The sequence below is a fragment of the Gemmiger formicilis genome (genome assembly GCF_018784445.1).
GTDB lineage: Bacteria > Bacillota > Clostridia > Oscillospirales > Ruminococcaceae > Gemmiger.
In genome coordinates, this window is sequence record NZ_WQOH01000004.1 from 115,344 (window position 1) to 173,014 (window position 57,671).

Sequence of the window (57,671 nt, forward strand, 5' to 3'; positions counted from 1 at the left end):
GGACAAATGCCGGACGGCTTGTTATACTATGAAACATAGAGACGTGCAGCAGGTCGCTGCCAAAATAAAGAGGGGGACATGATGGCAACCATTGAAATCAGAATGTTGGGCGATTTCGAGATTCGCGTCAACGGCAAACCGGTATTGGCGGTGCTGGGGCAGTCGCGTAAGACTACCGCGCTGGTGCAGTATCTGGTGCTGCAGCGGGGTGAGCGCGTAACCCATAAAGTCCTCACCGATACGCTGTGGGCGGGGGAACGGTCCAGTAACCCGGATATGGCGCTGCGTGCCATCCTGCACCGTTTCCGCAATATGATCGAGGCCGAGGGCTTGGACGAGCTGCGAAACTGCATCCTGACCAGCCGCGGCTGCTACCAGTGGAACCCCCACCTGGACTGCACCGTGGATGTGTTCCGAGTCGGCGACCTGTCCGAGCAGGCCCGCCGCGAGGAGGACCCCGAAAAACGCGCTAAGCTGTATGAGCAGATCGTTGATCTGTACCGCGGCCGCCTGCTGCCCCAGTCTGCGTCCGAGCAGTGGGTCGAGGGCGTCAGCGTGCGGCTGCATGGCCAGTATCGCACCGCCATGTTGAGCCTGCTGGAGCTCTGCAAAAAGTGGGGCGAAAGCACCCGCATCATCTCGCTGTGCAACCACGCCCTGGAACTGGACCCCTACGAGGAGCGCCTGTATCTGGAAGAAATCGTCGCGCTGGAAGCCCTGGGCCGCCATAACGAAGCCCAGAAACTGGCCCGCCGCGGTACTGCCATGGGCTGCCTGCACCATGCCATTGAGCCGGGCCGCGCCGGTTCAGCTTACCGCCAGATGCGCCAGGCTGACCGCAATATGGAAGGCGAGGTCGCCAAGCTGGTGGCTGCTCTGCCCGACACCGAGAACGCCGGGGCCTGCATCTGCGACTTCGAGACATTCAAAGAAGCCTACCGCGTGCAGCGCGGCGTGCAGGCCCGCTACGGCCTGCCGGTGTTCCTGGCAATCATGACGGTGGCCCCCGGCCAGGATGCCGAACCCGACGAGACCTCCACGATGGTGGACCAGTTGGGCGAGCTCATCCACACGAGCCTGCGCCAGTGCGATGTGGCCGCCCGCTATACCGAGACGCAGTATGTCATCATGCTGTGCGGCAGTGCCGCCGAGACCGGGTCCAGCCCGCTGGAACGCATCAAGGCGTCGTTCTACCGTGTGCCCGCTCATGGCCGTTACCTGCTCAGCTACAGCCTGTACGTGCCCGAAGTCAAGCCCGACGGCGGCCGTGCCCGCCGCAAGCGAAGCAAAAAACAGTAAAATATTTCCGCCCAGCCGCAAAAAAGTTTCGCGGCTGGGCGGCTTTTTTTGATTTTTTACACCTTCCACAATCTTTTGCCTAAAATTTTTTACAAAAAATCCGAAAAAACTGTTTAAATTTCCATGATAATGTGGTAAAGTAGTATCAAACAGGCGGGAGTGTTCAAAAATCGCTCCGCCGCAAAGAATATCTACGCCGCAGGGCAGTTGGAAATGCCCCGGCGCGAAAAGAGGTTTGACGATCCATGGGCTACGCAAGCAAAGACATCCGCAACATTCTGGTGGCCGGCCACGCCGGCTGCGGCAAAACGACGCTGACCGAGGCGCTGCTGTACATGAGCGGCGCGACCGAGCGTATGGGCCGCGTCGAGGACGGCACCACCGCCAGCGACTTTGACCCCGAGGAGATCCGCCGCAAGGCATCGCTGAATTCCAGCGTCGTGCCGGTTGAGTTCGAGGGTGTCAAGTACAACCTGATCGACGCACCGGGTCTGTTTGACTTTGAGACCGGCGCTGCCGAGGGCATCATGGCTGCCGAGAGCGTGCTGATTTGTGTTTCCGGCCGTTCCGGTGTCACCGTCGGTGCCGAGAAAGCCTACCAGATGGCGCTGAAAAACAACAAGGCGCGGATGATTTTTGTCACCAAGACCGACTTAGAGAACGCCGACTACTTCAAGATTCTGGAGCAGATGAAAATTAAGTTCGGCCCCAGTGTCTGCCCCTGCGTTGTGCCGGTCCGTCTGGACGACGGTACTGTCGCCTACATCAACCTGTTCAGCCAGAAGGCCTTCAAGTACGAGGGCGGCAAGCAGATTCAGATCGACGTGCCTGATATCGGCCACCGCTTTGAGGGCCTGATCCAGGCCATGAGCGAGGCCATCGCCGAAACCGACGAGGCCCTGATGGAGAAATTCTTCGAGGGCGAGGCCTTCACCACCGAGGAGATCGTCCAGGGCATGGCCGCAGGCGTGCGCAGCGGGCAAATTACCCCTGTGTTCTGCGGCTCTGCCGTCAACGGCCAGGCACTGGATATGCTGATTTATAACATGAACGTGCTGCTGCCCGGCGCGGATACCGCCTCCGCTGTGGGTGAGGCGAACGGCGAACCGGTGGAGATCACCGCCGACCCCGCTGCCCCGCTGTGCGCCTACGTGTTCAAGACTGTGGCGGATCCCTTCGTCGGCAAGCTGAGCTTTATTAAGGTTCTGTCCGGCAAGCTGACCGCCACCAGCAACGCCATCAACGCCCGCACCGGCCAGCCGGAGCGCCTGGGCAAGACGCTGACTGTCTGCGGCAAAAAGCAGACCGACACCCCCGAGATCGCTGCCGGTGACATCGGCGCGGTCGCCAAGCTGGCTACCGCCAAGACCGGCGATACCCTCTGCGACCCGGCCCGCGTCGTCGCGCTGCCCGCGCCGGTCTACCCCATCAGCTGCTACCGCATGGCCGTCAAGGTCGCCAAGAAGGGCGACGAGGGCAAGGTCGGCGGTGCGCTGACCCGCCTCATCGAGGAGGACCCGTCTATCAAATTTGAGGTCGATCCCGAGACGAAGCAGCAGATCATCAGCGGCCTGGGCACCCAGCACTTGGAAGTGGCCCTTGCCAAGCTGAAGAATAAGTTTGGCGTGGAGATCACGCTGGAGACCCCGCGCGTGCCTTACCGCGAGTCTATCCGCAAGAGCTGCAAGGCCCAGGGCCGCCACAAGAAACAGACCGGCGGCCACGGCCAGTTCGGCGACGTCTGGATCCAGTTCGAGCCTGTGCAGGGCGAGGCCATTGAGTTTGCCGAGAACGTGTTCGGCGGCAGCGTGCCGAAGAACTTCTTCCCCGCTGTTGAAAAGGGCGTGCGCCAGGCGGCCGAGCACGGTGTGCTGGCCGGTTATCCGATGGTCGGCATGAAGGCTACCCTGCTGGACGGCAGCTATCACCCGGTCGATTCCAGCGAAATGGCGTTCATCATGGCCGCTAAGCTGGCCTACAAGGCTGCTATCCCCGAGGCCGGCCCTGTCCTGCTGGAGCCCATCGGCACACTGAAAGCTCATGTCCCGGCGGACAACACCGGCGATATCATGGGCGAAGTCACGAAGCGCCGCGGCCGCGTGCTGGGCATGAACCCCGATGACGACGGCCTGCAGGTCGTTGAGGCGGAAGTGCCCATGGCCGAGATGCAGGATTTCACCACCTTCCTGCGTCAGCTGACCCAGGGCCGCGGGTACTACACGTTCGAGTTCGTGCGGTACGAGACCCTGCCCCAGATGCTCGAGAGCAAAGTCATCGAGAAGGCCAAGGCGCTGGGCAACTTTGCAGATGAGGATTAAAGCGTAAAAAATAAGCACCTGCTGACCGGTATGCGTGTGACCGGTCAGCAGGTGTTTTATTGTGTTGCGTTGTAGGGGGCGGCGTCCTCGACGCCCCGCGGGCAAAGCCTGAATCCCCCTGTCAGGTAATCTTCAGCGCCCGCTGCACCCGATACACAATATATCGGAACAGCCCGACGATCAGACTGCCCTCCACCCAAAAATAGTTGGGCAGGTTGCGCCAGCGGAACTTCGGCTTCTGTATCTTCGGCAGGGCGACCCAGGCTTCGTGAAAACCCTTGGCGTAGTCATTGCCGAACCCGCGCAGTCGGAACATCAAAACCTTCAGCAGATACCCCAGCAGCATCGGGATAAAGTTGATGACCAGCATCAAAAGCGGCTGGTTTTTGTAGGGCAGCAAAATACTGTTGCGCCCGCTCTGGATGCTCTTGAACGGATTGTACCGCACCGCACCGGTCGTCGCGCCGCAGATGTGGCGGCACTTGGCCGTGGGGCAGTAGACGTTCTTGTAGCCCAGGCTGTTCGCGCGCCAGCTCAGGTCAACATCCTCATAGTAGGCGAAAAACAGTTCGTCAAATACGCCGATTTCGTCCAAAATCGATTTGCGGTAGAGCGCCGCACCGCCGCAGGCACTGAAAATGCGGCAGGGCTTGGTGTAGCGGCTGGCTTTCAGGCCGTCGCCGCGCTTGCAGGCAAAACCCAAAATTGTCACATAATCGCCCGCGTCGTCAACCAGCTCCGGCTCATAAAAGCGCAGCATCAGGCTGCTGACGGCAAAAATCTTCGGGTCGGCGTCAGCGGTCCTGATAAGCTCCGCCAGCCAATCCGGCTCGGCAAAGGCGTCGTTGTTGAACAGCACCGCGTACTCGCCCTTGGCAATCGCAATGCCCTGGTTGACTGCGTGGGAAAATCCGGTGTTCTCGGCGTTCTCAATCAGTGTGTAGCGGTCACGGCCGCGGTAGCTGCGGGCAATTTCCAGGCTCTCGTCTTTGGAGCCGTTGTCAATGACGATCAGCTCAAAGTCCTGCTCGGTCTGTGCCCAGACCGACTCGATGGAATCCCGCAGCCAGCCCGCGCCGTTCAGATTCGGGATGATAACAGATGCTTTCATGGCGTCTCCTCAGCGGTAGTAAGGGGTGGCGTAGTAGTAGGCCAGCTGGCTGTGCACCACGGCGCTGAACACCAGCGCGGCCACCAGCACCAGCAGCGCCGCGGCTGCCGCCACGACCAGCGTGCGGACGACCTGCGCCCGGGCCAGCCGCTTGCGGGCCTCGTTGTGGGTGCCGCCAAAGCTCCACACCAGCGCCAGGATGAACCCCACGACCGGGATGGCAAACAAAATCATCGTGCCGGTGGTCGCGCCCTGGCTCATGGCTTCTGCCATCGGCTCGGCCTCGCGGTCGTCGGGCGTGCCATACAGCGGCGCGGCGGGACCGGGCTGGGCGGCGGGGCGTACCGCCAGCGGGGCCGGGGCACCGCACTGGGGGCAGCGGTCAGCGTCGTGCGGCAGCAGCAGGCTGCAGTTTTTGCAGTAACGTAACATCTTTACCTCGTTATTCGGCCAGCGTCAGATTGCGGTCCAGCTGGGTGTTCAGGATGATCTGCGTGTTGGTGGAACCCATCTTCTGCATCTTGGTCAGCAGGTGTTCCAGTGCGTCAATGTCGGTGCAGCTGACCTTTATGATAAAGTTGTAGCTGCCGGTCACGCGGAAGCATTGCAGCACCTGGGATTCCTGCTCGATCATCGCCAGAAAGCTGGCGCGGGTCGCGGCGTCCACCAGCACCGAGATCAGCGCTTCGACCCGGGCGGGGGCGTCTGGGTGGCGCAGCACCACGGTGTACCCGCCGATGATGCCCTCCTGTTCCAGCCGATGGATGCGGCTGGAAACAGCCGGGCTGGTCAGATTGACCTGCTGGGCAATGTCTTTGACAGGCATACGTGCATTTTCCGCCAGCAGCTGTATAATTTTGTGGTCGAGATCATCCATGAGTTGACTCCTTGCTTTTCTTTTGTATAATGCGCACAAAAAAATAAAGTGAAGTATACAGTCGTTGTTATCTTTAACAAAATTGAAAAAGTATGCTTTTTTCTGCACGTGCTAAATAAAATTAAGCTATCGTGGTTTTATTATAATCTTTTGAAAACCAAAATGCAAGTGTGACATTTGACATTTTAAGAAAACTTGCTATAATAATATTTGTAATCAACCAAGACATTCACTGACCTTTATATACTTTCCCACCCCTCTATGCACAAAGGCCCGCAGGTATTTCCTGCGGGCCTTTGTGTTTGCACAGATAGGACAGATGCGGGCAATGTGTGCAAAATATGGAGCAAACGAAAGCCTCCCCCTCGGGGGAAGGTGACCCAAAGGGCTGGAGGAGGGGCGCGTGTACCGCTATTGCCCGCAAATGGGTTGCTGCGGGAGGTTCGCCCCTCCTCAGTCCGCTTCGTGGACAGCTTCAGTCTCCGCGCTAAGAGCCGCCTTCGGCGGTTACGCTCCGACACGCGCCTGCGGGCGCAGCCCCTCGGAGGAAAGCCTTTGCAAAATTTACAATTTAAACCCCACCGCATTTGACGCAGCACCGTTTTCTATGCTATAATAAAAATTCCGACGTCACTCGTCATTTTTTACGGAGGAATCACCTATGCTTATCCCTGTACTGCTGTTTATCGTCGGTCTGCTGTTCCTTATTAAAGGCGGTGACTGGTTTGTCGACGGTGCCTCTGCGCTGGCCCGGCGGTTCCATCTGCCGGAACTGCTCATCGGTGCGACCGTCGTTTCCATCGGTACGACTTTGCCGGAGGTCATGGTTTCCACCATGTCCGCGCTGTCCGGCCATGGCGAGATTGCCTACGGTAACGCCATCGGCTCGGTCATCTGCAACGCGGCGCTCATTGCGGCTATCACCATCGCTGTGCGCCCCGGCAAGGTCGACCCCAAAACGCTGAAAACCCCGGTCGCCTTCTTCTTTGCGGCGGCGGCCATCTACTGCATTGCGGCGTATGTTTTCGGCAAGTTCACCCGCGTCATGGGCTTTATCATGCTGGCTATGTTCGTGGCCTACATGGTCGTCAACGTGCTGCAGATGAAAAAAGCCCCCGCCGTTGACGCTGAGACGTCCGAAGAAGAGGAAATGTCCCTGGCCAGGACGCTGATCCTGCTGGTGCTGGGCGCGGTGCTGATCGCCGTGGGCGCAAACCTGCTGGTGGACAACGGTACCCTGATTGCCCAGGCCCTCGGCGTGCCGGAGAGCGTCATTGCACTGACCTTTGTCGCGCTGGGTACCTCTCTGCCAGAGCTGGTCACAGCCATCACCTCGCTGGCCAAGGGCCACAGCGATCTGTCGCTGGGCAACGTCGTCGGCGCAAACGTGTTCAACCTTGTGCTGGTCAGCGGCGTGTCCGTCTCGCTGGCACCCTTCACCATCCCGCAGAACTCCACGCTGTTCGGTATCAATTCCAGCCTTGTGTTGGAACTGCCGGTCATGCTGGCCGTCATGCTGATTCTGACCGTGCCCGCCCTCGTCAAGGGCAAGCTAAACCGCGGCCAGGGTATCCTGTTGCTGGCCATCTACGCCGCCTTTTGTGTAGTGCAGTTTACGCTGTAATATAGTAGAAGGTAGTTCCCTATGAACCTGCAAGAACTTTCCGCCGCCATCGACACGCTGGGGGCGTTCTGCGGCCCGCGGGGTAAAAACTTTCTGGCCCATGTGGAGGTCGCTGCCGAGGTGCAGGCGGCCTTTGCTCAGCTGCAAACCGTCTACGGCACCGACACCCGCGCCGCTAACCCGGCCTACACCACAAAATAAATTCTGCCCAAAATGAAACGCCCTGCCGCGGTACACACGGCAGGGCGTTTGGTTTTTCCGGCACACGGCGTGCCGGGGGTCATATTTGCTTGTGCTTGCGGCGCAATACCTTGCGGCCCGTTGCCGAAGCATAAAGGCCCGCAGCCCGGCATACATTGGTGCGAGGTGGTGTGTATGCTGGGCATTTTGGGTTTGTTTTTGCGCGCGGCGGCGGGACATATTTTGTACCTGGCACTGCATCTGGAAAGTGGGTCCTTCCCGCGGCCCTTGTCCCCGGATCAGGAACGTGCGGCCTTTGCGCAGCTGCGCGGCGGCGGGGCCGGGGCTGCCCGCGCCCGGGACCTGCTGATCCGCCACAACCTGCGCTTGGTGGCGCATATCTGCAAAAAATACTACGCGGGCACAGCTGCCCAGGACGATTTGATCTCGATCGGCACCATCGGCCTAATTAAGGCGGTGGACACCTTTGACCCGGACAAAGGCAAGCGCTTTTCCAGCTATGCGAGCCGGTGCATTGAAAACGAACTCCGTATGGAGCTGCGGAGGGTGCGCAAGGCAGGGGTGCAGGTCAGCTTGCAGGAGCCGCTGGAGGCTGGCGGGCAGCTGACGCTGGCCGACACCCTGCCCGATGACGCCGAGATGGAAGCCGACTGCGAGCAGCGGGCCGACGCTGCCCGGCTGCGCGGGCTGGTGGACGCCCTGCCGCCCCGGGAGCGGGCAGTCATGCGGATGCGGTACGGCTTTGGGGGCGGGCCGCGCACCCAGCAGCAGACGGCGCAAGCGCTGGGCATCAGCCGCAGCTATGTATAGCGCCGCCACTAATGTAAACGATGCCCGGAGGGCCGAAAGGCTCCCCGGGCATCAGTGCTTTGACTATTGACTTTAGCGGCCACTCATCAAATTATTAGTTACGATCTGCATCTTCTACGATTGATTTGATTGTCTCTAACGTAGGCCTAAAGCTTTCGAAAGAGAACATATCAAAACCAGGATTTTTTCTGCCAAGAGTGTCCGGCTCTTGGCAGATTTTTTCACGCGCAGATTGATTATTATGAGCGAGTTTTTCCCCGCACCTCTTGCAAAACGGAAAGAAGCGCGATATAATATGACCAAATGAACTAAAACGGTCATATTTAAGGAGGCGCGAGCTTGGCTTTTACCGATTACGAGACCGAGCAGCTCCGCAAGGCGTTGCTGAAGGAAACAAGACATTGCGCTGTTACACTGGGGATGAAGAAAACCTCCGTGGATCAGCTGACGAAGGCGGTCGGCATTGCGAAGGGCTCGTTCTATAAATTCTACGAATCCAAGGAAATGCTTTTCTTCGCGGTTTTGGAAAACATTCACTCCGAGCTTTACAGAGTGGCTGACCATGCACTGAGCGAAGCTGACAGCTTACCGCCGCCGGAGCGCGCGGCAAAGGCGGTTCTTGCCGTTTGCCGGCGACTGTCTGATACCGGCGACATGGTTTTCATTGAAAACGATGCAAAGCTGCTTTTGCAGAGACTGCCGGAGGATGTCAAAAACGTGCATTACCACGATGACGAGACGCACATCCGCCAGCTTTTGGAGAAATATGACCTTGTGCCGAATCGCGGCATCTCTTTAGCTGCCGCCACGGTGCGGGGACTGATCTTGACTGTTTCCCACAAGGAGCAGATTGGAGAACTGTACCCGCAGGTGCTGGAAACGTTAGTGTACGGCGCTTGCAGGGAGTTGTTTAAATAAGCGGAAGGCCGCAGAGATGCGGCTTTTCTGAGATACAGTAGTTAGTACCATCTAACGGCGTGGCTGTACGTATCGGCTAGGCAAGCCTAACATTGAAAGGAATGATAGCGATGCAGGAACACAAGAACTTCTGGGACAAAAATGCCGGTCGGTACGACCGCTTTATGCGAAAGGATCAGGCGGCGTATGAGGAAATGTATGCGCTGATCCGTCCGGTCGTGAAAGGCAAAACAGTGCTGGAGCTTGCCACCGGTACGGGGTTGATCGCAAAAAGCATCGTGAACGCGGCGGCACACATCGAGGCGACGGACGCCTCCGTGGAGATGATCGCCGAGGCAAAGCGGGATAATCAATCTGCAAAGCTGCACTTTTCGGTGCAGGATATGTTCCGCCTGCCCTATGCAGACAAGTCCTTCGACGTGGTGATCGTGTCCAACGCGCTGCACATCGTGCCGCAGCCGGAGAAAGCCCTTGCCGAGATTCATCGGGTGCTGAAGGATGATGGCGTGCTCATCGCGCCGACCTTCACCCACGCGGGGAACTCGTTTTCCGGCAAGGTCAGGGCATTTTTCATGAAGCTGGCGGGCTTTCATCTCCACAGCAAGTGGACGAGTGAGGAATACTTGCGCTTCCTGCGGCAAAACGGCTGGGCGGTGCGGAAAAGCGTTGTTCTGAAAGCCTCATTCCCGCTGACCTATGCCGAGTGTGAGAAAACGGAGGTGTGATATGTCATTCTTTGAAAACACCCGCAAGCCTGTTGGCTTTGGCGGGAAAATTATGGTTGCTATGATGAATCTGGGACACAGTCCCGTGGCGCGGTGGGGGCTTCGCTTTTTAGAGCTTGCGCCGGATGCCAGAGTGCTGGATTGCGGCTGCGGAGGAGGCGCCAATATCAAAAGGCTGCTGAAAAAATGCCCGCAAGGCATCGTCAGGGGTGTGGATTATTCTGCTGTCAGCGTAGAGAAAGCCCGGAATTTAAACCGGACTGCCATCCAGAAAGGGCGCTGTGCGGTGTGGCAGGGCAGCGTGGAACGTATCATCTTTGCCAAGGATTGGTTTGATGCGGTTACCGCGTTTGAAACGGTCTACTTCTGGTCGGATTTGCCGCAGTGTTTCCGGGAGGTTCGGCGGGTGTTGAAGCCCGGCGGGACCTTTCTCATCTGCAACGAAAGCAACGGTGACACGGACAAGGACGAAAAGTGGACGGAGATCATCGGCGGCATGACCATCTACAAGGACAGCCAACTGAAAGCGTATTTGGAACAGGCGGGTTTTCAAAATATTCAGATACACAAAAGAAAAAACTGGCTTTGCGTCACGGCACAGAAATAGGATGCAGCGGTGAACCATCCGGCATCAGAAGGGCAATTATAATGCGGAAAAATGAGGAGGAACCCCTATGGAGCGAAAGGAAGCGATCCGCAGCGCCTATCGGCTGACAGGCGGCAACAATTTTTACGACGGTATGATCACCTGCTCGACCTTGAGCGGAAAAGCGGTATGCCGCTTGGTGTGGGATATGAACAAGGCGGAAAACGACGCCTATCTGGAAAAGGCAATGGCAGGTATTCCTGAAAACTTCTCGGGTAAGCTGCTGGAGGTACCGGTGGGGACCGGCATTCTGACCATGCCGCTTTACCAAACGCTGCCCCAAGCGGATATTACCTGCCTCGATTACTCGCCGGACATGATGGGGCAGGCGCAGCAAAAGGCGGAACGTCTGCACCTGGAAAATGTGACCTTCCGGCAGGGGGATGTGGGCGCACTGCCCTTTGCGGACGGTGCGTTTGATATTGTGTTGTCGCTGAATGGCTTTCATGCGTTCCCGGATAAAGAGACCGCTTATCGGGAGGTCTTTCGGGTGCTGAAGCCCGGAGGAACCTTCTGCGGATGCTTTTATGTGATGGGCGAGCAGAAGCGGACGGACTGGTTCGTCCGGCACGTTTATGAAAAGGCGGGCTTCTTCACGCCGCCCTATGAGACGGTTTCCGGTCTGAAAGCACGGCTGGATGGAATGTATACGGATGTGGACATGGGAAACCTGAAAAGCATGGCGTGGTTTGTCTGCAGAAAGGCAAAATAGGAGGCGATGATATGTCAAAGAAAGCAACCGAGTTTCAGAAAAAAGAAATGAGCAAGATGTACCGAGGCAAGGAGATCTTCAAGCCGCTGAATACAGGCTGGATCGACGGGAGTGTCGCCTGTGTGCGCGAATGGGTGGCGAACATCTTCTTCTACCGCAAGGGCGATACGGCCATTATGATCGATGCGGGCTATAACTACGACCGCCTTGCTGAAAAAATGAGCTGGCTCAGCATCAATCCGGCATCCGTCCGGCACATCCTCATCACGCATCAGGACACTGACCATGTGGGTGCAGTGGAGGCCGACAGTCCGGGACTATTCCGGGACGCAAAGCTCTACATCGGCGAGGTTGAGAACCGCTATCTGACCGGCGAAGTGCGCCGCAAGGTGATCTATCGCCTGTACAAGCTGCCGCAGGTCACGATCCACAACGAAAAGGTACTGTTGCATGACGGCGAGGTTTTCGATATTGGCGGCATCAAAATCGAATGCTTCCTTGTTCCCGGTCATACCTGGGGGCACATGGTATATCTCATTGACGATAAGTATCTGTTCACCGGCGACACGCTGTGGTTCGGTGCGGACGGCGGATACAGCTTTATTTCCTCTCTGGCAGAGGATAATAAGCTGGCTGTGCAGTCACTGGCGGAGCTGGAACGGAAACTGCGCGCCCGTGGTCTGCATCCGTATTTCATCACCGGTCACACGGGATGGACGGACAATTTGGAATTTGCTTTTGCCCATAAGGACAAGCTCTGTTCGCCATTCAAGAAACGGGTACACGACCCGTCGGCACCCTATGATGCCTACGACGAATCGGACGACACCGAAGAAAATGCAAAGAGCGGTTTTCTGAAAGGCGTGGGAAGATGAAGGACAGCGAATTACAAATTGACCGCAGCTGCCATGTGCTGTATTCCAAGCCCTGCAAAAAGGAAATACTGACGAAAATCGCCCTGCACTATCCGGAAGCAGAGCGGGAGACAGTATGGGAAAAGGTGCAGCGGCAGTACGCGGTCTTTCTCTCCGACTGGCGCACCGACTTGGGCGGCAAAAAGAACTTCCACAACGGCGTAGGCGGCACCTACGACTGCATCGCCTTCATGAGCTATTATGTGGTCTGCAAAGCAGTTACTTCGTTCCGTGAAATCGAAGAGATGGAGGAAAATCTGATTCTTCCGACTTTCCGCAAGCTGAAAATTGTGGACTGCAACAAGCCGTTCTGGAGGAAGCTGATGTACAAGGCGTTTGTTCGTGCGAAAAGCGGCTGCGACAAATGGCACGATTACGAGATGTCGGTTGCGCCTTATGAAACCGACAAGCCTATTTATTATGAATTTACGGCGTGCCCGGCAGCGGAGTTTGCTATCCGGCACGGTCTTACGGACATCATGCCCGCCCTGTGCAATGTGGACTATGCGTCCATGGAACTGCTCCATGCCAAGCTGGTGCGGACGACCACCTGCGTGGACGGCTGCCGATGCGACTACACCATCTGCGGCGATAAAGACCCGTACTTGAAGGGACATCCCGAATACCGGGATGAGGCGGGCTTCAGGAGGAATCGGTAATGCTTTTACAGGTGATTTTGGAAGGTATCGGGCTGGGCGTTCTGCTCATTTTGGTTTGCGCCATCGGTATCCGCAAGGGCGCGGTGGGCATGGTGCATCTTTACAGCCCGGCGGTGCAGCAGCGGTGCGTGAAGCTGGGACTTACAACACACGAGAAAATCAAGCGCAATTCTCTACTTTTCAAAGCCGTTTGCATTCCCGGCTATATTGGCTATGTGCTGGTTTGTGTCTATGGGATAAACGGTGCGCACGGCTTTGCGGCGGGCTTCTGGCAGCTGATTGTCATCTTGTCCGTTATGAATCTCATTGACCGCTTTTTGGTCGATGGCTACTGGGTGGGGCACACGAACGCATGGACGATTCCCGGAACAGAAGATCTGAAGCCCTACATCACCGCAAAAGACAAGCAGAAAAAGTGGCTTTTCGGCACGGTGGGTATGGCAGGTATAGCGGCGGTGCTGGCGGTCCTTATGACGGCTTTTATTCACTGAGGAAAGGAGAGACAATGAAGTTTAAGACATTGGGAAATCGAAATGCTCCCGCTGTTTTGTTTTTTCACGCTATGGGCGTGACGGGGGAGAGCAGCGAACCAGTTGCGAAATACTTACAGGATAGGTATTTCTGCATTTTACCAACCTCCACCGTTTACTGCGAAGGGCAGAAATATGTCAGCAAGCTGGACGAAATACGGCAGGTGGAGGACTTTCTGCATCGACAGGGCGTGGAGCGGCTAGCGATGGTGGTCGCTTCTTCCATCGGTGCAGACCTTGCCATGGCGTTTTTGACAAGTACAGAATTGCCCATCGGACACGTTTTCTTTGACGGCGGGCAGTTTGCGCAAATCGCAAAAGGAACGCGCCGCGTTATGACGCCGTTTTTGTATTTCGCTATCAAGAGCCTGTATTGGTCAAAGGGCGGCACACTGAAAAAGATTTTGTGGTGTGACGATGACTCCATAAAGCCGTATTTTATAGCCGCAGGCGAAAATCTGACCTATACAAATCTGCGGCGGCAGATTTTGGACAGCTTGGAGGATAAACCCTTTCCGTCACTTTCTAAAGAAATGCAAAGGCATATCTATTTCGAGTTTGGCAGCATAGAAGACTATTTCAAATACCGTCAGGCAGTGATGGAAGCCTATCCCTGCGGCAATTATCCCGTGTTTGAGGGGTACGATCATATGCAATATCAGATTCGTGACCCGCAAGGCTTTGCTGAAATGCTGACATATATCGCTGCGTATGACGGTATGCCGAAGCTGCCCTTTATCAGAAGGTGAGATGTTTTTATGAAATACAAAATTGAGAAAAACACCGTGCAGGAAACGTTAATTCTTCCGCTGTATTCCCGGAAGCTGTGCACAGAGCTGTATCCGAACCTTTACCGGGACGAAACAGCGGTGCGCCTGATCGATGAAATCGACTACGACTTTTCAGAGGCAGAGAAAAACTCCCGCAGCCTGATGCAGCGTTTCGGTGCGCTGGAGGTCGCCATGCGGCAGAATGACCTTGCGTGGGAGGTACGGAATTATCTGAAAACCCATCCGAGCGCAGCAGTGGTCAACCTCGGCTGCGGGCTGGATAACACCGGCAGAGCCTGCGACAATGGCAGCTGCAAGATCTACAATCTGGACTTTCCGGATGTGATTGCCCTGCGGCAGCAGCTGCTGCCTGCCGGGGAGCGGGAGCAAAACATCCCCTGCGACCTGAAAGACCCCGCATGGGTTGACAAGATCGATGCCGCCGGCGGGGCGGTGTTCTTTGCCTCCGGGGTGTTCTATTACTTCCTGACGGAGCAGGTCAGGGCGCTGGTGCAGGGGATGGCGAATGCCTTTCCCGGCGGGGTGCTGGTCTTTGATGCCGCCAACCGCACGGCGGTGAAGATGATTGCCAAAACGTGGCTCAGGACGGCGAAAATCAAGGATGTGGGCGCGTATTTCGCGGTTTCCGACGCGGAAAGGGAGCTTTCTCCATGGGACAGCCGTTTGCAAGTATCCAGCAAGGGCTATATGCTGGGGTACAACGATTTGAAAGACCCTTCCGTCAGCGGCTTTTTCCGATTCCTCGCAAAGGTTGGAGACAACGGGATGAAAATGCAGATCGTGAAGATCGGATTTGGAGGCAAGCCATGAAAATTCTGGTATATGGTGCAGGCGTTCTGGGGTGCAATCTGGCAAGAAATCTGCTGCGCGCAGGAAAGGATGTCACTCTGCTTGCGCGGGGAAACTGGGCTGCGGAGATCAAGCAGAACGGCCTGCGGATCAAGGATAAGTTTTCGCCCTGCGTATCAGTCAGCCGTATTCCGGTGGTGACGGAACTTGCATCGGATGCAGTATACGATGTGATCTTTGTGGTCCTGCGCTATACACAGCTGGATTCCGTTCTGGACACGCTGCGGGCGAACCGGACGAAGAACATCGTTTTTGTGGGGAACAATGTGCAGGCGAGGGCGCTGGCGGCGGCGCTGCCGGGGAAGAACGTCCTGTTTGCCTTTGCGCTTTCGGCAGGGCATCGGGAGGTTGACCGGGTGGTCTCCATCGACTTGAAAAAGATCACCATCGGACAGCTGCCGGGTGCAATCTCCAATAAACAGCTGATCGGGCGCATCTTCCACGGCACAAAATATAAGGTTGTTTACGAGCCGAACATGGAGGACTATCTGCTCTGCCATGCCGCGTTTGTGATGCCGGCGGCCTTCGCCTGCTATAAGACAGACGGCGACCTGAAAAAGCTCAGGGGAGATACCGCGTACCTGAACCGTGTGCTGGATGCCAACATCGAGGGATACCGCGCCATCCGAAATGCCGGGCACACCATTCTGCCCAAGGAGGATGCAGACTTTGAAGGGGAAAAGTACCGCAAGACCTGCCTGCGCTTTTTCAAGCTGATGTGTGCCACCTCGCTGGGCAAGCTCTGCGCCTCCGACCACGCCATGAACGCCATCGATGAAATGAGTGCGCTGAACCGGGATCTCAAGAAATTTTTCGATGCGAACGGCGCAGCCTACCCGGTGTGGCAGGCACTGGAAGCGGAAGCCGGGAGGTATCTGCAATGAAATACGATGGAATGCCCTTTGGAATGTGGGCGCTGTTTGCCGGTTCCTTTCAAAAGCAGCTGACCGCTGTGCTGGGCTATGATGCAGCCACCGCAAGAGCTATCACGAAAAAGGCAAAGCCGCAATACCGGCAGATCATTGCTGGTTTGCCGGAGTTTGAAAAAGCGGACCGCTTCAAGATGAACATCGTCAACTGCGCAATGCTCGGCGCGTTCATCCTCTCCATGCCGCAGCGCCCGGAGGTGGACAGGCTGACGGATTACTACGCAAGATCCATGATGACAAAGCCCATGCAGTGGTTCTGCCGTAAGAGCGGAAAAAGCAAGTTTACCGCAAAGGATATCGCTGCCATGAAAGCCACTGCCGCCCTAAAAGCCGCCGACCGCAACCCCTATTCGTGGAATATGGAGTTTTACGAATACCCGGATGGCAGCGGCTACGAGGGACGCTTTACCAAATGCGGCATCTGTGTGCTGATGAAGGAGCTGGGGCTGTACGACCTGACCCCTGCTTTGTGCCATCTGGACTACACCATGAGCGAAGCGGGCGGTGTGACAAATTTTGTGCGGCAGTACACCCTTGCCTCCGGCGGACCCTGCTGCGACTGCGGGTACAAAAAGAAAGGGTAACTGACTCCTTGACCCCGGAGTTGTTTTTTGTTATTATGATCCTGTACAACGGCATGCCCATTGCTGGCTGGATTATCTCCGTAATCGCCATGAAGTTCTACCCGCTTACTGGCAAAAAGATGATTGAGATTGAAGATCAAATCGCTAAACTGCAACTGAAGCAGACAAAAGAATAAAACGTTGGATAAAATCGGCGCACGTATAACGATATTTAGCCAAGTTATGGCGTTATGCTATGCGCCGGTTTCTTCTCCGTCAGCCAAGCCGCCCAAGAAAGGAATGTGGATATATGGATCTTGAGAAGCAAAAACAGATGCCGGTATGGGGACCGTATTCCAAGAAATACATGGGGCTCTCACGTGTGATGAAGGAGAGCGCGATTCCCGGTGCCAGATTTGACCTGGTGATATATCCCACCTATGCCAATAGCTCAGTGCCAGCGCCCAATGTTACGGTGCCGTCCAATTATCATCCCTGGCAGGCGGACCCGGAGGGGCGATATTTCCAATATCGGTATGAGCTGATTTGGAAGGATCAGTTGTATGCGGATGTGGAATTTTTTGAACTGGATGAGGAGACCTGGGGCGTCCGGGTGGAGTATCACAACCACACGGACCGACCGCAAAATTGCCTGCTCAATCTACTTTCAGCCATTGAATACCCACAGATAACTGTCAACACCCCTGTGCTGCCCGAAAAGCATGATTACTGGAAGGCCATCGACTACCAGAACCTGCAATTTGCCAGAAAGAGACCGTGGGACCGACTCAATCCGGATGGATTGAAAAAAGGGGAAGTACAACAGAAAGACTTTGTGGACGGTGTGGGCGTGGGGGAAACCTTCTATGCATTCATGGCTGCCCACCTGAAGCTGAAGGCTTTTGGCGGTGATTCTGATGACACAATCTCATTTCAGCGGGAGATTAAGAATCAGTACCGGAATGGAGTACTGTGTGTGCGTTACCAGACGGTGAATGAGTCCGAGAATGTGGTATTTGCCACTGCATACGGAGACATTACTTTTGAAAAAACAAGCACAACCAGAATAGCCTTCCTGGAATTGGGGCAGCTGGAGCCAGGCGTGTTTCAGTTGGATCTGGTATCCAAAGGTACCAACGGAAATGGAGTGAAGCTGGACTTTTTCTGTATTGTGGAGCGGGAGGATATCCACGAAATAACCGTGACGCAGACAAAGCGAAATGTCATTCCGGATATAGAAGAAACTGGACACACTACAAAATACCGCTATCATTATCACGAGAAAGAGATTGGCCTGACTATTTTCAATCCCCGCGTGCGGAAAAGAACCTTGCATTCCGGCTGCATTGAGGATGCCTTGGTTACAAGAATGAGTAACTCCGACCACACCTATGACGACTTGACCCGAAGCTTCTCCAACTCGTTTCAGCAGAAGCACTCGGATGATGGCTTTTATCACATCAATGTGGTGGAGGCGATCTTCCTTGCGCCTAACACTTCAAAGACAGAGTATTTATATGTCAGCAGCACTGGTGCTCAGTATACTCAGGAACAGCTGGAGAAAAAGCGGCTACTTTATGTGGAACAGCAGCAAAAATGCTGCAACCGGGCGGGAGAGCCCTTTGCCTTTGCTGTTCGGCTGATGAAATCGGCCATATTCTCAAATGTGGTCTACCCGATTTGCAGGCACGGCTGTCAGATTATCCACTACACCCCGGGAAAGCGGTGGGACAGTCTCTATACATGGGATTCCGGAATGATCGGGATTGGTATGCTGGAGTATTCCACGCAAAAAGCGGAATATGTGCTGGATACCTACTTGTCAGAAAAAGACAACCAGGATTTTGCCTTTTTGTTCCACGGATCTATGGTGCCCACACAATTTTATCTGTTCTACGAACTGCTACAGAAGCTGCCGCCAGAGGGCAAAGCCCGGCTCAAGCAGTACTATCCCATGCTCCGGAGGTATTATCAGTTTTTCGCTGGGAAAAGCGAGGGGTCTACAACCGCCCGGTATAAGAGCGGCCTGCTTACTGTGTACGATTACTTCTACAACGCCAGCGGCATGGACGACTATCCGGCCCAGGTGGAACTGCATAAGCAGAAGTTGGAGCATTCTGTGGCTCCCCTTTGCAGCAGCGTACATCTGGTGCGCATCGCAAAATTCATGAAGGCTATTGCGGAGTATTTTGGGTACGAGCAGGATGTCCAGCAATATGCCGATGACGCAAAGCAGGTGGGAGATGCCATTGTCAACCATGCTTGGGACGAGGAAAGCGGATATTTCGGCTATGTGGTACATGACGAAAATCTCTACGCTGCAGGTATTTTGAGAACGGAAACGGGAGAAAACTATAACAAGGGTGTAGACGGCGTTACCCCGCTGATTGCGGGGGTCACAACCCCGGAGCAGACCCAGCGGCTACTTGCACACCTGACAAGTCAGCAAGAGCTGTTTACCCCGGTAGGTATATCTACTGTGGACCAGAGTGCTGGATATTACTATGACAATGGATACTGGAACGGAAGTGTGTGGCTTCCGTATCAGTATTTCCTTTGGAAATCCATGCTGGATTTGGGATATGGGAAATTTGCAGAGAAAATTGCCAAAACAGCCTTGCATGCCTGGAGCCAAGAGACGGATTTCAGCTATAACACCTTTGAACTGATCCAAATTGAAAGTGAGCGAGGAGGATGGTTCCATCAGTTCAGTGGCTTATCCTCTCCACTTGTGGTGTGGTATCATTCATACTATAAGCCGGGTAACGTAACGGTTGGGTTTGACACCTGGCTGGAGGAATGGCACTTTTCTAACGATTATTCCAGCGCTAGAATTCAGTATAAAACCAGTCGAGTGGGAGGCTTACTTCTAGCCGTGATGAATGAGGAATATTCGGACTACTCCGTTACTATTGATGGAGAGCCAGCGCAATTTGCGCAGCGAATCCCAGGCACACTAGAGATTCAGTTGCTTCATTGTCAGGGAGAAGTGATAGTTCAAGCTAAATAAACATAGTATGCTGGAACTTCTGAAATATAGGTAATGACAAACTTGGTCACAATCTATAAAACAGTCATTGATATTAGCCTCTCAAGAAACCCGGCTATACGTCAAGTATGAGCCGGGTTTCTGGCGTAGTGTGCCAGGCATGGGCAACAACTAAGTGGTGAGAGACCACTACGCGCTTGGCAGTAGGAAGTGATATTGACAATATCATGTGGCGGTTACATGGGAGGAAAGTTCTTGTTCCTACTCGGGGAGGTTTTGCAGACGGAGAGTAGGGAGATCCGAAAGCCGCAGTAACAACGAGCTGCAAGAAGCCAGCCGAGGCCATAGTCAACGTCACTTAGTTAAATAGGCAATCCCTCTACACCAACACAGAACTTGGTATAGAGGGATTTTTTTCTAAACACTGTAAGCGCTCAACCACAACCGTCAGACAAAAATAAAGCTGGAGCCAAAATCGGCTCCAGCAAACTTCAATCAATTTCACAACATGGACAGGCAAGAAAATTTGCCCCTTTACATACGATGAACAAAGGAGGTAGAGCGTATGAAACAAACCTTGCCTGTTGTGCACTGCATATATACTGAAGCCGAAAAGAGCCTCGCTGAGTTGCTGGAGGAGTCTTTTCGGCTTTATCTTGTCCGCATCCTTGCGACATCTGAGGAACCCGTTGTACAATGTTTGCGATGAGTGGTCGCTTATTTCAAGGAGGAAACTATGTACTTAGAAATAAGCAACCCTATGGATTACCATGTCGCATTGTACATCCGTTTATCAAAGGAGGATGAGACCGAAGGACCATCCCAAAGTGTAACCAACCAGAAATCCCTGCTCAATGAATTTGTTCAGCAGCATCGCCTTTCCGTTTACGATACCTATGTCGATGATGGTTGGAGCGGTACCAGTTTTGACCGCCCTGACTTTCAGCGCATGATTGAGGATATCGAAGCCAAGAAGGTCAACATGGTTATCACCAAAGACCTATCCCGTCTGGGCCGTGACTATATCATGACCGGTCATTATATGGAGAGATACTTCCCCGAAAAGAGAGTGCGCTACATTTCGTTGTTGGACGGTATTGACACCGGTGTAGAATCCACCGCCAATGACATTACCCCGTTCCGTGCCATTATGAACGATATGTATGCCAAAGACATTTCCAAGAAGATCAAATCCGTCAAGCGGGATAAACAGCGGAAAGGGCAGTTCATTGGCGGCAAGCCCATGTATGGCTATAAGATGCATCCGACGGAGAAAAACAAAATTGTCATCGACGAGGAAGTGGCTCCTGTGGTGCGCAGAATCTTCGCCATGGCATTGGATGGTATGAGCTGCCGCAAGATTGCGACGACTCTCAACGAAGAAGGTGTTCCGACGCCTGCAACTTACTGTGGCTGGAATATGGGACGCAAAGGTCCTTATGCCGGACTTTGGTCCAGCGAACGCATTTCTGAAATGCTGCAGAACGAAACCTACCTGGGCAATATGGTTCAAGGACGAACGGTGAAAATCAGCTACAAGTCCAAGAAATGTCTGAAACAAGATCGGGAAAACTGGGTTGTAGTTGAAAACACCCACGAACCGCTGATTGACAAAGAAACCTTTCAGAAGGTGCGGATGCTGGTCAACAGCCGCAAGCACACCCGAAGCAGAACCTATGACTTCTTATTAAAAGGCTTGATTTTCTGCCATGAGTGCGGTTATCCAATGGCGGTGCTAAATCGTCCGCCGGTATCCGGTGAAGATCGACTGTTTTTCGTGTGTCGAACCTACCAGCGTTTCACCAAAGCAGGTGTCTGTTCCTGCCACTCCATCAAAGAGCAGGTCGTTACCGAAGCGGTTCTGGCTAAAGTCAGAGAAGTCTGTGAAGCCTATCTTGATCCAAATAAGCTTCAGCCAATTGCTGCCGATGCAGTAGAGAAAGCCCGCAAGGCGGAAAACCATGAAGCAGAAATCCAGTCCATTCAGAATAAGATCGACAGTCTGACTGCCAACCTGGATAAGATGTATATGGATCGGCTGACCGGACTTCTTGCCGAAGCGGACTTCGAGCGCATCTATCAGCGAGTGAAGATGGACAGAACTTCTCTGGAAGAGAAGCTGAAAGAGCTGGAATCACAAAAAGAAAGCCCGGTCAGCACAGAAGACCGAGCAAGAGAGCTGGTGCAGCAGTTTTTGGATTCTGCCTACACCAGCCGGGAGCTTCTGGTCAGCCTCATCGAGCGTGTGGAACTGACCGAAAACAAACAAATCATCATCAAATTCCGCTTCCGTGAGTTGGAAGCGATTTCTTAGGGCCAATCGTTTACAATAGGCGCGGCGGAATGTTTCCCGCATTGAAAAACATGCCTTAAAGCACTTGCAGGAGCAGTGGAAGGCAGGGGGCTGAACCACTTAACCGGTAGAGTTGAATTGGAGCGGTTTACAGCAAAAAAACGGAAATGCGGCAAAAGTGTGGCATGGTGCGGCACGGCTTGCCACGCATATGCCACAGTACGCGAAACGTCGAATCTAGGCCCAAAAACTGGAAATCTACAAAAATACAGAGGGAATGTGCGAGACTTGTTAAAATGTTACAATATAGCATAAACTTTTTTGAAGAAATTTCCCAAAAACCATTGACATTTATCTCACGAACCTATACTATTAAAGCATAGATATTTGTTGAGAGAGGTATAGAAACGTGCATCTGACAAAAAGCGAACAACAGATTATGGAAATTTTCTGGCAGGCTGACCACGCCATGGCCCAGACGGAAGTTGTCTCCACCTGTGTTGACCGCAAGTGGAAGGAGCGCTCCATTTTTTCCATGCTGAACAGCCTGATGGAAAAGGGTGTTCTGCGTGAAGTGGGCTTTGTGCGCAGTGGCAAAACGTATGCTCGTACCTTTGAACCGGCTATGACCCATGCAGAGTATTTGGCGTCTGTTGTGGCGGAGCAGCTGCCCGCAAAGCAGCTGCCTGAGCTGCTGGCCGCCCTGATGCAGAAGGTCGAAACGACCCCGGCCATCCAGAAGGAAATGCGTGCAGCCTTGCGGGATAATGCACAGTAATTTTTGATTTGTTCAAAACGAAAAAACACCGTCGACTCGGCTTGGGTCGACGGTGCTTTTGTTTATTTACAGGATTCCGCTTTCCTTGATAGCGTTCACAGCCTCGCCAATCTTTTCCACCGGCATGGTCAGGGCAAAACGCACGTAGCCTTCGCCGCTGGGACCAAAGCTGGAACCCGGCGTGCAGATAACGCCAGCCTTATCGATGAGGGCCAGGCAGAACTCCATACTCGTCTTGTACCCTGCGGGCACCGGTGCCCAGACAAACATACTGCCGTGGCTGTTGGGCACATCCCAGCCGATGCTGCGCAGACCGCCGCACAGGGCGTCGCGGCGGCGCTGGTACTCGCCGCACTGGCGCTGCACGCCGTCCAGCGGGCCGGTCAAAGCCGCGATGGCAACTCTCTGGATGGGCAGGAACATACCAAAATCGATTTGGGTGCGCAGTTTTTTACAGGCGGCGATCACATCGGGGCGCCCGACCAGGAACGAAATGCGCGCGCCGGTCACGTTGAAGCTCTTGCTCAGGGAGAAGAACTCCACCGCGCATTCCTCGGCCCCCGGCGTGTTGAAGATGCTGCCGCCGTGGGCGCCGTCAAAGATGATATCGCTGTACGCGTTGTCATGCACGAGCAAAATATCGTACTTACGGCAGAAAGCGACGATCTCGGCGTAGAGCTCCGGCGTGCCGACGCTGCCCACCGGGTTGGCGGGCAGGCTGACCAGCATGAACTTTGCCTTGCGGGCAACATCCTCGGGGATGGCGGAGACGTCGGGCAAAAAATGGTTTTCCTTCGTCAGTTTATAGTACCACGGCTCGGCACCGCCCAGGCGGGAGCCGGTCATAAAGACAGGGTAGCAGGGGTCGGGCAGCAAAACCAAATCGCCGTCATTGCACAGCGCCAGGCCCAGATGGCCGATGCCGTCCTGGCTGCCGGAAAAGCTCATGACCTTGTCCGGCGTGATGGTGTCCACGTTGAAACGGCGCTGGTAGTAACCGCAGACGGCGTTCAGCATCTCGGGAATATCCCGCAGGCTGTACTTCCAGTTTTCGTTGTCCTGCGCGGCGTCGATGAGCGCCTGCTTCAGGTGGTCGGCGGGAGCAAAATCCGGCGTGCCGACGCTTAAATTGTACAGGTGACGCCCTTCGGCTTCCAGCGCGACCTTTTTATCGTTGAGCGCAGCAAAAATCTCCGGGCCGAACAGTTCCAGACGATGGGAAAACTCCATTCCAAAAACCTCACTTCTCTATGTAGATTTATACACGATTCGCACGTTTCCGTGTATAAACATTCTCATTATACGCCCCGCCGACAAACCTTGCAAGGGATTTATAAAAGAGGTATAATAAATTTGTTATTGCATCCGTGCAGGGACCGTACCTATGCGGCCCCTGCAAAGCGGCGCAGATAAAAGCGTATAATAAACCGTCAGGAGTTCCACCATGGATAAACGCAACAAAACCGCATTAGCTTACCTGCTTATCGGGGTGGCGGCGGCGGGGCGGGCCTTGCTCGCCGTGCCGGAGGCCGCTGCCATTCAGGAAGTTTCCCTCACTGTGCTGGCGCTGGTCGGCTACCTGCTGCTGGCGGGCGAGGCCAAACTGCCCATCGTGTTCGGTGCGGCGGGGCTGGTGCTGGAATTGATTTTAAGCGGCGCACAGAGCGGCGGCGCGTGGGTCTGGCTGGAACCGGCGCTGCGTGCGGTGGACCTGTGGCTGTTCTGGGGCGCGGCGCTGGTGCTGCTGCGGCTGTGCGGCAAGGCGGCCAGCAAAATGCCGCTTGTCGCCGCTGTGCCGCTGGCCGTCTACACCGTGGCGCATTTTCTGCCGTCCGCTGCCACCGTCGCTGCCGTGGCCTTTGTGGCGTTCAGTGTCGTCATGCTTTGGTTCGCCGCCAGCATGATCCGCGCCTACAACGACGCCCGCGTAAAAAAATAAGGCGATTTTCCGCAAATCTGTTCCGCGATAAAGTGACAAATACCGCAAACTGTGTTATACTAAACACGATTATAAAAATTCAGCTGGAAAGAAGGCTTTACTCATGATCCCTTTTAACGTGCCCCCCTGCGTGGGCGATGAACTCGAGTATGTCAAACAGGCGATCGACTCGCACAAGATCTGCGGCGACGGCGCTTTCACCAAACAGTGCAATGCCTGGCTGGAAGAGCGTTTCCACGCCCAGAAGGTGCTGCTGACTACCAGCGGCACCACTGCGCTGGACATGGCCATGCTGCTGTGCGACATCCAGCCCGGCGACGAGGTCATTCTGCCCAGCTTCACCTTCTCCAGCACCGCCACTTCCGCCGTGCTGGCCGGGGCCAAGCTCGTCTTTGTGGATGTGCGCCCCGACACGATGAACATTGACGAGAAGAAAATCGAGCAGGCCATCACCGACAAGACCAAGATTATCGTGGCCGTCCACTACGCCGGTGTTGCCTGCGAGATGGACACCATCATGGACATTGCCCGCCGCCATAACCTCAAGGTCGTCGAGGACGCAGCCCAGGGCGTTATGAGCAGCTACAAGGGCAAGGCGCTGGGCACCATCGGTGATTTCGGCTGCTACTCCTTCCACGAGACGAAAAACTACTCGATGGGTGAGGGCGGTGCGCTGGTCATCAACAATCCTGACTACAACGAGCGCGCGGAGATCCTGCGCGAAAAAGGCACCAACCGCGCCAAGTTCTTCCGCGGCCAGGTGGACAAGTACACCTGGGTCGATTTTGGCGACAGCTACCTGCCCAGCGAGCTGAATGCGGCCTACCTGTGGGCGCAGCTGCTCCACGCCGACGAGATCAACGACAACCGCATGGCGACCTGGAACGCCTACTATGCGGCCTTTAAGCCGCTGGCCGACGCGGGCAAGGTCGAGCTGCCCACCATCCCCGAGGGCTGCGTCCACAACGCGCATATGTTCTACCTCAAGTGCAAGAATCTTGAGGAGCGCACCGCGTTCATCCGCCATTTGAAGGCCAATGACATCCTGGCGGTGTTCCATTATATCCCGCTGCACTCCGCCCCGGCGGGCGAGAAGTTCGGCCGTTTCGACGGCGAGGACGTCTATACCACCGCCGAGAGTGAGCGCCTGGTCCGCCTGCCGATGTACTACGGCCTGACCGACGCCGACCGCGAGAAGGTCATTGCGAAAGTTTTGGAGTTCTATGCACAGTAAACGCCTGCCCGGCTGGGCGCAGGCGGCCTGCACGGCGGCTGCGGCGCTGGTATTTCTGCTGGTGTACGAGTGGGCCGTCTACAAAGTGCCGGTCACGCAGATTTTCCTGCCCACCAGCTCCTGGAGCGACGAGGTCATTTACAGCAAACAGCTGGCCGCCGCTGTGCGGTACGGCGCACCGCAGGGATATTTCGGCTTCAACGAGTCCCACGCCGAAGTGGGCACCTACGCGGCCTGGGGCCCGGCGGTGTTCTTCGTCTACGCGCTGCCCGGGCTGCTGCTGCGCGGGCAAAATGCGTTCCTCTGGTGCAACCTGCTGTTCGTCGCGGCAGGCTGGACGTTTTTCGCCTTGGCCGCGCGGCTGAGCTGGAAACGCCAGGCTGTGTTTGCGCTGGCGCTGGCGGCCATGAACGCACCGATCCGGTATGTGTTCTCCGCCATGCAGGAACCGCTGCACTATGCGCTGGTGCTGGCCGTGTTGGGGTGCGGCATCCTGGCCCGGCGGGACCGGAACCGCGCCGCCTGGGGCGTACTCTGCGCCCTGTGTGCTGTGGCGACCCTTGTGCGCCCTTATGAGGCCGTGCTCTGGCTCTACCCGTTGGCGCTGGCCTGGCGCGACCGCCGCCGCGTCGCGGTTTGCGTTGTGGGCGGGGCTGTGTCGCTGGGCGGCACGCTGGTGTTGATGTCCAAATTTTATGCGCCCTATTTCTTCACAAACGTCGATATGGGCGCTTTGCAGGAGGCCGCCCACGGCCACCTGTTAGAAGCGGCCAAGGATATGGCCCGCAAGCTCATCGGTGCAATGCAGACGGTTTTTGCCGCAATGGCGTCGGATTTTGCAAACCGCACCGGTGGGTATTACCTGTTGCTGTTCGCGCTGCTGGCCGTCGTAGTTGTCTGCCTGGCTGTGGATGCCCGGCGCGGGCGGCCCATCTTCTGGAAGGGCTGCGCCGCTGCCACGGCGGTCATCGTTTTTCTGGCGCTGATGCTGATGTATCGCCCCGGCGAGGGCTCGCGCCACACGCTGGTGCTGGACGTGCTGCTGCTGGCAAGCCTGCTGGTGGAAGATGCCCGCCCGACGGGCGGCACGGCGCTGGCTGCGGCCGCGCTGGCGCTGCTGGGTGTGGTGAACCTGGCCGACGGCTACACGATGCCCCATTACAGCGCCGAGTGGGACGCCGAGGTCCAGCAGGTGGAAACCGTGCTGACCCATTACCGCGCCGACAGCGACGCCCCCTGGGACAACACGGTGGCCTACGCCTTCGGCGACCCGGTACACTGCGGCCTGCTCTACGGCGTGCCCGACGGCATGGGCATCCAGTTTGACGAGGCCGCCTACCTGACCGACCCGAACCACGAAATTTATTCCCGCTATGTGATGACTGCCGCCGACACCCCCACCGCCGCCCGATTGGACGCCGAAGGGTGGCAGGTGATTTATCAGAGTGAGAAGTGCATGATTTATATGCGCACCATGTAGGGGCCGGGTATGTCCGGCCCTTGCGTATAGGGCAGACGGCCGTTTTCCACCGCGCTGCGGGCCGCAGATGTGCAGCCCCTGCATGGCAGCAGAATGTAAAAATAGGTGAGGCTTTATGAACACACCCCAACTTCCCATCCTGGACGGCGCGGCGGTGACGCTGCGGCCCATCACGGATGCCGATACCGATTTGATCGTCAAATGGCGCAACACGCCGTCTGTGGTGCAGAACTTCATCTTCCGCCAGACCTTCACGCCGGAAATGCACCGCAGCTGGCTGGCAACGAAGGTTGCCACCGGCCAGGTCGTGCAGTATATCATTGTGGATAAGGCCGACGGCAAGCCGGTCGGCTCGGTCTATTACCGCGATATCGACCCCCACAACCGCAGCGCCGAGTACGGCATCTTCATCGGCGAGGAGAGTGCCCGCGGCAAGGGTCTGGGCACCGAGACGGCCCGCCTGTTCACCGATTTCGGCTTTGCGGGGCTGCATCTGCACCGTATCAGTCTGCGCGTGCTGGCCGAAAACACCGCCGCCCGCCGCAGCTATGAAAAGGCCGGTTTTGTGCAGGAAGGCATCTTCCGCGATATGGAGCTGCTGGACGGCCAATACCGGGACGTTGTGTTTATGGCCCGCCTGGCGGAGAAGGAATGATGAAAGCAAAACCGATGCAAAAAGTCAAAACGTTTCTCGAAAAGACCCCCAATGCGCTGCTCTGCGTGTTGGGGGCAGTCGTGTTCCTTGCGGGATTTTACTTCCTGACCAGCCGCACCCCGCTGAACAAAATCTGGCTGCCCACCACGATGAACAACGACGAAGTGCTTTATAATCGCCAGGTCGTCAGCGTCATCACCCACGGCGGCCCGCAGGGGTACTTTGGCTACCAGGAGGGCACGGCGGACATTGGCCGCTATGGAACCTGGGGGCCGCTGCTCATCTGGGCCTACGCGCTGCCGGGCTTTCTGTTCGGCAGCAGCGTCAATGTGGTGCTGTGGTGCAACCTGCTGTTTATCACGCTGGGCATTGCGGTGTTTGCCCGCAGCGCTAAGCTGAACTGGTGGCAGTGCATTGTGCTCTGCGCCGGTTTGTTTGCCATTGCCATGCCCATCCGCTCCTGCATCAGCGGCGCGTCGGAGGCCATGCACTATATGCTGGCGTTTCTCATCGTGGGCAGTGCTGCGGCGCTGCACCGCACTGATAAGACCGGCTGGCTCGCCGTCTGCGCAGTGGCCTGCGCGGTGGAAACGATCTTCCGCCCCTACGCGCTGCTGTTCTGGGTGTTCCCGCTGATGGCGGTGTGGCAGAACAAACGGCGCCGCAGCGTCTGCTTTATCACGGCAGCAGCGGGGTTCGGCGTCTCGCTCTTTGCGATGACTAAGCTGGCCGCGCCCTATTTCAGTGACGGCGGCATGGATTTTGACGGCGTGCAGTTGCTGCTGCAGGGCCACCCCATCGCGGCGATTCGCTATGAGTGGACCCGCGCAACGGCCCTGTTGGGCAACGCCTGGCTCTACGATATCTGGCCCACCATCAAGGGCGGCAAGACTTACATCGGCGGCGGCTGCGTCACCTTCCTGGTGGTCGTGCTGGCGGCGGTGGGCTGCCTGCTTTGGGATAAGCGCAAGGGCCGCCCGGTGGTGCTGAAAGCCTGTGCCCTGTTCTGCAGCGCCGCCATTGCGCTGGTACTGCTGACGATGTATAACATCGACCCGCGCCACATGATGCTGCTTGCCATTCTGCTGCTGGGAGCTATTGTTGTGGAGGACGCCGCCCCTGCGGTGGTCTGGCTGCCGATTCTGGTCGTCCTGCTGCTGCCCATGAACTTTGAGCGTGGCAGCCAGCCGGAAATGAATGAGGTCATGGCCGCCCAGATGACTGTGGTCGAGGACGCCCTGGCTGCCGATGTGCAGACCGCCGGTGCCGATCCCTGGGACAACACGCTGGCCTACACCTACGACGACGGCGTGTTCCACGGCTACCTCTACGCCGTGCCGGACGGCATGGGCATTGAATTTGACAAAAACAGCTACCTGTGGGATGCCGAAAACCCGATCTATTCCCGCTATGTCATGTGCGGCCACGGCACCCGCGTGGAGGAACGCCTGATGGCCGAAAACTGGCAGGAGCTTGTCTCCACCGAGGATCTGGTCGTTTATAAGCGCAGTTGAGAGGATGTACACAGCTATGCAGAAAATTTCTTATGTGATTCCCTGCTACCGCTCCCAGCATACGGTGGGCGGCGTGGTGGCGGAAATTGCCGCCACAATGCAGACGATGCCCCAGTATGACTACGAGGTCATCCTCGTCAATGACTGCTCGCCTGATAATACCATTGGCACCATCCGCAGCCTGGTGGCGGCGGACCCCCATGTGCTGGGCGTGGATCTGGCGAAAAACTTCGGCCAGCATGCTGCGTTGATGGCGGGCTTCCACAAGTGCAGCGGTGATATCGTCGTCTGCTTGGACGACGACGGCCAGACCCCTGCCGACGAGGTGGGCAAGCTGCTGGAAAGAATTGACGCGGGCTACGACGTCGTCTACGCCAGCTATGACAGCAAACGCCAGGCGGGCTGGCGCAACTTTGGCAGTTGGGTCAACAGCAAAATGACCGAGATCATGCTGGGCAAGCCGCCGGAGCTGGTGGTCAACAGCTACTTTGCCGCCCGCCGTTTTGTGGTAGACGAGATGCTGCGCTATGAGCACTGCTACCCCTATGTCATCGGGCTGGTGCTGCGCTCCACCAAGCATATCTGCAACGTGCCGGTACACCACCGCGCCCGCGAGGAAGGCCGCAGCGGTTATACCTTAAGCAAACTGCTGAATCTCTGGATGAACGGCTTTACGTCGTTTTCCGTCAAGCCGCTGCGCATTGCCACCTACTTTGGCACACTGTTTGCGGCGGCAGGCTTTTTGTATCTGATCTATATTATCGTCAGCCACTTCACCAGCACAGGCGCACCCATCGGCTGGGCGTCCACCACGGCGCTGCTGCTGCTGCTGGGCGGCATGATTCTGGTCGTGCTGGGCATCATGGGTGAGTACGTCGGCCGCATCTATATGTGTGCCAACGCCGCCCCCCAGTACGTCGAGCGCGAGGTCATCCGGCATGAGGGGGACAACGCATGAAGCAGGCAAAGTGGTTCTTGCTGCTGCATATTATTTTGGGTATCTATGCGGGCAGCAGCGTGTGCAGCAAGCTGGCCGCGCAGCAGCCGTTTTTGAGCGCGGCGTTCATCGTGCTGTACGGCCTGATGCTGCTGGCGCTGGTCGTCTATGCGGTGGGCTGGCAGCAGGTCATCAAGCATCTGCCGCTGACGACCGCCTACGCCAACAAGGCCGTCACCGTCGTGTGGGGGATCCTGCTGGGCCTGGCCGTCTTTGGCGAGGCCGTCACGCCGCGGCAAGTCATCGGCGCGGTCATTATTATCTGCGGCATCGTGCTGTTTGTGCGTGCCGATAACGAAGGGGAGGGCGGCCAATGAACCAGGCACAGCTGCCCTACGTGCTGCTGTATCTGTGCAGCACGTTTTTATCCTCGGTCTCACAGGTGCTTTTGAAAAAGGCCGCCCTGCGGGAGCACAAGTCCGTCCTGGCTGAGTACACCGACTGGCGCGTGATTCTGGGTTACGGCCTGTTTGTGGGCTGCACGCTGCTGACGATGCTGGCCTACAAGGGTGTGCCGCTGAACGTCGGCCCGGTGCTGGAAGCGACCGGGTATATCTACGTCACGATCTTCGGTGTGACGATCTTCCATGAGAAGATGAACCCCAAGAAAATCATTGCGCTGGCGATGATCCTTGTGGGAATATTGGTGTATGCGCTGTAAATAAAAAGGCCCCCTTGTTAAAGGGGGCTGTCCGCGTGAGCGGACTGGGGGATTGCTGCGACCTTGCGGGAGTGTGCACGCTTGCCGTGCCGCCGCAGGAATCCCTTCACCTCCCTTTAACAAGGGAGGCTTTTGTTTTTTATAACCTCTCCGGCAGACGCCTGTGCCCGACGTCCTCGCTCTGCAAGACCGTGGCACCATAGTCCAGCGCCAAGGCCAGCAGCAGGCCGAACACCACGTCAATAACGCTGTGCTGTTTGAGCAGCATCGTGGAAAGCGTGATGGACATACACAGCACCATGGCGGCGGGGCGCATCCAGCGGCGGCGCGGGGCGTCAAAAACCGCACTGCGGTAGTAGGCCAGCATCAGCGTGACCGAGTTGAAGACATGGATGGACGGACAGACGTTCATCGGCGTGTCGCTGCGGTAGATCATCCGCACCAGCTGCGCGAAAATGTCGTTGCCCGGCACAAAATGCGGGCGCAGCGCCAGGCCGTTGGGCACGATGACGTAGAACAAAAGCGCCATCGTCATGCCGGTGAAGAGCGGCACGCACAGCCGCCAAAAATCCTCCCGCGGGGCCTTGTACAGCAGGTAGAACAGCGTGAACGGGATCCACGGGAACCACAAAAGATACGGTACAATGGCATATTTGCAGAAAGGAATCACATCGTCCAACCGGCAGTGGACCCACAGGTCCGGCGTCAGGACGGTGTGTTCCAGCAGCGAGAAAAACGTTAAGTAAAACAAAGCATAGAGCGCCATGAACCAGACCGGATGGCGCGAACACCAGTTACGCATAGATTTACACCCTTTCGATGATGTACCATTATACGCCGCCAGGGACGCATAAAGCAAGCGAAAATCCGCACAAGAAATACGCGGGTTTTTGACAGGATATTGGCGGTTTTTTTGTGTGAGCCTGCTCTATATAACAGTACGAATCGAAGGCAGGGGATATTGCGGGGAAAATGTGAAAGAGTTGTAAATTGATGGGCAGCAAAAAGCCTTCCCCCTCGGGGGAAGGCTCTATTATTACAATTTTATTCCCCCAGCGACATGGGATGGTCGGTTGGGGTGTGCTCGCTCTGGTACTTCAGCGCGGCGGCGATGAAGCCCTTGAACAGCGGGTGGGCGCGGTTCGGGCGGCTCTTGAACTCGGGGTGGAACTGGGCACCCAGGTGGAAGTCACGGCCCGGAATCTCGACAGCCTCGACCAGGCGGCCGTCCGGGCTGGTGCCTGCAATGACCAGGCCCTTTTCCTCAAACTCGGCGCGGAACTCGTTGTTGAACTCATAGCGGTGGCGATGGCGCTCGTCGATGTTCAGTGTGCCGTAGCACTCGGCCATCCTCGTGCCCGGGGTGATGGTGCAGGGGTACTTGCCCAGGCGCATCGTGCCGCCCTTCGTCTCGACACCCTGCTGATCCGGCATCAGGTCAATGACGTTATGATGGCCCTCGGGCGTAAACTCGCTGGAATTGGCGTCGGCGTAGCCCAGCACATTGCGGGCGTACTCCATGACCATGATCTGCATACCCAGGCAGATGCCAAAGTAGGGAACATGGTTCTCCCGCGCGTACTGGGCAGCCTGGATCATGCCCTCAATGCCGCGGTCGCCGAAGCCGCCCGGCACGATGATACCGTCGGCGTCGCCCAGTTCCTCGGCGCAGCAGTTCTGGTCCACCAGGTGCTCACTGTCCACCCACTTGATATTGACCTTGCTCTCGTTCTCAAAACCTGCATGGTACAGGCTCTCCATGACGCTCAGGTAGGCGTCGTGCAGCTTGACATACTTGCCCACCAGCGCGATGGTGCAGGTTTTGCTGCGGGTCGCAATGCGGCTGATAAGCTCTTTCCACTCGGTCAGGTCGGTGGGCGGGGTCTGCAAGTGCAGCTGACGGGCCACTACGTTGGTCAGGCCGGCGGTTTCCAGCATCAGCGGGCACTCGTACAGGCTCGGCATCGTCAGGTTCTCAATGACGCAGTCGGGGCGCACGTTGCAGAACATACTGATCTTGCGCTTGATGTCGTTGCCCACAGGGCCGTCGGCGCGCAGGACGATGATGTTCGGCGCGATGCCCATGCCCTGCAGCTCCTTGCAGGAATGCTGGGCCGGTTTGGATTTGTACTCGTCGGAGCCGGAAATGTAGGGTACCAGCACGACATGGATGTAGCAGCAGTTCTCGGGGCCCTGCTCCAGGCCGACCTGGCGGATGGCCTCCAGGAAGGGCTGGCTCTCGATATCGCCGGTGGTACCGCCGATCTCGGTGATAACGACATCGGCCTCGGTGCTCTTGGCCAGGTTATAAATGTAGCTCTTGATCTCGTTGGTGATGTGGGGGATGATCTGCACGGTCTGGCCCAGGTAGGCGCCCTGCCGCTCCTTGTTCAGGACGTTCCAGTAGACTTTGCCGGTGGTCAGGTTGGAGTATTTGTTCAGGTTTTCATCGATAAAACGCTCATAATGGCCCAAGTCCAGGTCGGTCTCGGTGCCGTCGTCCGTCACGAACACCTCGCCGTGCTGCAAGGGGCTCATCGTGCCGGGGTCCACATTGATGTAGGGATCCAGCTTCTGGCTGGCCACCTTCAGCCCGCGGGTCTTGAGCAGACGGCCCAGGCTGGCCGCTGTGATGCCCTTGCCTAAGCCCGACACAACGCCGCCGGTCACAAAAATATACTTCGTTGCCATAATTCACCCTCCATGTTCGGGGGCACACAAAAGCACCCGCCATACCACAAAAACTATCCTTCCTATTATACATCCGAAAAAATAGTTTTTGCAATATGGCGGGCACATTTTCTTAATCTAATTTGAAAAAAGCGGGTTCTACTTTAGATTCTTCAGCAAATCGAGCGGGCGCGGTTCGCGTACTTCAAAATTTCGGCCATCAGGATCTTCATGTCCAGCGGCTTACCTACGTGGCTGTTCATGCCCGCATCCAAGCAGGCCTTTACATCGTCGGCAAAGACGTTGGCCGTCATGGCAATGATAGGCGTGCCCTCGTCGGGGCCTTTGCCCTCAAACGCGCGGATGCAGCGGGTAGCTTCCAAACCGTTCATCTCAGGCATCATCACGTCCATCAGAATCGCGTTGTAGGTGCGGGGCGCGGCGTTCTGGATGGCCTCCAGCGCCTCCTTGCCGTTGGTCACAGCGGTGATCTTCGCGCCCTGTTCCTCCAACAGCGTCACGGCGATCTCAGCGTTCAGCTCATTGTCCTCGGCCAGCAGCAGGTGCAGGCCCTTCAAATCAGGCGCACGCTTTTCCTCCATCGGGTCAGAGGCGTTGGCAGGGCACTCGCCCACCGGCAGCGACAGCCGTAAAATAAAGGTCGAGCCCTTCCCAGGTTCACTCTCCACATCCAGCGAGCCATGCATCTGGTCAACGAGTTTTTTCGTGATAGCCATGCCCAGGCCGGTGCCCTTGTAGGTCGTGCGGCTCGTGCGCTGTTCCTGGGTGAACGGCTCAAAGATGTGCTGCATGAACTCCTCGCTCATGCCGATGCCGTTGTCCTTGATCTCCATGCGCAGGTGGACAAGGCCTTCCTCAAACAGCGTCTCCTTGGCGCGGAAGTTGATCTCGCCGCCGTCGGGCGTGTACTTGACGGCGTTGGACAGAATGTTGATGAGCACCTGGCGGATGTGCAGCTCACTGCCCACCAGGTAGGGATGCCAGAACGGGCCGATCTGCTTTGTGAACGTTATGTTTCGCTCGGTGATCTGCCCTTCCAAAATGCCGCAGCAGGAATCCAGCAGCACCCGCAAATCAAACGGGGTGTTGAGCATCTGCATACTGCCGGACTCGATTTTGGACATATCCAGCACGTCGTTCACCAGCGAGAGCAGGTGGGACGCCGCGCCGCGCATCTTGGCTATGCAGTCCTTGACACGTGCTTTATCGTCAAAATTTTCCTCGGCAATGTCCAGCATACCCATAATGCCGTTGATGGGCGTGCGGATATCGTGGGACATATTCGACAAAAATTCCGTCTTGGCAGCACTGGCTTCCTCGGCCTTGTGCAGGGCCTTCTCGGCCTCGGCGCGGAAACGGCGGCTGCGCAACACCAGCCTGATGCAGACGATCGCGGCGACAACGCACAGGTAGGTCAGTACAATGACCGGCGGATACTGGTACGCCAAGCGCACCAGCGAGAATTTCTGCGTGCCCAGGTTGATATATTTGTTGGTGATGGAGACGACCTCGGCGTGGGTCAGGCTGTTTACGCTCTTGTTCAGCACACTGCGCAGCAGCACGTCGTAATCGCGGTCGACGCCGATGCAAAAACTGCGCCGCTCGTCGCTGAGCATCGACCGCAGCTCGTTCTTTTTGTCGTCAAAGACGGTCCGCTCGGCCTGGTAGGTATACGTGTAGTAGGCGTCAATTTCGCCGCTGTGCAGCGCCGCCAGGCAGTCATCGAAGGAATCCATGTACTCGACGGTGGCGCAGTCGTCCAGGCCGGGCAGCTCCAGCGCGTCGGTGTTGAAGTTGTAGGCCACGGCCACCCTGCGCAGGTCTCCGTCGTGGCTGCGCAGCAACACCCAGGAAAACTCCGCCGAGAGGTAGCTGTCCGTCAGTTTGTAGCCGCAATCCTCGGCGGTGGAAAAATCGCTGGTCAAATCAATGACAAAATCCGCCGCGCGGTCATTGAGAATCTGCTTGTACTCGGTGCGGTCAGCCGGTGTCAAGAACTTGTAGTGCAGCCGGGCGCGGCCCGCCACGAGCTTAAAGAGGTCTACCATGATGCCGGTCAGCTTGCCGTCCTTGTCCAGATAGGAGTAGGGGTAGCGGTCCGGGTTGGCCAGCACGGTGAACTCCTTGCCCGCTGCATTGTGGGCCGTGATGTAGTTTTCCTCAGCAGCGGTCAGGTAGAGCTTGTTGCTGGTGTGGATGTTCTTATTGTACTTGTCAAACAGGGTCGTGCGCCAGGTGGGGTCGTCGCGGTCCATACGGATCAACGCGTCGTTGACAAGCCGCAGGGTCGAAGCATCGCCTTTGCGCACGGCAATGTAGACGTCCTCATTGTCAAAGGTGTCGATGACCCATTCGTTGGAGGTCTGGCGCATCCGGTTGGAGACTGCCGCCGTGATGGTGCCGCTGCGCAGTGCGGCGGAAAGTTCCTCATCGGTGTCAAAATAGACCGGCGTGTAGGTAAAGCCGTTTCTCTCAGCGTAGGCCTTGAAACTCTCGTTGCGGCCGTTGCCGCTGCGGCTCATACCGACGACCATGCCGTCAAACGTATCATAGTTGCCCGCCACGATGCTGCGGTTGCCGGCCTTGACGGTCAGCATTGTGGCTACATTGGAGATCGGCTCGCTGGAAAAGTCGAAGCGCTCGGCGCGCTCGTCGGTCTTGCGCAGCGTGGGCAGCAGGTCAATCTCGCCGCGCTCCAGCATATCGGCGGCCTCGTTGGCATCACAGTCGTAAGCCAGATACTCAAACTGTACATTCTCATGCTGGGCAATGCGCTGCAGTACCTCGTAGGAATAGCCGCTGCTGTGGCCGTCCTCGTCCATGACATGGTAGCCCGTGTAGGCGTAAAAGCCTACGCGCAGGGTGCGCCGGGGCGTGTCATCGCTGCCCGCCGCGCTGGTAGGCATGGCAAAGCCCAGCAGCGCGGCCAACAGCATACTGGTAAGCAGCAGGCAGCAGACCGTGCGCCGCAGAGCGGGGAAGTTCTCCTTTTTATTATACATGGCAGGGGCACTCCGGTTTCCTGTGCAGCGGCAGAGACGCCGCACATAGTATTCTGCAGGGCCGACCTGCAAGGGGAGGGGCTTTACAGTTCGCGGATTGCCGCCAGCACTTCCTCGTGGGCAGCAAGGACGGGCGGCCAAAGGCTCTCATCTTCCAGCGGCTTGGGGCCGCGCACGGCGTCGCACAGGGCTGCGGCAGCCTTGTACAGGCGGTCCATCCCTAAGTTCTGGGCCACGCCCTTCAGTGTGTGGCTGGCGCGGAAAGCCAGCTCCCAATCCTGGGCGGCCAGCGCGTCCTTCAGCTGGGCAAAGCTGGGGTCGCCGGGGTATTTCAGGATAAACTTCTTCACAAGGGCCTCGCTGGGCAGACGGCTCAGGGTGGCATTGTAATCGCCGCCGACGCGGGCATAAAATTCCTGTAACGTCATATCATTTCTGCCTTTCTCATTTTCACTTTTATTCTTCAGCGGTAAATTCCGCGGTGACACAGGTGTTGCGCTGCCCCTTGTTACACGGGGTTGGCCTGGCCAACCGCGCCGATGTAAAGGGGCGGTATCTCATCGCTCCACAGGGCGCAGAGCGACACATGATGCCAGCGCAGCTCGCCGTCAATGGGCAGCAGCATCGAAAGCTCGGCGTGGGGGCGGTCCACTGTCGTGGCCCGCAGCGCGGTACGGATACGATCAATATCCGCGATGGCAAAGCTGGATTGATCGGCTTCGTCCGGCAGATGCAGCTCTTCCGGCACCTGCATATGCTCCACCGCCCAGGGCGAGAACCGCACCAGGCCGGTGGCCTCGTTGTAATCAAACTGCACACAGCGGGCGTTTTCGGCAAAGAAATTCGCCTTGGTGCGCAGCACGGACAGCGTGCGCAGGATGTGATCCTGCCCGGGCAGCGATTTCTCGTGCAGCAGCACCTCCGAGATATGCTGTGCCTCGGCCAGGTAGTTGCGGCGGCTTCCGCCGGAGGAGGCCAGGCTCAGCTCGGCGTGCAGCCGCGCACCCGCATCCGTCAGGCATTCCAGCAGCAGCGGGTTGAACTGCCCGCACTCGCCGTTCAAAATCATCTCCATGGCCTTGTCATGGCCAAAGGCTTTTTTGTAGCAGCGCTCGCTCGTCAGGGCGTCGTAGACGTCGGCCATTGCCACGACCTGCGCGGCAATGGGAATATCCTCACCCTTCAGGCCGTCAGGGTAGCCGCGGCCGTCCCAGCGCTCGTGATGCCAGCGGCAGATGGCGTAGGCTGTCTTGACCAGCGGCGACTCCTGCTGGAAGGGAAGCTTGTCGAGAATTTCCGCACCGGTGGTGGTGTGGGTCTTCATCGTGTCAAACTCTTCCTTCGTCAGTTTGCCGGGCTTGTTCAGAATCGACGCTGGGATGTTGATCTTGCCGATGTCGTGCAGCGCCGACGCCGTGCTGATCAGCGAGATATCGGCGGCGTTCAGATTGTATTTGTCGTTTTTCCGGACCAGTGTGCGCAGCAGGATGTCGGTCGCCGTCTGGATGTGCAGCACGTGCAGGCCGCTCTCGCCGTTGCGGAACTCGACGATATGGCTGAGAATGTTGATCATCGTCGAGCTGCTCTTTTCTTTTTCGTAGACCTGCTCGGCCACCAGCCGCACCAGGCGCTTCTGCTTGGCGTAAAGCATCAGGGTGTTGATGACGCGGCGGCGCACAACGGCCATATCAAACGGGCGGCTGATGTAGTCAGTCGCGCCCAGATCGTAGGCACGCTCCACATAGCTGGATGCGTTCTCGGCCGAGATCATAATGACCGGGATATCGTCGATCCAGTGATATTTATTCATCATGGCCAACACGTCAAAGCCGTCCATTTCGGGCATCATGATATCCAGCAGCAGGTCAATGTCGACGTTGGTCTGCATGATGGAAACTGCCTGGCAGCCGTTCTCGGCTTCAAGGATTTCGTAACCGTCGCCCAGCATCTCCGTCAGGATAGCGCGGTTCATTGCGGAATCGTCCGCTATCAGGATCTTTTCTTTTTCGCTCATGGTCCCTTTACCTATACATAAGACCGGAGAAAACGCCCGAAAAAGCACATTCTCCCATACATTAACTATTATAATATAACACAAATGCCAAAAGCAACAGATTCGTGCAAAATTATAGAAAAAGACGGTGCAAAATGAAAGGCTTTGCCAAAAAGATTGTAGGAACCGGGCATACCCGGCCCCTGCATTCTCTACCCCACCAAAAAAGCAGATGCCCCACCCAAAGTGAAACATCTGCTCATTCCGTAATTATTTTTCTTTTTTGAGTACCGCAAAAATCATGCTCACGGCGGCGGCCGCCAAGGCCGGGTAGAGCACCAGGCAAAACGCCTGGTACCACGTCGGCACAAAATACTGCCACACGGCGGGCAGCGTGTCGGCGGCGTTTAAGGTGATATCACGCACCGTCAGTGTCACGGTCTTGTTTTCCTCGGGGCTGCAGGGGTCCAGCCGCAGCGCGGCCAGGCTGGTGCGGGGCAGCGTGTAGATGTACCGCCCCTCGCCCACGCTCTGGGGAAACACCCGGCGGTCGGCAGAGTAATCTTCGCCGACCTTTGTGGTGTAGTACAGGCACATTTCCCGCGCTTCGCCGTCAAATTGCGCGGTGTAGCTGATGGTGCGCACCACGCGGCCATCGACATTTTCCAAAATCATCTGCGGGTCGCCGTCCACAGTGGTCAGCGTGCCGTCCTCATTTTGGGTCAGCCCCACCAGCTGCCAGTCGGTCACGGCCATCGTTTCCTCGGCCAGGCGGCCCTGGGCTTTCGCCAGCGCATCGCTGCCAAAGTGAGCCGCGCCCAGCACCAGCCAGGCGGCCAGCGCCAGCAGGTACGCGGTGATGGGCAGTGCCCCGCGCCGCGCAAACCAGTTTTTCATCGCTTTCACAGGGCGCTCACCTCCATCTGCATCGGGGCAAAGCCCGCATCGGTCACGCGGTAGAGCAGCGTCTCGCCGCTCTGGGCCGCCGCCAGCTTGTCGGTGAACAGGTCGGCGTAGCTTTGCACAAAAATATCATCCAGCGTCTGGATATACAGCACCGTGCAGCCGTTGCCGCGCACGATGCTATCCAGCTCCTCGGCTGTAAAGGCGTGGTAGTAGGTGTTTTTCACACCCTCGGCGGGCTGCAGCTCGGGCAGGCCTAGCTCGCCGCCGCCGCCGATCATCTTGGTTTCGCCGGTGTCGGGGTCCGTGGTCACGGTGCCGGAATAGTCCACCAAAATCGGGTAGAAGTCAAACACGGCGCTGAACCAGCCCTCGCCGTTGTCGCCCTGCCCGACATAAAAGACGCGGTCATCGGGAGCCAGGTAGCTGCACACCAGCTCGGCCTCGGCACGCTCGGCGCGGCGGTCGGTGAACTCGCTGTCCGCAAAGCCCAGCACGCTCAGCTGCGGCAAAATCAGCTGGCTCTGGCGGAACAGCATTCCGCAGGCCAGCGCCAGCACAAACAGCTCAAACACGGGCGCAGTCTCGCGGCGGGTCGCAGCAAAAACCGCTGTCGGGCCGTCGGCCCCGCCCTTGACTGTGATCTGCGGCAGCAGCGCCACCGACAGACACCCCAGCGCAAGGATGAACCAGCCGATGTAATAGCTGTAAATGTAGCGGTTGTAGTCAACCAGCTGCTCGGCCTGGAACGGCACAAAAATAAAGCCGTAGCTCAGCGCCAGCATGAGGTTGTAGCCCAAAAAGCAGACACCGGACAGCACGCCGATGACCGCAATGCGCGCCTTGAGCCGCCGCGATGCTGCCGCCAGAACCGCCACAACAAACACGATGGCAATCAGCGCGACCACATTGCGGCCCTGCCCGATCATGCTCAACTTGCCGTCACTCGTCCAGAACTGGTGGCCCATGTCGGCCATCGCAGTGCGGAACTGGGCCTCGCGCTCGGCGTAAAAGCCTTCGACGGACTGCCCCAGCAGGATCTTGATGCCGTTGACCACGACGGCGGACAGCGGGGCGCTCGTCTCGCCGACACCGGAATCACTGGCGCTGCGGCTGACCAGCCAGCCCACATAGCGCACATTCCACAGATAGTAAATTGCCATCGGTGCGGCAAAACAGGCCAGGCTGAACCCGGTGCGGGGGAGCAGACCGGCCTTGAAATCGCCGTCATCGGCAAACAGCCACTCATCCACAGCCACCAGCCCCGCTGCCACCAGCGCCAATACAAACGTATTGGCCTTGATGTTGGCAGACAGCGCCAGAATCGGCAGCACGGCCCATTTGGGGGCCGAAGTTTGGCGCAGCGCCAGCCACGCGGCCACGGCCCCGCCGAACACAAGGCCCGCGGGTACATCGCCGTAGCTGGTCATGTAGGTGGTGGTCAGGTAGATAGTGTGGTTGTAGTTCGTGAAGAAGAACGGCACGCACCACAGCGCGGCGGCCATCGGCACGGCCACACGCCATTTGCTGCGGGGGATAGCCCCGACAACGGCGGCAAATACAGAAAAATACAAAATGTCATAACCGATGTAAATTTTCCAATCTGCATAATCGCCCAAAAACTGGAAGAAATACGCCAGCAGCGGCAGGCCGGGGTTCTGGGTCGCGGCCCAGGGGGTGCCCAATTCTGCCGTGGCGTACAGGTCGTTGTTGACCTTCGTGATTTTGACCGCGGTGGCCCAAAGGCTCAGCTCGTCAAAATCGGTGGCCATCGGCTGGCGCACAAAAAAGTAGACGGTGAACGCCAGCGCCATGCCCCAGAACAGCACACTGCCCGGGGTGAACAGCTTTTGCGCCGCTCCAGCGTGGTTTTTGCGGGTGGCCAGCACCCACACGCCGCCCGCCAGGCAGAGCGCATACACCGCCCAGGTGATGGGGTAGAGCACCCCCGCCATGGCGGCCAGCGTCAGCACCGCCACGATGAGGGACAGTGCCGTCAGCGGTGCCACCGACGCCGGGACGCGGCATTTCAGCGTAAGTACCGCGCAGCCGCAAAACAGCGCCGCCACGGCAGCCAGTACGCAGAGCAGTTCCATAGGACAGACTCCTTCATATGGGATGATGGTAGAGGCGTCGAGAACGCCGCCCCCCTACAAGTGTGCAGGGATGTAGGGGCCGCACATATGCGGCCCGCAGCTTTCCCGCAAAAGCGATTTTGCCTTTTGGCTGAGGGCCGGGCATACCCGGCCCTACGGTGTGCTTTATTTTTTCCTTATAAAAAGGGAAACGAAAGCGGCGGCGATACATGGCCCAAACGCCAGCACCAGCCACCAGCCGGCAGTGGGGATAAACCGGGTGTACCACGCCCGGGCAGGGTTCAGTTCAATGCCGGTAAACAGTGTCGGCACGCCGCCCACACTGTCCGGGTCGATGCGCAGCCCCGTTACCCACCTGCCGCCCAGATCAAACGTATACACGCCGGGGGCGGTCACGGTGGCGTAGACTTTCTGCGCCTCGGTGTAGTCAGTCTGGCCGGGTTTCAGGTAATACAGCGCCACGCCGCCCGGGGGCAGCCGGTGCGCTGCGTCCAGTACCACTGTCTCGATGTATCCCTGCCCCTGCCAGTAAATGTGCGGGTCACTGTCGGTGGAAAGATACCACGCCGGGTCATCATCCGGCGGCGTCCACCACTCGTTGGAGGAGTAGGGCGCGAAGCTCTCGGTCACAAGGTCAGCAGCGTCCACATGGGTCTGGGGCATTTTGCCCTGCATTTTGTAGTTCAGCATCACGCCGCAGCCGACGAGACACCGCACCACCCAGAACACCGCCGCCAGCAGATAAGCCAGCACCAGCAGCTGCCGTGCCTTAAAAAGCGGTTTTTTCATTTACGCCACCCCGCTTTCTGCCACAGCCGCCAGCGTGAACGGCACGTCGGCGTCCGCGCCCTCAAAATGGTAGAGCGTCGCGGGCATATCGTTGGTCAGGCCGCCCTCAAACAGGGGGCTGAACTCCCGCTGCAAATAGTCGTCGGCGCGGTCGATTAAGATATAATCGCAGTCCTTCTCGGCCATGTAGGCAACCAGCGTGTCCGGCACGCAGACGGCCTTGTAGTCGTACAGCGTCCAGTTTTCGCTCTCCACCAGGTTCATAAAATCGCTGTCCCAGCGGTCCTGCGTCTCGCCCAGGCGGCCATAGAAGCCGCCAAAGCCGTTCACGACCTGGGCGGTCAGCTCATAGCGGTAGTAGTACCACCGCGTGGCGTCGTCGCCCTGGCTGATGACCAGCACGCGGTCGGGCCAGTTGAGCACAGTATTCATCGTGTCAGCGCGGTTTTGCACGTCGGCGCGCAGGGTATACAGGCTGTTGGCCCCGGTCCAGAACCCGGCCGCAGGGATGCCGCGCCAGCAGAACACGGCCATGATGACCGCCGCCGCACCGCCCAGCGCCAGCTGGCCCAGCTGCTCCTTTGCGCTGCGGGCCAACAGGCAGAGCATCGCCAGCATCCACGCCTGATAGTAAGGGGCCAGGTAGCGGTCGTAGTCCTTCAGCGCCAGGCCCTCAATATCGGAAAAGTTGTAGTTGTAGAGAATCAAGTGGAACAGATACAGCGCCGCAAAGCAGAACGCAAACCCCAGGTGCGCCGCAAGCACGCGGCGGCGGGCGGGGCCCTTCTCGGCGGTCAGCCAGGCGGCTGCGGCCACCATCGTGATAGCCGCCACGGCAATGACGCCGCCGCCTAAAAGGCAGATGCGCCGGGTGAAGAACGCGCTGCCCATGGCGGCCATGATCTGGGAAAACTTTTCGGTGCGGCCGATGCCCAGCAGCTGCTTGACGCCGCCCACGAGGACCGCGCCGTAGCTCAGCCCCTCACTGCCGACGCTGGCGGCGGTGTCCGCCGTCGGGGTGACAGCCGCTGTGTAGCGCCCCCAGCTGAGAAACGCCGCCAGCACGGCGACGGCCAGCCCGCCCGCCTTGAGCAGGGCTTTCGGAAAGGCTTTTTTAACAGGCCCGTCCGCTGCAAACAGCAGGTCAAGGCCAATCAAAAACGCCGCGATCAGGCCGTAGGCAAAGCAGATATCTTTCGTCAGCGTCAGCACGGCCAGCGGTAGCGCCGTGAGCCAGAAGGTGCGCTTTTCGCGCCCCACCGCGTAATACAGGCAGAACACGCCGCCAAACAGCATTGCCAGCGGCAGGTCGGCCATGGCGTTGACGTACTGGGTGGCGTAGCTGCCGGTGGGCGTGGCCGAGAAGAAGAGCGGCAGCAGGAACCCAGCGGCAAACACCAACACGCCGCAGGCCCAGCGCTCCCGCGGCAGGGCGGCAGCGGCGGCCAGGCAGGTCAGCGCCAGCGTGTCAATGGCGGCCAAGCAGGCCCACTCGGCCCAGCGGCCGAAAGGCTGGAACAAGAACGTAATCAGGCTCGTGGCAGGGTAGGTGAAACTGGCTTTCAGGTTGACCGGGTCAGCCACGTAGAACGCGCCGCGCTCCACGACCATCTTGGGGGCCAGGCCCCAGGCTGTGAATTCGTCCCATTGGGTAAACATGGGCTTCTGTACGCAGAACAGCACCCAGATAAACGCAGCACCGCCTAAAAAAAGCGCAAAGCCCGGCGCGTACAGGGCGCTCTGCCACGCTTTGAACACCCCGGCGGGGCGCAGCTGCACAAGGCCCAGCACCCACACGGCGGCCAGCGCCAGTAGCACCAGCACCGCTCCGGCCCGCAGGACGCCCGCGATACCGCAGAGGTACAGCACGACCACCGCGCCGCTCAACACCGGCAGCGGCAGCAGGGCGGGGGAAAGATTGGATTTTTCGCCCAGTATCGCACAAGCGCCGGACAGCAAAAGCAAAAGCGCAAGGGCGTAGAGAAGATGCAGCATGGGAGCCTCCTTTCGTGGAATGCCTTCCCCCTTGGGGGAAGGTGGCCGAAGGCCGGATGAGGGGCGAAGTCCCCGTGATAACCCTTACATGGGCTATAGAGGCACCGCCGCCCCTCATCAGTCACCTTCGGTGACAGCTTCTCCCCCGAGGGGAGAAGCCTTTTCTTTACTTATAAATCGTATACACCGGCCCCACAAAGTAGTGCTGGAACAAGAGCGCTGCCCCTGCAAACGCATACCACCCGCACAGGCGGACGCTGATGGCGGCGGCCTTTTCTGCGGTCAAGCGCGGGGCAAGCGCACGGCGGGCCAGCGCGGCAGCAGCCAGCACCGCCAGCAGCCACACCGGCAGGAAATACCGCGTCTGCAGGCCGACGATGCGCACCATGCCCACGGGGGTGTAGGTAATATACATGGCCGTCATCGCGCCCACGGCGTAGACGAGACCGAACACCGACAGCAAGCCGGTGCGGCGGCGGCCCAGGGCATCGGCAGACGGCGTGCAGAGCAGCGCCGCCGCCAGCAGCACCAGCGGCGCGGTCAGGCTGATAAATGCCACCGGCATATCCTTCCAGCCGAACAAGCCCAGTTGGCCGATAAAACCGTCGTTCTCATACAGTGTACCCAGCAAAACCGCGATATAACGCAAGGGATTCTTCAGCACAAACAAAAGCTGCGCACCGCCGTTCACGGTGGTGCCGCCCTGTCGGGCAATCGCGCCGTAATTGTGGCGCAAAAGTGTGCCGTACTGCTCAACGCCAAAGGTCAGTGCCAGCGCACCCGCCGCTGTCAGCACGGCGTACACGGCGCGGCTGAACCGCACCTTCCACTCGGATCTGCGCACCACAAAGGGCAGCACGACCCACAGCAGGTTGATGTAGGGCTTGGTGCCGTTGGCAAACACACAAGCCAGCGCATACCACAGCGCCGTGCGGTCGTCCCACTCGGCGCGGGTCAGCAGCGCCAGCATGACGTAGTAGCAGCCCAGCAGCGTGGCGTCATAACTTAACGATGCGCCCATGTAGAGCGACATCGGCAGCAGCATTATACACAAAAAAGCAGGCTTGCACTTGTGCGCAGTGCGCAGCGCCGCATAGCACAGCGCCGCGTAGGCCAGCAGGTTGACCAGTCGCCCGCCGTACAGGCAGCCCAGCGCACCAAATCCCAGCAGCCGCGCCAGCGCCATGCCCAGTGCCCCGGGCAAAAACGGCAAAATCAAAAAGCTGATGGGCTCAGTTACGGAATCTGCCGCAGAATCGCGGCTTTCCCAGTTGAGATACTGCGTAAAGCTGTCCCAGATGCTCTCGACCCGGCCGTCCTTGCCGTATTGCTTCAGCGCATAGCCTGTCGTGTTGTAGGCCTGCTCGGCGTGGGTATCGGGGTCCGTGCCGACACCGGCCGAGGTATGGGTGTTGACCCATGCGCCGGGAAACGCCGCGACCAGCTCGTTCACGTCCTCGGGGTAGCCGCGCTCGGCGTCAAAGTCAAAGTGCCCCATGGAAATCGCATAGGTGCGCAGATAATGGTCTGTCTCATCGGGGGTCTGCATCGGCGGATTTGCAAAGACGAACAACGTACCGCACAAAAGGATGCACGCCGTGCCCCGTTTGGCAAAGTCCTTGACCCGGCGCAGAAGCAGCGCCGCTGTGCCCGCCAGGATGCTGAGCCCCACACAAAAGCCGGTGACGGCCAGCGGCGCAAGGCCCCGGGCGTCCAGCCCGTAGAATACGCGCCAGTAGTAGCTGGCCACGATGCCCAGCGCGGCGCACAGCACCAACACGAAAGCCCACCGGGCGGCGGGGTGCTGCACGGTGGGTGAAAGTAACTTTTTCTTGGAAACTTTTGACATAAACTTAGATTTTGGTAGGGGCGAGGCATACCTCGCCCGGCTGTTTGCCGCGCCGCAAAGTGCCCGGTGCGGCAAGGTCGAAGGCCGGGTATACCCGGCCCCTGCATTACAGGATGTACTGGCCGACCTTGTACTGATCCAGGTTGCCGCGCAGGAACTCGATGGTGGCGGCCAGGCCCTGCTCAAAGGTGTACTGCGGTGCCCAGCCGGTCAGCTCGCGCAGCTTGGTGGAATCGCCCAGCAGGCGGTTGACTTCGCTCTTTTCAGGGCGCAGGCGCTCGGCCTCGCAGACGATCTTTGCATTCGGGTTGATCTGGGCGATCAGCTCGTTGGCCAGATCACCGATGGAATGCTCAATGCCGGTGGCAATGTTCAGCTCCTGGCCGATGGCGGCGTCGCAGTCGGCAATCGTCATAAAGCCGTTGGCCGTGTCCTTGACATAGTTGAAGTCGCGGGTGGGGGTCAGGCTGCCGAGTTTGATTTCAGTCTGGCCTGCCAGCAGCTGTGTAATAATCGTCGGGATGATGGCGCGGCCGCTCTGGCGCGGGCCATAGGTGTTGAAGGGGCGCACGATGGTGACAGGCAGGTCAAAGCTGCGGTAGAAGCTCTCAGCCAGGCGGTCCGCACCAATTTTGGTGGCGGAGTAGGGGCTTTGGCCCTGGAAGGGGTGCTTCTCGTCGATGGGCACATACTGCGCCGTGCCGTAGACCTCGCTGGTGGAGGTGACAAGCACACGCTGGGTGCCCAGCTCACGGGCGGCGTTCAACACGTTCAGCGTGCCCTTGATGTTGGTGTCCACATAGCTGTCCGGGCTGTGGTAGGAGAAGGGGATAGCGATAAGCGCTGCCAGGTGGAACACCCGCTCCTGCCCGCGCATGGCGGTACGCACGCCGTTGGGGTCGCGCACGTCGCCCATAAAGACATCAATTTCATTGCGGATCTCCGGCGGCAGCGTGTCGATCCAGCCCAGCGAGCCGAAGGAATTGTACAGGCAGAATGCGCGGACCTTTTCGCCGCGCTTGACGAGTTCTTCAGTCAGATGGCTGCCAATAAAGCCGTCTGCACCAGTGACCATAACGGTATGTGCCATTTTGTGCTCCTTTATCAAAGGGGACAATGCCCCATATTTCAACTTTATTACAAAATAGTATAACCGATTTTTGGGAAGATTTCAACTATTATTCTAAAGGCGCGCGATTGCCCAAACAAAACACCCGGATGCGCGAACATCCGGGTGCTACCGCGTGGCAAATTAGACGATCTCGACCTTTTCCATCACGACCGGGGTGCGGGGCTTGTCGTTCCAGTCGGTGGCGACGGCGGCAATCTCATCGACGACCTCAATGCCCTTCACCACATGGCCGAAAGCAGCGTAGCTGCCGTCCAGGTGCGGGGCGTCCTGGTGCATGATGAAGAACTGGCTGCCGGCGGAGTTCGGATCCATCGAGCGGGCCATGCTGATGACGCCGCGGGTGTGCTTGATGGGGTTGGCAACGCCGTTCTGCAAAAACTCACCCTTGATGTGCCAGCCCGGGCCGCCCATGCCGGTGCCCTGGGGGTCGCCTCCCTGGATCATGAAGCCGGAAATAACGCGGTGGAACGTCAGGCCGTTGTAAAAACCGTCCTTGACGAGCTTTTCAAAGTTCTCGCAGGTGATGGGGGCGGCGCTGTGGTCCAGCTCAATGTCAATGGTCTTGCCGTTCTGCATGGTGATACGGATCATACGGAAATCTCCTTTTCAGTTGTGGTATTTTGTGCGTCAGGGTCGCTCTCCGGGGTGGGGATGCCCTGCAAATAGCTCATGCTGCCGATCTTTTCGGAAAATTCGGCGGGGGTCAGCTTGTTCATCCAGTAGAGCAAAGCCGCGCCCATAAACTGTTCGCTGCGCAAAACCGCGCGGGGCAGCAGCGCAAACAGCCCGTCGTCGTGGTGCTCGCCGGTGAAGGGGTCAGTCCACTCGTCAGGCAGGCGTTTGTCCAGCTGCCGGGGCGATACATGGCCGGTGATGAACCCGCGCCCGCCGAACAGCGGCTCCACGAGCCAGAAGAACGCCCGGCGCACGCCGTGCTTGCTGGGAAAGATGCCTCGCAGCTTGTAGGTGTGCCAGAACGCATCGGCCAGGTACTCCACCGGGATATCTTCACCGTAGGTTTCCAGCAGGCAGGTGTGCAGCAGCGCCGTAATGTCAGCCAGCTCCTCGCCGGTGGGCAGGGGACTGACGTCCTCGACGGGCACAAGGCTTGAGCCGGTATCCTCAGCGTGCAGGGTGGAGTCCAGTGCAATCTCCAGGTAGCCGTGGCCGCCCTTTTTGCCGTATGGCTGGCCTTTTTCGCACATGGCGCAGACGAAGGGATGCACGACGGTGTCGGTGGCGTAGTGGCTCAAAAAGCCCAGCGTATACTCCACCTGGGGGCGGGTCTTGACGTTGGCGCACAGGCTGCGCAGGAACGCGCCGGTCTTTTCCTCGTGCATACGGTTGCCGAGGCCCGGCAGGTCGTAGTGGCGTTTTGCGCGTTTTTTCCAGACCTCATAGCAGAAAAAGCTGTCCGGGCCGTTGGCACCGGCCGCGAACGCCGCCGGGCACTGGATTTTGTAATGGATCGCCACCGCCGCTTTTGCGGCGGTGCGCACATGGGTATAGCCTTCCGGCATCGGGATTCCCCTTTCGTTGGTGAGCGTAGAAAATATTGTAACGCGGGGCGGGGAAAATGTCAAATTTGCGGAGCATCAGCGACGCATCCCACCAATTTTATTATCTTTTATCTCTTATTTTTTATCTTTTTTAGATTTTCCTCTCATCGTTCGTCATCGTCTTGGGCAGCACGCCAAAATACAGCACAGCACCGACAATAATAATCAGGATGATGGACAAAATACCATACGGGCCGGCAGCCTTGTTGATGGCGTCGATCTGCTCGGCGGTGGCTGTGGCGGCGGTCAGGCCCTGGTCAGCCAGCATTTTGTTGGCGGCAAAGGCGCTGACAAACCCCACCAGCGCGGGCCCCATGATGGAGGAGAACTTACCGAAAATATCAAAGAAGCCGAAAAACTCACCGCTGCGGTCCTTGTCGGGGATCAGCTTGCCAAACATCGAGCGGGACAGCGCCTGGATGCCGCCCTGGCTGGTGGCGCACAGCACGGCCAGCATCCAGAACTGCCACAGGCTGTTCATAAAGAACGCAAACACGCAGATAAACATATACACGCAGATGCCCACGCCCACCATCGTGCGCGCGCCGAATTTCTCCGCCAGCTTCATGTACAAAAGGCAGAACGGCAGGCCCAGCACCTGCACCAGCAGCAGCGCCAGCAGCATACCGGCGGAATCCAGCCCCAGGTTGGTGCCGTAGCTTGTGGACATACTGATGATGGTGTGAACGCCGTCGATGTAGAAAAAGTACGCTACAATGTAGACAAGCATCGGCTTATCCGCGCCGATCTCCTTCAGGGTCGTAAACACGCTCTTGATGCCTGCGCCGACCGCGCCCTTCTCGTAGGGCTTGCCGGTGGTCTGCTCGCAGTTTTTCAAAAGCGGGAGGCTGAACACGAGCCACCACACGGCGGTCAGGCCGAAGATGAAGCCAAGACAGGTCAGCATCGGCACGCCGACGGCGTTCATGATGAGGAAAATCAGCAGCGGAATCGTCGAGCCGCCGATGTAGCCGAGGCCGTAACCCAGGGTGGAAACGGAGTCCATACGCTCCTCGGTCGTGACGTCGGTCAAAAACGCATCGTAGTAGATGCAGGACGCATCAAAGCCGATGGTACTTGTGATGTAGAGCACCAGGACCATCGCCGCGACCCGGCCCGCAGCTTCGGGCGAGGCGGTGAAGTCCATAAATGGGGTGAAGGCCAATCCCCCTACCGAAGCGACGCCAAGCAGCAGGAACACAAGGAACAGCTTTTTGCGCATTCCGCGGATATCGCCGAACACGCCCAAAAACGGTGCGCTGAGGGCGACGATGGCCATGGCAAGGCTCGTGGCAAAGCCCCAGGTGGACATACTGGAAACACTGTCCGCCGTGTAGCCCGCGACTGTGTCAAAGAAGATGGGCAGGATGGTCACGACGATGACCGAGTGGGCGCTGTTGGCCCAGTCGTACATCATCCAGCTGATCTCCTGCTTGGTAAATTTTTTCAGGAAGCCCATGGGAGAAACCCCTCCGTTTCGTTATTGCACGCATTGCGCACGCGTGTATAAATATTGTAACATTTTGGAAACATAAAAACAACACGCCCCCTTGACGTTTCGGTCAACAGGGCGTAAAACTTTCGTCATATTTTTGAGGCAGTTTGACGATGAGAAGCCTTCCCCCAAGGGGGAAGGTTTAGGGAATTATCTTTTCCTAAGCTCCCAAAACGCCACGGCTCCGGCGGCCGCCACATTCAGCGAATCTACTCCGTGCTGCATCGGGATCATGACGGTGTAGTCGCAGTGGGCAATCGTGTTGTGGGCCAGGCCGTCGCCCTCGGTGCCCAATACAATGGCGAGTTTGTCCTCGGTATGCAGCGCCGGGTCGTCGATGCTGACAGCGCGGTTGTCCAGCGCCATAGCGGCGGTCTTAAAGCCCATGGCGTGCAGCCGGGCCATGCCGCCCTCAGGCCAGTCCGCAGGGCTGTCGCCTAAAACGGCCCACGGCACCTGGAACACCGTGCCCATGCTCACACGCACGGCGCGGCGGCACAGCGGGTCGCAGCAGGACGGCGACAACAGCACAGCGTCCATGCCCAGAGCCGCCGCGCCCCGGAAAATCGCGCCGATGTTGGTAGAGTCCACAATACCTTCCAAAACGGCGACGCGGTGGGCGTTCCTGCACAGCTCCTCGGCCGTGTGGGGCGCAGGGCGGCGCATGGCGCACAGCACGCCCCGGGTCAGCACATAGCCGGTCAGCACCTGTAACACGCTGCGGTCGGCGGTGTAGACGGTCGCATCCGGGCAGCGGGCCAGCACCCCGGCAGCCGGGCCGTCAATCTGGCGGCGCTCCATCAAAAACGAGAGCGGCTCGCACCCGGCATCAAACGCCGTACCGATGACCTTGGGGCTTTCGGCGATGAAAATACCCTTTTCGGGTTCCAGCTTGTTGCGCAGCTGGGATTCGGTCAGCTTGGTGTAAGGGGCAAGCTCGGGGATGGACAAATCTGTAATTTCAATAATCTGCATGATGGCTTTTTCCTTCGTTGAGGTGTAGGGGCCGGGTATACCCGGCCCTGCCGTGTAAGGCAGGTGCGCAGTAAAGGCAAGGTCACGGGCCGCACATGCGCGGCCCTTACAACTCTGCCTCGCGGTTTTTATAACAAGCATACAATATTTCAAAGCAAATTGCAAACAAAACCGCCGCCCGCAGGGCTTGCATCCCATGGGCGGCGGTCGTATTCAAATCCCTATATACCCTCTAAAAATGCCTTGCCGGGTTACTCCACGGCGGCAAAGGCCTGATCAAGATCAGCGATGATATCGTCGACGTGCTCGGTGCCGATGGACAGGCGGATTGTGTTCTCCTGGATGCCGACGTCAGCCAGCTCCTCGGGGGAAAGCTGGGCGTGGGTGGTGGTGGCCGGGTGGATGACCAGGCTCTTCACGTCGGCAACGTTGGCCAGCAGAGAGAAGATCTGCAGATGGTCGATGAATTCAAAGGCTTCCTTCTGGCCGCCCTTGATGTTGAAGGTGAAGATGGACGCACCGCCATTGGGGAAGTACTTCTCATACAGGGCGTGGTCGGGGTGGTCAGGCAGGCTGGGGTGGTTGACCTTCTCCACCTTGGGGTGATGGGTCAGGTACTCCACGACCTTCTTGGTGTTCTCGACGTGGCGGTCCAGGCGCAGGGAGAGCGTCTCGGTGCCCTGCAGCAGTAGGAACGCGTTGAACGGGCTGATGCAGGCGCCGGTGTCACGCAGGATGATAGCGCGGATATAGGTCACGAACGCGGCGGGACCGGCAGCATCCACGAAGCTGACGCCGTGGTAGCTGGGGTTGGGGTCAGCAAACGCGGGGAACTTGCCGCTGGCCTTCCAGTCGAACTTGCCGGAATCGACGATGACACCGCCCAGCGTGGTGCCGTGGCCGCCGATGAACTTGGTGGCAGAGTGGACAACGATGTCCGCGCCGTGCTCGATCGGACGGATCAGGTACGGAGTGCCGAAGGTGTTGTCGATGACCAGCGGGATGTTGTGCTTGTGGGCAATCTCGGCGATGGCGTCGATGTCGGGAATGTCAGAGTTGGGGTTACCCAGCGTCTCCAGATAGATGGCGCGGGTGTTCTCCTTGACAGCGCCTTCGACCTCGGCCAGGTCATGGGCGTTGACGAAGGTCGTCTCAACGCCGAAGGCAGGCAGGGTGTGCTCCAACAGATTGGAGGTGCCGCCGTAGATGGTCTTTTGGGCGACGATATGGCCGCCGTTCTGGGCCAGCGCCTGGATGGTGTAGTTGATGGCAGCTGCACCGGAGGCAACGGCCAGGGCAGCAACGCCGCCCTCAAGAGCGGCAATGCGTTTCTCAAAGACATCCTCGGTGGTGTTGGTCAGGCGGCCGTAGATGTTGCCGGCATCGCGCAGGCCGAAACGGTCAGCGGCGTGCTGGGCGTTGTGGAAAACGTAGGAAGTGGTCTGGTAGATAGGCACGGCGCGGGAATCGGTGACAGGGTCAGCCTGCTCCTGGCCGACGTGCAGCTGAAGGGTCTCAAAATGCAGTTTACGCTCGCTCATGATAAAATCCTCATTTCTGTTTTTATTCTTTAAGTTGTTGACGCAAAAGAAAAGCCGGGGGTCGTACAGTTACAACTCCCGGGCAGAAAATACAGTGCGGCGCGAAATTTTACAGGCAATGCAAAGCAAGCCCACGCGCCCGGACGTTTTCCACCCGGGAGTTAGGCATTCGGCCACAGCGGAAATTCTGACGCAGCAGACTGCCGAATACATGGGCCATATGCTTTGCACCTCCTTTGAATTTACTAAATAACCTATAAATTCCGTAGGTTTGTCTGTATTATAATACGGATAAACCGATATGTCAATAGGAAAAAGGGAAATTTATAAATTCCTAAGCCTTCCCCCTTTGGGGGAAGGTGGCCCCGCAGGGCCAGATGAGGGGCGCGTGTGCGGCGTCAACCCATAAACGGGTCATGGCGGCGAGGAGGCCCCTCATCAGTCAGCGGTCGGGGCCGCTGACAGCTTCCCCCTTGGGGGAAGCCTCGCTCTTTACAAAATCGTCCCCCCGCCGACGACCACATCCCCGTCATACAGTACCACCGACTGGCCGCGGGTGATGGCGCGCTGGGGTTCGTCAAAGACGACCTTGACCAGGCCGTTGTCCAGCGGGTAGACCGTGGCAGGCTGCTCCACCTGGCGGTAGCGGGCCTTGGCCTTTACCCGCATCGGCGCGGTCAGCTCGGGAATCGAGATCCAGTTGAAATCGTCGGCGATCAGCGTTGTGGTGAACAGCGCGCTCTCGGGGCCGACGGTGACAGTGTTCTTCTCCATGTCCTTGCCGCAGACGTAGACCGGTGCACCCAGCGCCAGCCCCAGACCCTTGCGCTGGCCGTTGGTGTAGCGCACCGCGCCGTGGTGGCGGCCCACGACCTTGCCGTTCCTGTCAATAAAATCGCCGTCCGGGTAATATTTGCCGGTGTAGCGCTCCATAAAGCCGACGTAATCGCCATCGGGTACAAAGCAGATATCCTGGCTGTCATGCTTGCGGGCGTTGCAAAAGCCCTGCTCCTCGGCAATTTTGCGGATGGAGGGCTTGTCCATGCCGCCCAGCGGGAACTTGGTGTGGGCCAGCTGATCCTGCGTCAGTACGTACAGAACGTAGCTCTGGTCCTTGTCGGCGTACAGGGCCTTTTTCAGCAGCCAGCGGCCGGTGTCAGGGTCTTGCTCTATGCGGGCATAGTGGCCGGTCACAACGTAATCCAGGCCGTTCTCCCGCGCAAAGTCCAGCATCTTGTCAAACTTCATCGTGCGGTTGCAGTCGATGCAAGGGTTCGGCGTGCCGCCTGCCTCGTAGGTGGCAATGAACTTGCCGATGACCTTCTCGCGAAATTCCTCAGTATAGTTCACGACCTGGAAGGGAATGTCCAGCTGGAATGCCACATCGGCGGCATCCTCCACATCCTGGGCTGAGCAGCAGGTGTGGAAGCCGCTCTGGCCCAAATCTTCATTCTGGTACAGCCGCATGGTCGCGCCCATGCAGCGGTAACCCGCCTTTTTCATCAGGTAAGCGGCAACCGTGCTGTCCACGCCGCCGCTCATCGCAATCAGCGCACCGGGGGTAGTAGTCATGGAAAACCTCCTTGTATAAAAAATGTGCAGCACAAAACCGTGCTGCACATTGAAAATTGTTGAGTTGTAGGGGCGGGGCATACTCCGCCCGCGGCCTTGCTCTGACAGAGCATTGCCGGGAAAGCTGAGGGCCGAACCTGTCCGGCCCCTGCGGCCTCCACTTTGTATGCAACAGTACCCCTATTATAGCAAAGGTTTCCTGTTATTGCAATCAGTCCGCGAACAGCGGGGTGGACAGATAGCGGTCGCCGGTGTCGGGCAGCAGCGCCACGATGGTCTTGCCCTTGTTCTCGGGGCGCTTGGCCAGCTGGATGGCAGCCCACAGCGCAGCGCCGGAGGAAATACCTACCAGCACGCCCTCCTTGTGGCCGACCAGCTTGCCGGTGGCAAAGGCGTCCTCGTTGGCAACGGGGATGACTTCGTCGTAAACCTTGGTGTTCAGCACGTCAGGTACAAAGCCGGCACCGATGCCCTGAATCTTGTGCGCACCGGCGGTGCCCTTGCTCAGCACAGGGGAGGTGGCAGGCTCGACGGCCACGATCTTGACGGCGGGGTTCTGGCTCTTCAGGTACTCGCCAACGCCGGTCACGGTGCCGCCGGTGCCGACACCTGCAACAAAGATATCGACCTTGCCGTCGGTGTCCTCCCAGATCTCGGGGCCGGTGGTGCGCTTGTGGGCGTCGGGGTTGGCCGGGTTCACAAACTGGCCGGGCACAAAGCTGTTGGGAATCTCCTTCGCCAGCTCGTCAGCCTTGGCGATCGCGCCCTTCATGCCCTTGGAGCCGTCGGTCAGCACCAGCTCGGCACCGTAGGCCTTCATCAGCTGGCGGCGCTCTACGCTCATCGTCTCAGGCATGACGATGATGATGCGGTAGCCGCGGGCGGCGGCGACGGATGCCAAGCCGATGCCGGTGTTGCCGGAGGTCGGCTCAATGATGACGGAACCGGGCTTCAGTTTGCCGGTGGCCTCGGCGTCATCGATCATCGCCTTGGCAATGCGGTCCTTGACGGAACCGGCGGGGTTGAAATATTCCAGCTTGGCCAGGATCTTGGCGTCCAGTCCTTCGGTGGCTTCAATGTGGGTGAGTTCCAGCAGGGGGGTGCGGCCGATCAGCTGGTCAGCGGAAGTATAAATCTTGCTCATGGTAGTTTCCTCCATCGTCATTTCTGTTTATTTACAATGTTACGGTTTTTACAGCGTGTGACGGCGACATCGCGCGTATGGTGCAAATCCCTTTCACATATCAATTCATACCTTTCTTATAGGTTGATAGGATTGTACAACATATTTTCCCATTTGTCAATAGGGAAATAGGGAATTTTGGCAACTTTTTTTGCGGCAAAGGGGTTGCTATCCTATTTACCAACTTGTATAATAGGAAATAAGAAAACGAAGGAGCAAAAACCAAATGATGATTTCAACGAAAGGCCGTTATGCGTTGCGGGTCATGATCGACATTGCCGAGAACCAGCACGACAGCTACATCCCCCTAAAAGAAATTGCCGCTCGGCAGGAAATTTCGGAAAAATACCTGGAGGCCATCGTCAAAAGTCTGGTCAAAGCGCGTTATCTGACCGGCCTGCGGGGCAAGTCCGGCGGCTACCGCCTGACCAAAACGCCCGGGGAATACACGGTGGGGAATATTTTGCGCCTGACCGAAGGGAGCCTGGCCCCGGTGGCGTGTTTAGGACAGAACCCGGTGGAGTGCCCCCGCATGGTGGAATGCCGCACCCTACCCATGTGGCGCAAGCTGAACACGATGATCAACGACTACTTCGACGGCATCACCCTAGCCGACTTGGTCAACACCGCCCAGCCGGGGAATGATTATGTGATTTAAAAAAAGGAGTTATACCCGGCGCATGGGTATAACTCCTCTTTTTTATTGCATCGCCGGGGCAAGGGGAAACTACTGTTCATTTACAGCTTTCCCAGTGCGTCCTTCACGCGGTTGAGGGTTTCCTCTTTGCCCATCATGGCGGCCAAATCGGTGCCGCCGCCCGGGGTGCGGGCCTTGCCGGACAGGGCAATGCCCAACGGGAACAGCAGCCAGCCGTTCTTCTTCTCCATCTGCTCGGCCAGCGTCTTGCAGGCCTCAAAGATCGCGTCGCGGGTCCAGTCGGTCTGGGCCTCCAGCACCGGCAGCAGGGCGGTCAGGGCCTCTTTGGCGGACTCGGGGGTCGTTTTCTGCTTCTTGTTGCGGTACATCTCGGCATCGATCGGCAGCACGGCATCAAAGAAATCGAGCTGCGGCGGGATATCCTCCAGCACCTCGCAGCGGGGCTGCAAATTGGCGCAGAGCAGGTCGCGGTCGATGTCGCAGTGGACGGCGCTGTCGATGAACGGGTCGGCCAGACGGCGGAACTCCTCGGCCGGCAGAGCGCGGATGTAGGCGGCGTTGATGGCGCGCAGCTTCAGCGGGTCAAAGATGGCGGGGGACTTCGAGATGCGGGACGGATCCCAGATCTTGATCATTTCATCCAGGCTGAAGATCTCCTGCTCGCCCTCGGGTGCCCAGCCCAGCAACAGCAGATAATTCAGCACGGCGGCGGGCAGGTAGCCCTTCGCCACCAGGTCCTGATAGCTGGCGTCGCCGTTGCGCTTGCTCAGCTTGTTCTGTGCATCCTTCATAACGGGCGGGCAGTGGATGTAAACCGGTTTTTCCCAGCCGAAAGCGTCATACAAAAGGTTATACTTCGGCGTCGAGGACAGATACTCGCTGCCGCGGATGACGTGGGTGATGCCCATGAGGTGGTCGTCCACGACATTGGCAAAGTTGTAGGTGGGCATACCGTCGGTCTTGATCAGAATCTGGTCGTCCAGCTCCTTGACATCGACCTCGATGTGGCCATAGACAACATCGTCAAAGCCCGCCATGCCGCTCTCGGGAATTTTCTGGCGGATGACATACGGCTCCCCGGCGGCCAGCTTGGCGGCGACCTCCTCGGCGCTCAGGTTGCGGCAATGCCCGTCATAGTGGGTCATCTCGCCGGCGGCGCGCTGGGCCTCGTGCATCTCATTCAGGCGCTCCTCGGTGCAGAAGCAGTAGTACGCTTTGCCGG

53 protein-coding genes (1 of these 53 only partly in view) are annotated in these 57,671 nt (G+C 57.9%); 30 read left to right on the forward strand and 23 right to left on the reverse strand.

The window, feature by feature from the left end; genetic code table 11:
* Positions 1-81: 81 nt before the first annotated feature.
* Complete coding sequence (locus GPK89_RS00780) at positions 82-1,299, forward strand: AfsR/SARP family transcriptional regulator (protein WP_215690779.1); 1,218 nt, start codon at positions 82-84, stop codon at positions 1,297-1,299.
* A 245-nt stretch (positions 1,300-1,544) separates the two neighbouring features.
* Complete coding sequence (locus tag GPK89_RS00785) at positions 1,545-3,617, forward strand: elongation factor G (RefSeq protein WP_215690782.1); 2,073 nt, start codon at positions 1,545-1,547, stop codon at positions 3,615-3,617.
* Positions 3,618-3,738: 121 nt separating this feature from the next.
* On the opposite strand, the gene GPK89_RS00790 is transcribed toward GPK89_RS00785, so the two are convergent.
* From GPK89_RS00790 to GPK89_RS00800, 3 genes are read right to left on the reverse strand one after another with little or no spacing between them, the layout of a single operon-like run.
* Positions 3,739-4,728, reverse strand: a complete 990-nt coding sequence (locus GPK89_RS00790) for a glycosyltransferase family 2 protein (RefSeq protein ID WP_215690784.1) — start codon at positions 4,726-4,728, stop codon at positions 3,739-3,741.
* Positions 4,729-4,737: 9 nt separating this feature from the next.
* Positions 4,738-5,160, reverse strand: coding sequence for a hypothetical protein (locus GPK89_RS00795; protein WP_215690786.1), 423 nt, complete (start codon positions 5,158-5,160; stop codon positions 4,738-4,740).
* 10 nt (positions 5,161-5,170) lie between these two features.
* Positions 5,171-5,605 carry an Lrp/AsnC family transcriptional regulator gene (locus tag GPK89_RS00800; protein WP_215690790.1) on the reverse strand — a complete coding sequence of 145 codons (435 nt, stop codon included), beginning with the start codon at positions 5,603-5,605 and terminating at the stop codon, positions 5,171-5,173.
* A 661-nt stretch (positions 5,606-6,266) separates the two neighbouring features.
* Between GPK89_RS00800 and GPK89_RS00805 the strand changes: the two genes are divergently transcribed.
* The 19 genes from GPK89_RS00805 to GPK89_RS00895 all read left to right on the forward strand — a co-directional run bounded on the left by GPK89_RS00805 (position 6,267) and on the right by GPK89_RS00895 (position 22,536).
* On the forward strand, positions 6,267-7,229 hold the full coding sequence (locus GPK89_RS00805) for a calcium/sodium antiporter (RefSeq protein ID WP_215690792.1): 963 nt from the start codon (positions 6,267-6,269) through the stop codon (positions 7,227-7,229).
* A gap of 21 nt (positions 7,230-7,250) precedes the next feature.
* Positions 7,251-7,430 carry a hypothetical protein gene (locus GPK89_RS00810; protein ID WP_215690793.1) on the forward strand — a complete coding sequence of 60 codons (180 nt, stop codon included), beginning with the start codon at positions 7,251-7,253 and terminating at the stop codon, positions 7,428-7,430.
* Positions 7,431-7,604: 174 nt separating this feature from the next.
* A complete protein-coding gene (locus tag GPK89_RS00815; protein WP_215690794.1) occupies positions 7,605-8,240 on the forward strand; it encodes a sigma-70 family RNA polymerase sigma factor in 636 nt (211 codons plus the stop codon).
* Between the two features lie 339 nt (positions 8,241-8,579).
* Entirely contained in the window at positions 8,580-9,158 is a 579-nt protein-coding gene (locus GPK89_RS00820; RefSeq protein ID WP_215690795.1) for a TetR/AcrR family transcriptional regulator, read from the forward strand.
* A 110-nt stretch (positions 9,159-9,268) separates the two neighbouring features.
* Positions 9,269-9,883: a class I SAM-dependent methyltransferase gene (locus tag GPK89_RS00825; protein ID WP_215690798.1), complete on the forward strand. Its 615-nt coding sequence runs from the start codon at positions 9,269-9,271 to the stop codon at positions 9,881-9,883.
* A 1-nt stretch (position 9,884) separates the two neighbouring features.
* Positions 9,885-10,490, forward strand: a complete 606-nt coding sequence (locus GPK89_RS00830) for a class I SAM-dependent methyltransferase (RefSeq protein ID WP_215690801.1) — start codon at positions 9,885-9,887, stop codon at positions 10,488-10,490.
* Positions 10,491-10,557: 67 nt separating this feature from the next.
* A complete protein-coding gene (locus tag GPK89_RS00835) occupies positions 10,558-11,241 on the forward strand; it encodes a class I SAM-dependent methyltransferase (RefSeq protein ID WP_215690804.1) in 684 nt (227 codons plus the stop codon).
* An 11-nt stretch (positions 11,242-11,252) separates the two neighbouring features.
* Complete coding sequence (locus tag GPK89_RS00840; RefSeq protein ID WP_215690808.1) at positions 11,253-12,116, forward strand: MBL fold metallo-hydrolase; 864 nt, start codon at positions 11,253-11,255, stop codon at positions 12,114-12,116.
* Positions 12,113-12,814, forward strand: coding sequence for an L-2-amino-thiazoline-4-carboxylic acid hydrolase (locus tag GPK89_RS00845; RefSeq protein ID WP_215690811.1), 702 nt, complete (start codon positions 12,113-12,115; stop codon positions 12,812-12,814). The genes GPK89_RS00840 and GPK89_RS00845 overlap by 4 nt, the downstream gene beginning before the upstream one ends.
* Positions 12,814-13,305, forward strand: coding sequence for a hypothetical protein (locus tag GPK89_RS00850; protein ID WP_215690814.1), 492 nt, complete (start codon positions 12,814-12,816; stop codon positions 13,303-13,305). The genes GPK89_RS00845 and GPK89_RS00850 overlap by 1 nt, the downstream gene beginning before the upstream one ends.
* A 14-nt stretch (positions 13,306-13,319) precedes the next feature.
* Positions 13,320-14,093, forward strand: coding sequence for an alpha/beta hydrolase (locus GPK89_RS00855; RefSeq protein WP_215690815.1), 774 nt, complete (start codon positions 13,320-13,322; stop codon positions 14,091-14,093).
* 9 nt (positions 14,094-14,102) lie between these two features.
* Positions 14,103-14,945 carry a class I SAM-dependent methyltransferase gene (locus GPK89_RS00860; RefSeq protein ID WP_215690816.1) on the forward strand — a complete coding sequence of 281 codons (843 nt, stop codon included), beginning with the start codon at positions 14,103-14,105 and terminating at the stop codon, positions 14,943-14,945.
* Positions 14,942-15,868 carry a ketopantoate reductase family protein gene (locus GPK89_RS00865; protein WP_215690818.1) on the forward strand — a complete coding sequence of 309 codons (927 nt, stop codon included), beginning with the start codon at positions 14,942-14,944 and terminating at the stop codon, positions 15,866-15,868. Before GPK89_RS00860 ends, GPK89_RS00865 begins: the two co-directional genes overlap by 4 nt.
* A complete protein-coding gene (locus GPK89_RS00870) occupies positions 15,865-16,497 on the forward strand; it encodes an L-2-amino-thiazoline-4-carboxylic acid hydrolase (protein WP_215690821.1) in 633 nt (210 codons plus the stop codon). The genes GPK89_RS00865 and GPK89_RS00870 overlap by 4 nt, the downstream gene beginning before the upstream one ends.
* A 35-nt stretch (positions 16,498-16,532) precedes the next feature.
* Positions 16,533-16,673 carry a hypothetical protein gene (locus GPK89_RS00875; protein ID WP_215690824.1) on the forward strand — a complete coding sequence of 47 codons (141 nt, stop codon included), beginning with the start codon at positions 16,533-16,535 and terminating at the stop codon, positions 16,671-16,673.
* Positions 16,674-16,786: 113 nt separating this feature from the next.
* Positions 16,787-19,486 (forward strand): MGH1-like glycoside hydrolase domain-containing protein, encoded by a 2,700-nt coding sequence (locus tag GPK89_RS00880; RefSeq protein ID WP_215690828.1) that lies wholly within the window; start codon positions 16,787-16,789, stop codon positions 19,484-19,486.
* 544 nt (positions 19,487-20,030) lie between these two features.
* Entirely contained in the window at positions 20,031-20,174 is a 144-nt protein-coding gene (locus GPK89_RS00885; RefSeq protein ID WP_215690830.1) for a hypothetical protein, read from the forward strand.
* Between the two features lie 27 nt (positions 20,175-20,201).
* Complete coding sequence (locus GPK89_RS00890) at positions 20,202-21,779, forward strand: recombinase family protein (RefSeq protein ID WP_215690833.1); 1,578 nt, start codon at positions 20,202-20,204, stop codon at positions 21,777-21,779.
* A 388-nt stretch (positions 21,780-22,167) separates the two neighbouring features.
* On the forward strand, positions 22,168-22,536 hold the full coding sequence (locus GPK89_RS00895; protein WP_215690836.1) for a BlaI/MecI/CopY family transcriptional regulator: 369 nt from the start codon (positions 22,168-22,170) through the stop codon (positions 22,534-22,536).
* A gap of 66 nt (positions 22,537-22,602) precedes the next feature.
* On the opposite strand, the gene GPK89_RS00900 is transcribed toward GPK89_RS00895, so the two are convergent.
* Positions 22,603-23,766 carry an aminotransferase class I/II-fold pyridoxal phosphate-dependent enzyme gene (locus GPK89_RS00900; RefSeq protein ID WP_215690840.1) on the reverse strand — a complete coding sequence of 388 codons (1,164 nt, stop codon included), beginning with the start codon at positions 23,764-23,766 and terminating at the stop codon, positions 22,603-22,605.
* A gap of 214 nt (positions 23,767-23,980) precedes the next feature.
* On the opposite strand from GPK89_RS00900, the gene GPK89_RS00905 reads away from it, so the two are divergent.
* The 8 genes from GPK89_RS00905 to GPK89_RS00940 all read left to right on the forward strand — a co-directional run bounded on the left by GPK89_RS00905 (position 23,981) and on the right by GPK89_RS00940 (position 31,016).
* A complete protein-coding gene (locus tag GPK89_RS00905; protein WP_215690843.1) occupies positions 23,981-24,475 on the forward strand; it encodes a hypothetical protein in 495 nt (164 codons plus the stop codon).
* A gap of 103 nt (positions 24,476-24,578) precedes the next feature.
* Positions 24,579-25,709: a dTDP-4-amino-4,6-dideoxygalactose transaminase gene (gene rffA, locus GPK89_RS00910; protein ID WP_215690847.1), complete on the forward strand. Its 1,131-nt coding sequence runs from the start codon at positions 24,579-24,581 to the stop codon at positions 25,707-25,709.
* Positions 25,699-27,189 carry a hypothetical protein gene (locus GPK89_RS00915; RefSeq protein WP_215690850.1) on the forward strand — a complete coding sequence of 497 codons (1,491 nt, stop codon included), beginning with the start codon at positions 25,699-25,701 and terminating at the stop codon, positions 27,187-27,189. Before rffA ends, GPK89_RS00915 begins: the two co-directional genes overlap by 11 nt.
* A 115-nt stretch (positions 27,190-27,304) precedes the next feature.
* Positions 27,305-27,844 (forward strand): GNAT family N-acetyltransferase, encoded by a 540-nt coding sequence (locus GPK89_RS00920; protein ID WP_215690853.1) that lies wholly within the window; start codon positions 27,305-27,307, stop codon positions 27,842-27,844.
* Entirely contained in the window at positions 27,841-29,358 is a 1,518-nt protein-coding gene (locus tag GPK89_RS00925; protein WP_215690856.1) for a hypothetical protein, read from the forward strand. Before GPK89_RS00920 ends, GPK89_RS00925 begins: the two co-directional genes overlap by 4 nt.
* 16 nt (positions 29,359-29,374) lie before the next feature.
* Positions 29,375-30,316 (forward strand): glycosyltransferase family 2 protein, encoded by a 942-nt coding sequence (locus GPK89_RS00930; protein ID WP_215690859.1) that lies wholly within the window; start codon positions 29,375-29,377, stop codon positions 30,314-30,316.
* Complete coding sequence (locus tag GPK89_RS00935; RefSeq protein ID WP_215690862.1) at positions 30,313-30,672, forward strand: transporter; 360 nt, start codon at positions 30,313-30,315, stop codon at positions 30,670-30,672. The genes GPK89_RS00930 and GPK89_RS00935 overlap by 4 nt, the downstream gene beginning before the upstream one ends.
* The gene (locus GPK89_RS00940; protein ID WP_215690864.1) at positions 30,669-31,016 is read left to right on the forward strand and encodes an EamA family transporter; all 348 of its coding nucleotides are present in this window, start codon (positions 30,669-30,671) and stop codon (positions 31,014-31,016) included. The genes GPK89_RS00935 and GPK89_RS00940 overlap by 4 nt, the downstream gene beginning before the upstream one ends.
* 139 nt (positions 31,017-31,155) lie before the next feature.
* On the opposite strand, the gene GPK89_RS00945 is transcribed toward GPK89_RS00940, so the two are convergent.
* From GPK89_RS00945 to cysK, 18 genes are all read right to left on the reverse strand, one after another.
* Positions 31,156-31,818: a phosphatase PAP2 family protein gene (locus GPK89_RS00945; RefSeq protein ID WP_252261387.1), complete on the reverse strand. Its 663-nt coding sequence runs from the start codon at positions 31,816-31,818 to the stop codon at positions 31,156-31,158.
* 242 nt (positions 31,819-32,060) lie between these two features.
* The gene (locus GPK89_RS00950; protein WP_215690866.1) at positions 32,061-33,707 is read right to left on the reverse strand and encodes a CTP synthase; all 1,647 of its coding nucleotides are present in this window, start codon (positions 33,705-33,707) and stop codon (positions 32,061-32,063) included.
* A 152-nt stretch (positions 33,708-33,859) separates the two neighbouring features.
* On the reverse strand, positions 33,860-36,709 hold the full coding sequence (locus tag GPK89_RS00955) for an ATP-binding protein (protein WP_215690868.1): 2,850 nt from the start codon (positions 36,707-36,709) through the stop codon (positions 33,860-33,862).
* 83 nt (positions 36,710-36,792) lie between these two features.
* Entirely contained in the window at positions 36,793-37,137 is a 345-nt protein-coding gene (locus tag GPK89_RS00960) for an Hpt domain-containing protein (protein ID WP_215690873.1), read from the reverse strand.
* 80 nt (positions 37,138-37,217) lie between these two features.
* Positions 37,218-38,723 (reverse strand): HD domain-containing phosphohydrolase, encoded by a 1,506-nt coding sequence (locus GPK89_RS00965; protein ID WP_215690876.1) that lies wholly within the window; start codon positions 38,721-38,723, stop codon positions 37,218-37,220.
* Between the two features lie 249 nt (positions 38,724-38,972).
* Positions 38,973-39,608: a hypothetical protein gene (locus GPK89_RS00970; protein WP_215690879.1), complete on the reverse strand. Its 636-nt coding sequence runs from the start codon at positions 39,606-39,608 to the stop codon at positions 38,973-38,975.
* Positions 39,605-41,701 (reverse strand): hypothetical protein, encoded by a 2,097-nt coding sequence (locus GPK89_RS00975; protein ID WP_215690883.1) that lies wholly within the window; start codon positions 41,699-41,701, stop codon positions 39,605-39,607. Before GPK89_RS00975 ends, GPK89_RS00970 begins: the two co-directional genes overlap by 4 nt.
* A 165-nt stretch (positions 41,702-41,866) precedes the next feature.
* Positions 41,867-42,490: a hypothetical protein gene (locus GPK89_RS00980; RefSeq protein ID WP_215690886.1), complete on the reverse strand. Its 624-nt coding sequence runs from the start codon at positions 42,488-42,490 to the stop codon at positions 41,867-41,869.
* Positions 42,491-44,485, reverse strand: coding sequence for a hypothetical protein (locus GPK89_RS00985; protein ID WP_215690889.1), 1,995 nt, complete (start codon positions 44,483-44,485; stop codon positions 42,491-42,493).
* Positions 44,486-44,651: 166 nt separating this feature from the next.
* Positions 44,652-46,334, reverse strand: a complete 1,683-nt coding sequence (locus GPK89_RS00990) for a DUF2142 domain-containing protein (RefSeq protein WP_215690892.1) — start codon at positions 46,332-46,334, stop codon at positions 44,652-44,654.
* Positions 46,335-46,440: 106 nt separating this feature from the next.
* Complete coding sequence (locus GPK89_RS00995) at positions 46,441-47,424, reverse strand: NAD-dependent 4,6-dehydratase LegB (protein WP_215690901.1); 984 nt, start codon at positions 47,422-47,424, stop codon at positions 46,441-46,443.
* Positions 47,425-47,586: 162 nt separating this feature from the next.
* Positions 47,587-48,057, reverse strand: a complete 471-nt coding sequence (locus tag GPK89_RS01000; RefSeq protein ID WP_215690902.1) for a peptidylprolyl isomerase — start codon at positions 48,055-48,057, stop codon at positions 47,587-47,589.
* Complete coding sequence (locus GPK89_RS01005) at positions 48,054-48,986, reverse strand: zinc dependent phospholipase C family protein (protein ID WP_215690904.1); 933 nt, start codon at positions 48,984-48,986, stop codon at positions 48,054-48,056. The genes GPK89_RS01000 and GPK89_RS01005 overlap by 4 nt, the downstream gene beginning before the upstream one ends.
* Positions 48,987-49,116: 130 nt before the next feature.
* Positions 49,117-50,484, reverse strand: coding sequence for an MFS transporter (locus tag GPK89_RS01010; RefSeq protein WP_215690907.1), 1,368 nt, complete (start codon positions 50,482-50,484; stop codon positions 49,117-49,119).
* Between the two features lie 186 nt (positions 50,485-50,670).
* A complete protein-coding gene (locus GPK89_RS01015; RefSeq protein ID WP_215691463.1) occupies positions 50,671-51,498 on the reverse strand; it encodes a TrmH family RNA methyltransferase in 828 nt (275 codons plus the stop codon).
* Between the two features lie 248 nt (positions 51,499-51,746).
* Positions 51,747-53,036, reverse strand: coding sequence for an O-acetylhomoserine aminocarboxypropyltransferase/cysteine synthase family protein (locus GPK89_RS01020; RefSeq protein ID WP_215690909.1), 1,290 nt, complete (start codon positions 53,034-53,036; stop codon positions 51,747-51,749).
* A 492-nt stretch (positions 53,037-53,528) separates the two neighbouring features.
* Complete coding sequence (gene mnmA / locus GPK89_RS01025) at positions 53,529-54,608, reverse strand: tRNA 2-thiouridine(34) synthase MnmA (RefSeq protein WP_252261391.1); 1,080 nt, start codon at positions 54,606-54,608, stop codon at positions 53,529-53,531.
* Between the two features lie 211 nt (positions 54,609-54,819).
* A complete protein-coding gene (gene cysK, locus GPK89_RS01030; protein WP_215690912.1) occupies positions 54,820-55,752 on the reverse strand; it encodes a cysteine synthase A in 933 nt (310 codons plus the stop codon).
* 265 nt (positions 55,753-56,017) lie between these two features.
* On the opposite strand from cysK, the gene GPK89_RS01035 reads away from it, so the two are divergent.
* Positions 56,018-56,449: an RrF2 family transcriptional regulator gene (locus tag GPK89_RS01035; protein WP_215690913.1), complete on the forward strand. Its 432-nt coding sequence runs from the start codon at positions 56,018-56,020 to the stop codon at positions 56,447-56,449.
* Positions 56,450-56,529: 80 nt separating this feature from the next.
* Here the strand turns inward: GPK89_RS01035 and gltX are convergent, their stop codons facing one another.
* Positions 56,530-57,671 carry the 3' portion of a glutamate--tRNA ligase gene (gene gltX / locus GPK89_RS01040; protein ID WP_215690914.1) on the reverse strand. 301 nt of this gene lie beyond the right edge of the window, so the window shows 1,142 of its 1,443 coding nt (coding positions 302-1,443); the start codon falls outside the window, past its right edge — the gene reads right to left on this strand; its stop codon occupies positions 56,530-56,532.

Coding starts and splice junctions, on each gene's coding strand:
- GPK89_RS00920 (WP_215690853.1), top strand. CDS start 27,305: ATGAACACACCCCAACTTCCCATCCTGGACGGCGCGGCGGTGACGCTG.
- GPK89_RS00815 (WP_215690794.1), top strand. CDS start 7,605: ATGCTGGGCATTTTGGGTTTGTTTTTGCGCGCGGCGGCGGGACATATT.
- GPK89_RS00810 (WP_215690793.1), top strand. CDS start 7,251: ATGAACCTGCAAGAACTTTCCGCCGCCATCGACACGCTGGGGGCGTTC.
- GPK89_RS00855 (WP_215690815.1), top strand. CDS start 13,320: ATGAAGTTTAAGACATTGGGAAATCGAAATGCTCCCGCTGTTTTGTTT.
- rffA (WP_215690847.1), top strand. CDS start 24,579: ATGATCCCTTTTAACGTGCCCCCCTGCGTGGGCGATGAACTCGAGTAT.
- GPK89_RS00940 (WP_215690864.1), top strand. CDS start 30,669: ATGAACCAGGCACAGCTGCCCTACGTGCTGCTGTATCTGTGCAGCACG.
- GPK89_RS00975 (WP_215690883.1), bottom strand. CDS start 41,701: ATGGAACTGCTCTGCGTACTGGCTGCCGTGGCGGCGCTGTTTTGCGGC.
- GPK89_RS01005 (WP_215690904.1), bottom strand. CDS start 48,986: ATGCCGGAAGGCTATACCCATGTGCGCACCGCCGCAAAAGCGGCGGTG.
- GPK89_RS00825 (WP_215690798.1), top strand. CDS start 9,269: ATGCAGGAACACAAGAACTTCTGGGACAAAAATGCCGGTCGGTACGAC.
- GPK89_RS00870 (WP_215690821.1), top strand. CDS start 15,865: ATGAAATACGATGGAATGCCCTTTGGAATGTGGGCGCTGTTTGCCGGT.
- GPK89_RS00985 (WP_215690889.1), bottom strand. CDS start 44,485: ATGCTGCATCTTCTCTACGCCCTTGCGCTTTTGCTTTTGCTGTCCGGC.
- GPK89_RS00965 (WP_215690876.1), bottom strand. CDS start 38,723: ATGAGCGAAAAAGAAAAGATCCTGATAGCGGACGATTCCGCAATGAAC.
- GPK89_RS00830 (WP_215690801.1), top strand. CDS start 9,885: ATGTCATTCTTTGAAAACACCCGCAAGCCTGTTGGCTTTGGCGGGAAA.
- GPK89_RS00890 (WP_215690833.1), top strand. CDS start 20,202: ATGTACTTAGAAATAAGCAACCCTATGGATTACCATGTCGCATTGTAC.
- GPK89_RS01035 (WP_215690913.1), top strand. CDS start 56,018: ATGATGATTTCAACGAAAGGCCGTTATGCGTTGCGGGTCATGATCGAC.
- GPK89_RS00805 (WP_215690792.1), top strand. CDS start 6,267: ATGCTTATCCCTGTACTGCTGTTTATCGTCGGTCTGCTGTTCCTTATT.
- mnmA (WP_252261391.1), bottom strand. CDS start 54,608: ATGACTACTACCCCCGGTGCGCTGATTGCGATGAGCGGCGGCGTGGAC.
- GPK89_RS00835 (WP_215690804.1), top strand. CDS start 10,558: ATGGAGCGAAAGGAAGCGATCCGCAGCGCCTATCGGCTGACAGGCGGC.
- GPK89_RS00905 (WP_215690843.1), top strand. CDS start 23,981: ATGGATAAACGCAACAAAACCGCATTAGCTTACCTGCTTATCGGGGTG.
- GPK89_RS00925 (WP_215690856.1), top strand. CDS start 27,841: ATGATGAAAGCAAAACCGATGCAAAAAGTCAAAACGTTTCTCGAAAAG.
- cysK (WP_215690912.1), bottom strand. CDS start 55,752: ATGAGCAAGATTTATACTTCCGCTGACCAGCTGATCGGCCGCACCCCC.
- GPK89_RS00850 (WP_215690814.1), top strand. CDS start 12,814: ATGCTTTTACAGGTGATTTTGGAAGGTATCGGGCTGGGCGTTCTGCTC.
- GPK89_RS00990 (WP_215690892.1), bottom strand. CDS start 46,334: ATGTCAAAAGTTTCCAAGAAAAAGTTACTTTCACCCACCGTGCAGCAC.
- GPK89_RS00945 (WP_252261387.1), bottom strand. CDS start 31,818: ATGCGTAACTGGTGTTCGCGCCATCCGGTCTGGTTCATGGCGCTCTAT.
- GPK89_RS00980 (WP_215690886.1), bottom strand. CDS start 42,490: ATGAAAAAACCGCTTTTTAAGGCACGGCAGCTGCTGGTGCTGGCTTAT.
- GPK89_RS00840 (WP_215690808.1), top strand. CDS start 11,253: ATGTCAAAGAAAGCAACCGAGTTTCAGAAAAAAGAAATGAGCAAGATG.
- GPK89_RS00935 (WP_215690862.1), top strand. CDS start 30,313: ATGAAGCAGGCAAAGTGGTTCTTGCTGCTGCATATTATTTTGGGTATC.
- GPK89_RS00785 (WP_215690782.1), top strand. CDS start 1,545: ATGGGCTACGCAAGCAAAGACATCCGCAACATTCTGGTGGCCGGCCAC.
- GPK89_RS00950 (WP_215690866.1), bottom strand. CDS start 33,707: ATGGCAACGAAGTATATTTTTGTGACCGGCGGCGTTGTGTCGGGCTTA.
- GPK89_RS00795 (WP_215690786.1), bottom strand. CDS start 5,160: ATGTTACGTTACTGCAAAAACTGCAGCCTGCTGCTGCCGCACGACGCT.
- GPK89_RS01000 (WP_215690902.1), bottom strand. CDS start 48,057: ATGATCCGTATCACCATGCAGAACGGCAAGACCATTGACATTGAGCTG.
- GPK89_RS00885 (WP_215690830.1), top strand. CDS start 20,031: ATGAAACAAACCTTGCCTGTTGTGCACTGCATATATACTGAAGCCGAA.
- GPK89_RS00860 (WP_215690816.1), top strand. CDS start 14,103: ATGAAATACAAAATTGAGAAAAACACCGTGCAGGAAACGTTAATTCTT.
- GPK89_RS00900 (WP_215690840.1), bottom strand. CDS start 23,766: ATGGAGTTTTCCCATCGTCTGGAACTGTTCGGCCCGGAGATTTTTGCT.
- GPK89_RS00955 (WP_215690868.1), bottom strand. CDS start 36,709: ATGTATAATAAAAAGGAGAACTTCCCCGCTCTGCGGCGCACGGTCTGC.
- GPK89_RS00790 (WP_215690784.1), bottom strand. CDS start 4,728: ATGAAAGCATCTGTTATCATCCCGAATCTGAACGGCGCGGGCTGGCTG.
- GPK89_RS00875 (WP_215690824.1), top strand. CDS start 16,533: ATGATCCTGTACAACGGCATGCCCATTGCTGGCTGGATTATCTCCGTA.
- GPK89_RS01010 (WP_215690907.1), bottom strand. CDS start 50,484: ATGGGCTTCCTGAAAAAATTTACCAAGCAGGAGATCAGCTGGATGATG.
- GPK89_RS00960 (WP_215690873.1), bottom strand. CDS start 37,137: ATGACGTTACAGGAATTTTATGCCCGCGTCGGCGGCGATTACAATGCC.
- GPK89_RS00930 (WP_215690859.1), top strand. CDS start 29,375: ATGCAGAAAATTTCTTATGTGATTCCCTGCTACCGCTCCCAGCATACG.
- GPK89_RS00865 (WP_215690818.1), top strand. CDS start 14,942: ATGAAAATTCTGGTATATGGTGCAGGCGTTCTGGGGTGCAATCTGGCA.
- GPK89_RS00880 (WP_215690828.1), top strand. CDS start 16,787: ATGGATCTTGAGAAGCAAAAACAGATGCCGGTATGGGGACCGTATTCC.
- GPK89_RS00845 (WP_215690811.1), top strand. CDS start 12,113: ATGAAGGACAGCGAATTACAAATTGACCGCAGCTGCCATGTGCTGTAT.
- GPK89_RS00915 (WP_215690850.1), top strand. CDS start 25,699: ATGCACAGTAAACGCCTGCCCGGCTGGGCGCAGGCGGCCTGCACGGCG.
- GPK89_RS00780 (WP_215690779.1), top strand. CDS start 82: ATGGCAACCATTGAAATCAGAATGTTGGGCGATTTCGAGATTCGCGTC.
- GPK89_RS01020 (WP_215690909.1), bottom strand. CDS start 53,036: ATGAGCGAGCGTAAACTGCATTTTGAGACCCTTCAGCTGCACGTCGGC.
- GPK89_RS00800 (WP_215690790.1), bottom strand. CDS start 5,605: ATGGATGATCTCGACCACAAAATTATACAGCTGCTGGCGGAAAATGCA.
- GPK89_RS00995 (WP_215690901.1), bottom strand. CDS start 47,424: ATGGCACATACCGTTATGGTCACTGGTGCAGACGGCTTTATTGGCAGC.